This window comes from Capnocytophaga genosp. AHN8471 (assembly GCF_016806945.1).
Lineage (GTDB): Bacteria > Bacteroidota > Bacteroidia > Flavobacteriales > Flavobacteriaceae > Capnocytophaga > Capnocytophaga periodontitidis.
This window is the reverse complement of the sequence record NZ_JAESPJ010000041.1, coordinates 1-51,135: the sequence shown is the minus strand read 5'-3', so window position 1 is coordinate 51,135 and position 51,135 is coordinate 1. Positions and strand designations below refer to the sequence as shown.

General features: G+C 37.3%; 42 protein-coding genes and 1 tRNA gene. 13 read left to right on the top strand and 30 right to left on the bottom strand.

Annotation, left to right across the window (positions count from 1 at the left end):
• Window positions 1-59 precede the first annotated feature (59 nt).
• Window positions 60-1,133, bottom strand: coding sequence for a peptide chain release factor 1 (prfA, locus tag JMN12_RS14865; protein WP_009413103.1), 1,074 nt, complete (start codon window positions 1,131-1,133; stop codon window positions 60-62).
• Between the two features lie 172 nt (window positions 1,134-1,305).
• Here prfA and fumC point away from each other — a divergent pair, with 172 nt between their 5' ends.
• Together fumC and JMN12_RS14855 are read left to right on the top strand one after the other, a co-directional pair.
• Entirely contained in the window at window positions 1,306-2,703 is a 1,398-nt protein-coding gene (gene fumC, locus JMN12_RS14860) for a class II fumarate hydratase (protein WP_009413104.1), read from the top strand.
• A gap of 96 nt (window positions 2,704-2,799) precedes the next feature.
• Window positions 2,800-5,727 carry a M16 family metallopeptidase gene (locus JMN12_RS14855; protein ID WP_203140038.1) on the top strand — a complete coding sequence of 976 codons (2,928 nt, stop codon included), beginning with the start codon at window positions 2,800-2,802 and terminating at the stop codon, window positions 5,725-5,727.
• A 61-nt stretch (window positions 5,728-5,788) separates the two neighbouring features.
• Here JMN12_RS14855 and murC read toward each other — a convergent pair whose 3' ends face one another.
• The 8 genes from murC to gyrA form a co-directional block, all read right to left on the bottom strand.
• Window positions 5,789-7,135: a UDP-N-acetylmuramate--L-alanine ligase gene (murC, locus tag JMN12_RS14850; RefSeq protein ID WP_203140037.1), complete on the bottom strand. Its 1,347-nt coding sequence runs from the start codon at window positions 7,133-7,135 to the stop codon at window positions 5,789-5,791.
• Window positions 7,132-7,977: a hypothetical protein gene (locus tag JMN12_RS14845; RefSeq protein ID WP_203140035.1), complete on the bottom strand. Its 846-nt coding sequence runs from the start codon at window positions 7,975-7,977 to the stop codon at window positions 7,132-7,134. The genes murC and JMN12_RS14845 overlap by 4 nt, the downstream gene beginning before the upstream one ends.
• Window positions 7,974-9,053 carry an undecaprenyldiphospho-muramoylpentapeptide beta-N-acetylglucosaminyltransferase gene (murG, locus tag JMN12_RS14840; protein ID WP_203140033.1) on the bottom strand — a complete coding sequence of 360 codons (1,080 nt, stop codon included), beginning with the start codon at window positions 9,051-9,053 and terminating at the stop codon, window positions 7,974-7,976. Before murG ends, JMN12_RS14845 begins: the two co-directional genes overlap by 4 nt.
• A gap of 9 nt (window positions 9,054-9,062) precedes the next feature.
• Window positions 9,063-10,274, bottom strand: a complete 1,212-nt coding sequence (locus tag JMN12_RS14835; RefSeq protein WP_203093462.1) for a metallophosphoesterase — start codon at window positions 10,272-10,274, stop codon at window positions 9,063-9,065.
• 44 nt (window positions 10,275-10,318) lie between these two features.
• Window positions 10,319-11,035, bottom strand: a complete 717-nt coding sequence (locus JMN12_RS14830) for a copper homeostasis protein CutC (RefSeq protein ID WP_203140031.1) — start codon at window positions 11,033-11,035, stop codon at window positions 10,319-10,321.
• Between the two features lie 130 nt (window positions 11,036-11,165).
• On the bottom strand, window positions 11,166-12,386 hold the full coding sequence (locus JMN12_RS14825) for an alpha/beta hydrolase (RefSeq protein WP_088594235.1): 1,221 nt from the start codon (window positions 12,384-12,386) through the stop codon (window positions 11,166-11,168).
• A 15-nt stretch (window positions 12,387-12,401) separates the two neighbouring features.
• Entirely contained in the window at window positions 12,402-14,741 is a 2,340-nt protein-coding gene (locus tag JMN12_RS14820) for a TerD family protein (RefSeq protein ID WP_203140029.1), read from the bottom strand.
• A 107-nt stretch (window positions 14,742-14,848) separates the two neighbouring features.
• Window positions 14,849-17,362, bottom strand: coding sequence for a DNA gyrase subunit A (gene gyrA / locus JMN12_RS14815; protein ID WP_203140027.1), 2,514 nt, complete (start codon window positions 17,360-17,362; stop codon window positions 14,849-14,851).
• 394 nt (window positions 17,363-17,756) lie between these two features.
• On the opposite strand from gyrA, the gene JMN12_RS14810 reads away from it, so the two are divergent.
• The 7 genes from JMN12_RS14810 to JMN12_RS14780 all read left to right on the top strand — a co-directional run bounded on the left by JMN12_RS14810 (window position 17,757) and on the right by JMN12_RS14780 (window position 22,215).
• Window positions 17,757-19,241, top strand: coding sequence for a cellulose synthase family protein (locus tag JMN12_RS14810; RefSeq protein WP_002678183.1), 1,485 nt, complete (start codon window positions 17,757-17,759; stop codon window positions 19,239-19,241).
• Between the two features lie 104 nt (window positions 19,242-19,345).
• Window positions 19,346-19,702, top strand: coding sequence for an MmcQ/YjbR family DNA-binding protein (locus tag JMN12_RS14805; RefSeq protein ID WP_203081494.1), 357 nt, complete (start codon window positions 19,346-19,348; stop codon window positions 19,700-19,702).
• Window position 19,703: 1 nt separating this feature from the next.
• Window positions 19,704-20,123: a VOC family protein gene (locus tag JMN12_RS14800; RefSeq protein ID WP_009413116.1), complete on the top strand. Its 420-nt coding sequence runs from the start codon at window positions 19,704-19,706 to the stop codon at window positions 20,121-20,123.
• 3 nt (window positions 20,124-20,126) lie between these two features.
• A complete protein-coding gene (locus tag JMN12_RS14795; RefSeq protein WP_203081493.1) occupies window positions 20,127-21,074 on the top strand; it encodes an NAD(P)H-dependent flavin oxidoreductase in 948 nt (315 codons plus the stop codon).
• 4 nt (window positions 21,075-21,078) lie between these two features.
• Window positions 21,079-21,609, top strand: a complete 531-nt coding sequence (locus JMN12_RS14790; RefSeq protein WP_203081492.1) for an STM3941 family protein — start codon at window positions 21,079-21,081, stop codon at window positions 21,607-21,609.
• A gap of 7 nt (window positions 21,610-21,616) precedes the next feature.
• Window positions 21,617-22,030: a hypothetical protein gene (locus JMN12_RS14785; RefSeq protein WP_203081491.1), complete on the top strand. Its 414-nt coding sequence runs from the start codon at window positions 21,617-21,619 to the stop codon at window positions 22,028-22,030.
• A 112-nt stretch (window positions 22,031-22,142) separates the two neighbouring features.
• Window positions 22,143-22,215 (top strand) — tRNA-Gly (locus tag JMN12_RS14780).
• A gap of 63 nt (window positions 22,216-22,278) precedes the next feature.
• On the opposite strand, the gene JMN12_RS14775 is transcribed toward JMN12_RS14780, so the two are convergent.
• From JMN12_RS14775 to JMN12_RS14710, 14 genes are all read right to left on the bottom strand, one after another.
• The gene (locus JMN12_RS14775; protein WP_203081490.1) at window positions 22,279-22,821 is read right to left on the bottom strand and encodes an RNA methyltransferase; all 543 of its coding nucleotides are present in this window, start codon (window positions 22,819-22,821) and stop codon (window positions 22,279-22,281) included.
• Window position 22,822: 1 nt separating this feature from the next.
• Window positions 22,823-25,021 carry a RelA/SpoT family protein gene (locus JMN12_RS14770; protein WP_203140025.1) on the bottom strand — a complete coding sequence of 733 codons (2,199 nt, stop codon included), beginning with the start codon at window positions 25,019-25,021 and terminating at the stop codon, window positions 22,823-22,825.
• A 72-nt stretch (window positions 25,022-25,093) separates the two neighbouring features.
• Window positions 25,094-25,870, bottom strand: a complete 777-nt coding sequence (locus tag JMN12_RS14765; RefSeq protein WP_002672676.1) for a 3'-5' exonuclease — start codon at window positions 25,868-25,870, stop codon at window positions 25,094-25,096.
• A gap of 47 nt (window positions 25,871-25,917) precedes the next feature.
• Window positions 25,918-26,205, bottom strand: coding sequence for an ATP-dependent Clp protease adaptor ClpS (locus JMN12_RS14760; protein ID WP_088594224.1), 288 nt, complete (start codon window positions 26,203-26,205; stop codon window positions 25,918-25,920).
• 87 nt (window positions 26,206-26,292) lie between these two features.
• A complete protein-coding gene (locus JMN12_RS14755) occupies window positions 26,293-28,161 on the bottom strand; it encodes a hypothetical protein (protein WP_203081486.1) in 1,869 nt (622 codons plus the stop codon).
• A complete protein-coding gene (locus JMN12_RS14750) occupies window positions 28,158-28,592 on the bottom strand; it encodes a nucleoside deaminase (RefSeq protein WP_009413124.1) in 435 nt (144 codons plus the stop codon). Before JMN12_RS14750 ends, JMN12_RS14755 begins: the two co-directional genes overlap by 4 nt.
• 72 nt (window positions 28,593-28,664) lie before the next feature.
• The gene (locus tag JMN12_RS14745) at window positions 28,665-29,060 is read right to left on the bottom strand and encodes a DUF937 domain-containing protein (RefSeq protein ID WP_002678182.1); all 396 of its coding nucleotides are present in this window, start codon (window positions 29,058-29,060) and stop codon (window positions 28,665-28,667) included.
• Between the two features lie 7 nt (window positions 29,061-29,067).
• Window positions 29,068-30,027 carry a D-2-hydroxyacid dehydrogenase gene (locus tag JMN12_RS14740; protein ID WP_203140023.1) on the bottom strand — a complete coding sequence of 320 codons (960 nt, stop codon included), beginning with the start codon at window positions 30,025-30,027 and terminating at the stop codon, window positions 29,068-29,070.
• Window positions 30,028-30,069: 42 nt separating this feature from the next.
• On the bottom strand, window positions 30,070-30,765 hold the full coding sequence (locus JMN12_RS14735) for a cell division ATP-binding protein FtsE (protein ID WP_009413127.1): 696 nt from the start codon (window positions 30,763-30,765) through the stop codon (window positions 30,070-30,072).
• 91 nt (window positions 30,766-30,856) lie between these two features.
• A complete protein-coding gene (locus JMN12_RS14730) occupies window positions 30,857-32,173 on the bottom strand; it encodes a (Fe-S)-binding protein (RefSeq protein ID WP_203140021.1) in 1,317 nt (438 codons plus the stop codon).
• An 8-nt stretch (window positions 32,174-32,181) separates the two neighbouring features.
• Window positions 32,182-33,132, bottom strand: coding sequence for an MlaD family protein (locus JMN12_RS14725; protein ID WP_088594219.1), 951 nt, complete (start codon window positions 33,130-33,132; stop codon window positions 32,182-32,184).
• Window positions 33,133-33,154: 22 nt separating this feature from the next.
• Window positions 33,155-34,279: an N-acetylmuramoyl-L-alanine amidase gene (locus tag JMN12_RS14720; protein ID WP_088594218.1), complete on the bottom strand. Its 1,125-nt coding sequence runs from the start codon at window positions 34,277-34,279 to the stop codon at window positions 33,155-33,157.
• A gap of 74 nt (window positions 34,280-34,353) precedes the next feature.
• A complete protein-coding gene (gene ligA / locus JMN12_RS14715) occupies window positions 34,354-36,345 on the bottom strand; it encodes an NAD-dependent DNA ligase LigA (protein ID WP_203140019.1) in 1,992 nt (663 codons plus the stop codon).
• A 33-nt stretch (window positions 36,346-36,378) separates the two neighbouring features.
• The gene (locus tag JMN12_RS14710; RefSeq protein ID WP_203140040.1) at window positions 36,379-39,054 is read right to left on the bottom strand and encodes a putative LPS assembly protein LptD; all 2,676 of its coding nucleotides are present in this window, start codon (window positions 39,052-39,054) and stop codon (window positions 36,379-36,381) included.
• Between the two features lie 463 nt (window positions 39,055-39,517).
• On the opposite strand from JMN12_RS14710, the gene JMN12_RS14705 reads away from it, so the two are divergent.
• The 4 genes from JMN12_RS14705 to typA all read left to right on the top strand — a co-directional run bounded on the left by JMN12_RS14705 (window position 39,518) and on the right by typA (window position 44,344).
• Window positions 39,518-41,566, top strand: coding sequence for an HD family phosphohydrolase (locus tag JMN12_RS14705; protein ID WP_203140017.1), 2,049 nt, complete (start codon window positions 39,518-39,520; stop codon window positions 41,564-41,566).
• A gap of 75 nt (window positions 41,567-41,641) precedes the next feature.
• The gene (locus JMN12_RS14700) at window positions 41,642-42,313 is read left to right on the top strand and encodes an SIMPL domain-containing protein (RefSeq protein WP_203140016.1); all 672 of its coding nucleotides are present in this window, start codon (window positions 41,642-41,644) and stop codon (window positions 42,311-42,313) included.
• A 7-nt stretch (window positions 42,314-42,320) separates the two neighbouring features.
• On the top strand, window positions 42,321-42,446 hold the full coding sequence (locus JMN12_RS14695) for a FeoB-associated Cys-rich membrane protein (protein ID WP_009413135.1): 126 nt from the start codon (window positions 42,321-42,323) through the stop codon (window positions 42,444-42,446).
• Window positions 42,447-42,538: 92 nt separating this feature from the next.
• Window positions 42,539-44,344, top strand: a complete 1,806-nt coding sequence (typA, locus tag JMN12_RS14690; protein WP_088594214.1) for a translational GTPase TypA — start codon at window positions 42,539-42,541, stop codon at window positions 44,342-44,344.
• A gap of 147 nt (window positions 44,345-44,491) precedes the next feature.
• Here typA and JMN12_RS14685 read toward each other — a convergent pair whose 3' ends face one another.
• The 7 genes from JMN12_RS14685 to JMN12_RS14655 form a co-directional block, all read right to left on the bottom strand.
• Window positions 44,492-45,130 (bottom strand): SCO family protein, encoded by a 639-nt coding sequence (locus JMN12_RS14685; RefSeq protein WP_203140014.1) that lies wholly within the window; start codon window positions 45,128-45,130, stop codon window positions 44,492-44,494.
• Entirely contained in the window at window positions 45,130-45,579 is a 450-nt protein-coding gene (locus tag JMN12_RS14680) for a hypothetical protein (protein ID WP_198466006.1), read from the bottom strand. The genes JMN12_RS14685 and JMN12_RS14680 overlap by 1 nt, the downstream gene beginning before the upstream one ends.
• Before the next feature lie 400 nt (window positions 45,580-45,979).
• Window positions 45,980-46,678, bottom strand: coding sequence for a formylglycine-generating enzyme family protein (locus tag JMN12_RS14675; RefSeq protein ID WP_410494255.1), 699 nt, complete (start codon window positions 46,676-46,678; stop codon window positions 45,980-45,982).
• Window positions 46,679-46,763: 85 nt separating this feature from the next.
• Window positions 46,764-48,194: a copper-containing nitrite reductase gene (nirK, locus tag JMN12_RS14670; RefSeq protein ID WP_410494254.1), complete on the bottom strand. Its 1,431-nt coding sequence runs from the start codon at window positions 48,192-48,194 to the stop codon at window positions 46,764-46,766.
• 158 nt (window positions 48,195-48,352) lie between these two features.
• On the bottom strand, window positions 48,353-48,574 hold the full coding sequence (locus tag JMN12_RS14665) for a hypothetical protein (RefSeq protein WP_009413142.1): 222 nt from the start codon (window positions 48,572-48,574) through the stop codon (window positions 48,353-48,355).
• A gap of 2 nt (window positions 48,575-48,576) precedes the next feature.
• Entirely contained in the window at window positions 48,577-49,905 is a 1,329-nt protein-coding gene (locus JMN12_RS14660; RefSeq protein WP_198466008.1) for an MFS transporter, read from the bottom strand.
• A gap of 3 nt (window positions 49,906-49,908) precedes the next feature.
• Window positions 49,909-50,856, bottom strand: coding sequence for a DUF368 domain-containing protein (locus JMN12_RS14655; protein WP_009413144.1), 948 nt, complete (start codon window positions 50,854-50,856; stop codon window positions 49,909-49,911).
• Window positions 50,857-51,135: the final 279 nt, after the last annotated feature.

Below are 51,135 nucleotides of genomic sequence, written 5' to 3'. Positions count from 1 at the left end.
AAAACTTTTCGGACAGGCTCTTTTCTATTTAGTAACACTATTTTTGTTATCTTACTTCTTTAAAACACATCACCTTCTTTGAGTTTTTCAGCGTTTTCAGCAAGTTGTAATTCATCAATAAGGCGTTGAACATCTCCATTGATAACATTCTGTAAATCATAGAGAGTAAGCCCGATACGATGATCAGTTACGCGACCTTGAGGATAATTATAAGTGCGTATTTTAGCTGAACGGTCACCACTGGATACCATTGACTTACGGCGAGCAGAATCAGCTTCCATTTTTTTAGCAAGTTCTAATTCGTAGAGGCGAGAACGTAATACTTTCAATGCTTTTTCAAGGTTTTTGTGTTGAGATTTTTCATCTTGGCAACGCACCTCTATACCTGTAGGAATATGCTGGAGTTGAATAGCAGAATAAGTAGTATTCACCGACTGTCCGCCAGGGCCTGTAGAGGTTGTACGAATAATATTTACATCTGCCATATTGAGTTCTACATCAAACTCTTCAGCCTCTGGTAATACCATTACAGTAGCAGCTGAAGTATGTACACGCCCTTGTGTTTCAGTTTGAGGAACGCGCTGTACACGGTGTACTCCTGCTTCAAACTTTAAAGTACCATATACATTATCACCTGTAACTTCAAAAATAATCTCTTTGTAGCCCCCTGCAGTTCCTTCATTGAAATCCATTACCGAAGTACTCCAGCCTTTGCTTTGGCAATATTTAGTATACATACGATAAAGGTCGCCAGCAAAGATAGAAGCCTCATCTCCACCTGTGCCAGCACGTATTTCCATTACAGCATTCTTCGCATCTTCAGGGTCTTTAGGAATCAACATATATTTGATTTCTTCCTCTAATTGAGGTAAGCGTTCTTTGCTTTCTTCTAATTGTAACTTAGCCATCTCCACCATTTCAGCATCACTACCATCGGCAATAATTTCTTCAGCTTCAACAAGATTGCCAGTTACATTGATGTACTCTTCTCGTTTATCCATCAACTCTTTTAGATCTTTATACTCCTTATTAAGCTGAATGTAACGTTTTTGGTCGGCAATCACATCAGGTTGGATAATCAAATCCGATACCTCATCAAAGCGTTGTTTAACAATGTTTAGTTTATCAAGCATTTTATTCTGAATAATCTTTTTGAGGGCGCAAAGGTAGCAATTAATTAGCTAATTAGCAAATTACAGAATTATCATAACAAAAAATCTCTTAAAAAAATTTTAATATTTAGAAAATAAAATGTACCTTTGTAGCGTTTTTTAAAAGAAGATTATTTTAACTAATACAAACAAAATGAGTTATAGAATTGAAAAAGACACTTTGGGTGAAGTGAAGGTGCCAGCCGATAAATATTGGGGAGCACAAACAGAACGTTCACGCAACAACTTCAAAATCGGTGCACCCGCTTCTATGCCGATTGAAATTATCCGCGGCTTTGCCTATCTTAAAAAAGCTGCTGCCTATGCTAACTTCGATTTAGGCGTACTTTCAGCCGAAAAACGCGATGCTATTGCTCAAGTTTGTGACGAGATTCTCGAAGGCAAACTTGATGACCAATTCCCATTGGTAATTTGGCAAACCGGTTCAGGTACTCAATCTAATATGAATGTGAATGAGGTTATAGCCAATCGTGCTCAAGTGTTAGCTGGCAAACAAATAGGAGAAGGAGACCCCGTGTTAAAGGCTAATGATGATGTGAATAAATCACAATCGTCTAACGATACTTTCCCTACAGGTATGCATATTGCTTGCTACAAAATGGTAGTTGAAAAAACTATTCCTGGGGTTCAAAAACTACGCGATACCCTTGCCGCTAAAGCTGAAGCCTTTAAAGATGTAGTAAAGATAGGTCGTACACACCTTATGGATGCTACACCACTTACTTTAGGACAAGAACTTTCAGGCTATGTAGCTCAGCTTGATCACGCTATTCGCGCTATCAAAAATACTTTAGCACACCTCTCAGAACTCGCTTTAGGTGGAACTGCTGTAGGTACAGGGCTCAACACTCCTAAAGGTTATGATGTGAAAGTAGCTGAGTATATTGCTAAATTCACCGGTCTACCTTTTGTAACCGCTCCTAACAAATTTGAAGCTTTAGCTTCTCACGACGCTATTGTAGAAAGCCACGGTGCCCTCAAGCAATTGGCTGTATCATTAAACAAGATTGCAAACGACATTCGTATGATGGCTTCAGGTCCTCGTTCTGGTATTGGTGAAATTCTCATCCCTGCTAACGAACCAGGTAGTTCTATTATGCCCGGTAAAGTAAATCCTACCCAATGTGAAGCGATGACAATGGTAGCAGCACAAGTAATGGGTAACGATGTAGCTATTTCAGTAGGTGGTACTCAAGGTCATTACGAATTGAATGTATTTAAACCATTAATGGCTTCTAACTTCCTTAAATCAGCTGAGTTGTTAGGTGATGTTTGTGTATCGTTTGAAGAACATTGCGCAAGTGGTATCGAACCTAATTACAAACGTATTAAAGAATTAGTAGACAACTCGTTGATGCTCGTCACAGCTCTTAATACTAAAATAGGTTATTACAAAGCTGCCGAAATTGCTCAAACAGCTCACCGCAATGGTACAACCCTCAAAGAAGAGGCTGTACGCCTTGGTTATGTTACTCCTGAGGACTTTGATAAATGGGTGCGCCCTGAAGATATGGTAGGAAGCCTTAAATAATTAATAAGTAATAACTTATGTAACAAATAGAGGGTATCTGGAAACAACTTTTTAGATACCCTTTTCTTTTAATACACATTTTAAAACTATATTTTTATGCTGAAAAGAAATCTATTTTTATGGCTGTTTACTATAGCTATATCGTTCGGGGTTACTGCTCAAAACTACGAGTGGAAAGAAGCTCAAAGTGGCGGGTACACTTATAAATATGTTACCCACGATCCTACCAATGCAAGGTTTTATACCTTGAAAAATGGGCTTACAGTAATCCTAAGTCCTACTAATAAAGAACCCCGCATTCAGTGTTATGTAGCCGTGAAGGCTGGTAGTAAAACTGATCCTGCTACTCATACAGGACTTGCACATTATTTAGAGCATTTGCTCTTTAAGGGAACTGATAAATACGGTTCTCTTGATTGGAACAAAGAAAAGGTACAATTAGACAAAATTGATGCCCTTTATGAAGAGTACAATCACACCAAAGACCCTGCTAAACGTAAGGTTATTTATAAGAAAATTGATTCAGTATCGGGGGTAGCTAGCAAGTATGCAATTGCTAATGAGTACGACAAGATGATGACTGCTATGGGAGCACAAGGTACTAATGCGTTTACTTCTTTTGAGAAAACTGTTTATACTGATGATGTACCAGCAAATGCTATCAATAAGTATATTGCTGTACAATCTGAACGTTTTCGCAATCCTGTGCTTCGTATTTTCCATACCGAATTAGAAGCTGTATATGAAGAAAAAAATCGCTCTTTGGATAGCGATAATAGTGAAGTATTTGAAACTCTTTTCTCTGAGTTGTTCAAAAAACACAATTATGGCTTGCAAACTACTATTGGTACGGTAGAACATTTAAAAAATCCTTCATTAAAAGAAATTCGCAAGTACTTCCAAACCTATTATGTACCTAATAATATGGCAGTAATATTGGCTGGTGATTTCAATCCTGATAAAGCTATTGCCGAAATTGATAAGGCTTTTAGCTATATGCAACCTAAACCTGTACCTCAATATACTTTTGAGAAAGAAGCACCTATCACTGCCCCTATCATCAAAAAAGTAGTAGGTCCTGATGCTGAAAGTGTTTCTATAGCATTCCGTTTGCCAGGTAACCAAGATAAAGATGCTCTATTAGCTGATTTAGTAGGTGAAATCCTTACCAATGGCAATGCTGGGCTCATCGATTTGAATCTTGTAAAGAAACAAAAATTACTAAAAGCTAGTGCCTTTGCTTATACACTTATAGATTATGGAGTACTATATCTATCAGGAGCTCCTTTACAAGGACAGTCATTAGAACAAGTAAAAGATCTTATGTTAGGACAAATAGAAAACCTTAAAAAAGGTAATTTTGATGATGATCTCATCCCTTCTATTATCAACAATTTGAAAAAACAAACGATTCAAGCAACTGAATCTTATAGCAATCGTGCTAATATGTTGATGGCAGCTTTTACTGATAATCTCAACTGGAAAGACCAAGTAGCTTATGTAAATAATCTTTCTAAACTTACTAAAGCCGATATTGTCGCTTTTGCTAATAAATACTTAGGTAATAACTATGTGGCTATTTATAAAGAGAAAGGACAACGCACCAATGTAGAAAAAATTGAAAAACCTGCTATTACTCCTGTTGAAACTAATTCCGATAAACAATCAGCTTTTGTGAAAATGATCAACGAGATGCCAAGTACTCCGGTAGCTCCTGTATTCTTAAATTACAGTAAAGATTTACAAAAAGGTAAATTAGGTAATGCCGAAGTATTGTATGTACAAAATAAAGATAATGAGTTGTATCGTTTGAGTTTCCGCTACAAAATAGGTTCAGCTAATGATTTGAAAATGCCTATAGCAGCCCAATACATCCAATTTTTAGGAACTGATAAGAAATCAGCTGAACAAATTTCAAAAGAATTTTATAAGATAGCATCCAGCTTCCAAATCTCTACAGAAGAAGAATATACTTATGTATCAATAGAAGGTTTACAAGAGAATTTTGAAGCTGCTGTTAAACTTTACGAAGATTTAGTTCTCAATGCTCAACCAGATGAGCAAGTATTACAAGCACTTAAAGCTCGTGTTGCTAAATCACGTGTAGATGTAAAAGCTAATCGTGGAGCTATTATGCAAGCACTTACTAATTATGCTCTTTATGGTTCTAAAAATAAGGTGAACAATGTACTTTCTAATGCCGAAATTAATACGATTAGTGCAAAGGAATTGGTAGATAGAGTTAAAAATTTGAATAATGTAGAGCAAACCGTTATTTATTATGGACCTGCTACACTTTCAGAACTTACAACTAAACTAAAACCTTTACATAAAGTACCTACTAAGTTCGCTAAAGTAGCTCCTAAAAAAGAGTTTAAACAAGTAGAACAGACTAAAAACCAAGTACTTTTTACTGATTATGAAATGGTACAAGCTGAAACACGCTGGGTGCGCAATACTGTTCCTTTCAACCCTGCTGAAAGTACTGTAATTAGTGCATTCAATAACTATTTTGGTGGAGGTATGGGGTCTTTGGTATTCCAAACCATTCGCGAAAGCAAAGCGTTGGCATATAGTACTTATGGTTATTATGCTTCACCAAGAAAGAAAACTGATAAATACTATGTGCTTGCCTATGTAGGTTCGCAAGCTGACAAATTTAAAGAAGCTGTTGAGGCTATGAATGAACTGCTCAATACAATGCCTGAATTACCAGCTAATCTCGAATTAGCCAAGCTACAAATCAAACAAGAAATAGAAACTGAGCGTATTACTCAAGATGGTATCATTTATAGTTATTTAGCAGCAAAAGAATTAGGTCTTAAGGATGATATACGCAAGCAAGTATATCAAAATATAGATGGTATTACAATGAAAGAGATAAAAACTTTCCACGATAAATACCTTTCCAAAAAGCCTTATACTTATGTGATTTTAGCTTCTGAAAAGAAACTTTCAAAAGATGAACTTCAAAAAATAGGAGATTTCAAAAAACTCTCCTTAGAAGAACTCTTCGGATACTAAAAATAAAAACGAGGCTCATCAAAAAAGGTGAGCCTCATTTTTTTGTTATTTTCTTCAGTTTTTACTTTTTCATAGCTTCTTTGATATGAGCTACTTCAGCTCCTATATCACCTGCCCCTACAGCTAATAATAATTGAGGACGTTTCTTGAGTAGAAGAGGAATAAGTTCAGTTTTGCTTACTAAAGTTTTTTTAGAAGTAGTTATTTTCTCTAATAAAACTTGTGAAGTAATCCCCTCTATAGGTAATTCACGTGCAGGATAGATATCTAATAGTATCACCTCATCAAATTGTGATAGACTTTTTGCAAAATCATTCATAAAATCACGTGTACGAGTGAAAAGGTGAGGTTGAAAAACAATAGTTTTAGGAGTATTAGGATACATTTCAGTTACTGCTTGATATAGAGCATTGATTTCGGAAGGGTGATGGGCATAATCATCAATGAAAACAAAGTCTTTTTCTTTAATGATATATGAAAAACGACGTTTTACCCCTCTAAAAGTAGCTAAGTGAGGCAACAATTTTTCAGGAGCAATTCCTGCTTTTACAGCCATGGCAATAGCTGCCAAAGCATTGAGTAAGTTGTGTCGCCCTGGTTTCATAAAGGTAATATCTTTATAAATACCTCCTGCATATTTGAAATCAAAATGATAAATACCATATACAATATGAATGTTTTGGAAACTGTAATCAGAATTATCTTCTAAACCATACGTTTCACCAGCTATGTTTAGTCCGTTGCGTACAATGAGACTGCCTCCAGGTTTAATTTTTCCAGCAAACTCGTGAAATCCTTCTATAAGATGTTGCTCATCACCATAAATATCGAGGTGATCAGCGTCCATAGAGGTAATACAAGCAATGTTAGGTGAAAGTCGCAAAAATGAACGGTCAAACTCATCGGCTTCAACTACTGTATATTCACTACCTTTGAGTACCAAATTACTATTGAAATTTTCGGCTATACCTCCTAAAAAAGCACTTACCGAAGCTCCACTTTCTACCATAATATGGGCTAAAATACTTGATGTTGTAGTTTTACCGTGAGTACCTGCAACAGCTAAACAAAAGGAGTTTTTAGTAATGAAGCCTAACACTTCTGATCGTTTTACTACTTGATAGCCATTATCTTGAAAAAATGTCAGTTCCTTATGATCTTTAGGAATAGCAGGAGTATAAACCACCAGAGTAGTTGTAGTATTTTTGAATGAAGCAGGTATAGCTTCTACCTCATCGGTAAAATGTACTTTTATACCCTCTTTTTCAAGCATTTCAGTAATATCAGTAGAGGTACGGTCATAACCAGCTACTACTTTACCATTGGCATTGAAATAACGTGCAAGGGCAGACATTCCTATGCCTCCAATACCTATAAAATAAACGTTTGTTATTGGTTGTAAATTCATAATTTCTTTGTTTCTAATAATTTACCATTTTTATAAGTGCTCACAGTGGTTTCTTTTATACTGCGATCTTCACATATTTTTTGAGAGATTACCCCTTTTTCATATAACTCTTTGCAGTTACCTTTTTCAGTAACATACCATTTTTCAGTTATTTTCCCTTCAGGGTCATATTTGGTAGTAGTTTTACTATTTATTTGTTCGAGTTTGAGTTTGCCATTTTGATAATACTCTTTGGTAGTGTTTTTAATAGTATTTACTTCTTTACTGGGGTTGCCATTCTTGTGATAATTAGTTACTATTTGGTCAGCGCCTTCTTTTAAATTAGTGTATATTTCTATTTTTTGAGCAATATTTCCAGCGTGGTCATACACCAATCCTTCTATAGCATTACCTTTGAAGATATTTTTTTTGCGTAATCTTCCTTCAGGAGTAAAAATATGAATTTCAGCAAGTTTTCCATTGTTAAAAATATAAGTAGAAGGAATGTTACGCTTTTTATTTACAAATTTACCTTCACCTACTAATTGACCACTATTACCTATTTCAAACTCGAAATGTTGTTCATTGTTATCAATGATGTAAGTACCTTTTTGTAAAGCTATCTTTCTCGTGATAAATGCCTGACGTATCATATCAGCATTGATAGCAGCTGAGTTACCTGATTTGAGATTGCGTTGTAATTGTTGATATATTTCATAGTTTGTATATTCTTTGATTTCTACAGTACCTTTTTTGAAATCATCACTTTTAGTATCTATAAATACAGAGGGTTTTAAGGTAGTTTGTGCTATAGAAAGCACTCCTCCTCCTAAGAGAGCTATAAAGGTTAAAAATTTAGTCATCTGTTATTTATTATTAAATCTACAATTTCTTTGGTTGCATTGGGTTGAGCTAACGCTTTAATATGAGATGAAAGATTTTGCTGTTGAGTTTCATCAGTTATCAAGTTGCTAAAAGTATCTGCAAATTTACTATCTAATTCATTTTCCTTTATTAAAATAGCAGCTTGTTTATCAGCTATAGCACGTGCATTTTTAGTTTGATGATCTTCGGCTACATTAGGTGAGGGAATAAATATTACTGGTTTGCCTACTACACATAATTCACTTACAGAACTTGCACCTGCTCGCGAAATAATTACATCGGCAACGGCATAAGCTTGTTCCATACGATCAATAAAAGCTAAAACGTGTACTTGTGAACTATTATACTTTTTGTATTCTTCATAGTAAAGTTTGCCACATTGCCATAGCACTTGCACCCCTAATTTTTCAAATAAAGGTAATTGAGCTTCCACTAACTGATTGATGCGTCGTGCTCCTAAACTTCCTCCTAATATCAAAAGTGTTTTTTGATGAGAATTAAGTTGGAAATACGATAAACCTTCTTCGCGATGTTGCTCTATATTTAGTAAACCTCCACGAATAGGATTACCCGTTTTTACGATTTTCTCTTTTGGAAAGGAAACTTCCATACCATCATAAGCAACACATATTTTCTTTGCCTTTTGGGCAAGCATCTTGTTGGTAATGCCTGCATAGGAATTTTGTTCTTGAATAAAAGTAGGGATTCCCATTTGTCCTGCTACTTTTACTACAGCTCCACTAGCAAATCCTCCTGTACCTATGACGGCATCAGGTTTAAAACGCTTGATGATTTGTCGAGATTTCCATAGACTATGGATAAACTTTAGTGGAAAAATCAAATTTTGCCAAGTGAGTTTACGTTGAATTCCTGAAATCCACAAACCTTCAATAGGATAACCGGCTTGAGGTACTTTTTGCATTTCCATACGATCTTTAGCCCCTACAAAAAGTATTTCGGCTTCAGGTAAACGTTTTTTTATTTCATCGGCAATAGCGATGGCAGGGAATATATGTCCGCCAGTACCACCTCCTGAGATAATAATTTTTTTCATAGAATTTAGTTATTTAGTTTTTAGTTCAATAACTGTGATTTCAGGCCATACTCCTAAACGACCAGGGAAAGCGTGATAACCAAAACCTCTATTTACATTCAGGTATTTACCATCCTCCTCATACATTCCTCCCCAATATTTGTAAATATATTGTGAAGGGCTCCATTTTAGCCACCCAGGTATTTCAATACCGCATTGCATCCCGTGTGTATGACCACTGAGAGTAAGTTGAATATCTTTATTTTCAGGTAACACAACCTCTTGCCAATGAGTTGGATCGTGACTCATTAATATTTTAAAATCTTCGGTATTTACACCTTCTATAGCCTTATTTAAATCACCATATTTAGAAAATCGACCGTGTCCCCAGTTTTCTACCCCTATTAAAGCTATTTTTTCGCCATTACGTTCTAAATAACAATGTTCGTTAAGCAATAGTTGCCATCCCATTTGTTTTTGTAATTGAAATAAATGCTCTAAATTTTGTTGTTTAGCTTCAGGAGTTTCCCAAGAGGAATAATCACCATAGTCGTGGTTACCCATAATAGAAAATACCCCATCAGGAGCTTGCAGAGTAGCAAAAAGTGATTTCCAATTGTGTACCTCATTTGCTAAATTATTCACCAAATCGCCAGTAAAAAGGATTACATCGCTTTTTTGTGAGTTGATAAGCTCTACTCCATAGCGTATTTTCTCATAGTTATCAAAGCTACCACAATGAATATCGGATATTTGAGTAATGCGATAGCCATCAAATGCTTTAGGGAGATTATCGAAATACAATGTGTATTTCCAAACTTTATAGTTATATTTTCCTTTGAAAATACTATAGAGGATAGAAGCAAAAGGAATAGCTGCCAATCCCCAACCTAAAGTACTTACAAACTTACGACGAGAAGGAATACGTGGTGTATTAGTAGGTTTGCGAAATATAGCTTTTATAAGTCGTGTAATATCTTCTAATAACAAAGGAAGAGTTACAAACAAACAGATAATAAGCCATGTAAGTAGCCCTGCAACAGCATATTGTTGAGGGGCACTCCATACAACTTTTCCTCTACAGAACCAATGGTACAACAAGTGAATTACCACTCCTATTGTGATGAGCCAAAATAGCCATTCTACCCAACGGGGAACTTTGAGTGTTTTTAAACTTCTACTTGCATAAAATGTTAGTAGAAAATAAATGATAAAAATACCAATAAGAATTATATAAACCATATTCATTTGTCAATTTACCAATTTGCTAATTGACAACAAACTGGCTAATTATTCATAATTTTTTTGATGTTTTCAACATTAGAAATAGGGCGTTTTGTTTCGTCTAAAAACGCCTCTGTTTTAAATGAGAAAGGCAAAGATGTACCCAAATCCTCAAAAACTGTACCTGAAAAGTGCACTTGGGTAAAACCAGCAACTTTTATCTGTATAATGCTCTGTCGATTGATACCACCCCCAGGCATAATTGTGGGTTGACCTGCAGCTATGCGGTTGAGTTCTTTAAGCAGTTCTAATCCTTCAATAGCTGATTTTTTACCTCCTGAGGTAAGAATACGTTCAACTCCCAAGCGTTTTAGGGTTTTAATTGCAGCAATGGGATCGGGGGCACAATCAAAAGCACGGTGATAGATAAATTCCATAGTACCTGCAGCTTCTTTGAGGCGTGCAGTACGTTCTTCATCAATTGTGTTATCGCGATGTAACACTCCTGTTACTACTCCTTGGCAACCTAATTCACGACAGAGATTGATGTCGCGTAACATCACATCAAACTCCTCATCGGTATAAGTAAAATTACCACTACGAGGACGTATCAGCACACAGTTACCGATAGAGAGTTCGTCCATTACTTTTTTAATTAATCCATAGCTGGGGGTTACCCCTCCTACACCTAATTCGCTACACAACTCTATACGGATAGCACCTGCTATTTCAGCATTTTTAGCCGACTCAAAAGAGCTGGCACATATTTCATAAATCATAGTCTTTGTTAATTTAGAGCGCAAATGTACAAAACAATTGATAATTAGCAATGAAGAATGAGTAATTAATATAAAAATATCCGAGAAAAGTATTATACTTCCTCGGATATTTATATTTGAAGATGTTTCTTTAGTTGTTAGTTTTGTTAAGATCTTCTAATACTGAATCAAAGAACAACAACATTTCGTGAGCGTGGTATTTGCCGTATTTGTTGAAAGTTGCTTGTGTTTTAGTATCAGGTTTCCAATCGAAAAAAGCGTGATTGGCGTCTCCTACTTGTATGTACTCTACTCTCTGACCAGCTTTGGCAAGAGCGCGTTCATAAGCCTTTACTTCTTCATCTTTGATGAGCATATCTTCTGAACCTCGCAATAACAATTGAGGTACAGCTCTTTTAGCAGCCTCGGGAATATTATTGATAGGAGCTATTTCGTTCAAAAAAGGATAGTTCTTAAACATAAAAGCAAGAGTTTCTGGACGAAAAACTCCATAACTAGGGGCAACAGCTTTGATAGCTTTAGCCAACTCATTACGCACTTGAGTTACTGTTTTTCCTTTAGGCATATAGGTAGGCATAAACTCATACACACCTTGTATTTTACCAAAACCTTTGTCACCTATACGTTCTACAAAGTTAGCTGCTGAGGCAGATAGATGTCCTCCCGCACTATCACCTGTAAGGAATAACTTACTGCTATCGCCTCCGTATTTAGCAGCGTTTTCAGCAATGTGTAACAAAGCTCCATACACATCTTCTATAATTTGGTGCAATTGAGTAGGAGTACTATCTCCGTCTAGTTTGTCTATCCAGCGATAATCAATGTTGAAAACCACATATCTGCCACTGTTTGCTAGTTCGCGTGCCAAACCTCTCATCACCGATTCAGTATTGGAGCTCCATCCACCTCCGTGGATAATTACAACACAAGGTAGGTTTTGCTTACCTTTAGGACTATATACATCGTATTTCAGCGGTTTTACTCCCGGTTTAGCATAAACAATATCTTGCACTACTTTCAGATTAGCTTCCGCTTTTTTAGGTACAAAACAAGCTCCTACATTCATATCTTTGTCTACTTTCACTTTGAACTCAGGTGTAGATTGTTCATAAAACATAGCCCCCCACTGTTCTGGTAAGGAGTAATAACCACTATCAAAAATATAGCCAGTGGCAGGGGTTGCTTTGAGTGTAAGAACCGTGCCTGCTTTTACCATTCCGTCCTTAGGTAAAGTAGGGCTAATAGTATACGAACCATTACGTGCCTCATCAGGCGTTACTTTGAATTTGTTTTGTGCTTGTAGCCCTATAACAAATAAGGTTATAGCACTGAATAGTATGTATTTTTTCATATCTGTTTATTTTAACTATAAAAACAATTCATTTACTTTCCCATATTCTGCCCATTGTATATCATACACTTCATCGGCGAGAGCTTTGTCGCTTACTACTTGCAATCCTTGAGCTTCGGCTTTGAGGGTTACCAGGTTGCCGATAGTAGTTTTAGCATTTAACTTATCGAGTAGAGTTTTTACGGTATTGAGAGATAGGTCATTAGCAAGCTGTCCTTGGAAAGGGAGTTCCATCCAGATAATCTCTTTAGCCTCTACATCTAAGATACCAAAGAGGAGTCCTTTTTGTAATGATTGAGCGATACGCACCTGATGAATCACGGTAGAAGGGTCATAGGCTACCCCTGTACGCTCAGATACTTTCATTTTATGCTTACTATCCATCCAACCTACTACTAAATTAGGAGATAGTGCCCCATTAGAATAAGCATTGCACACAAAACTTACGTATTTAGCTTTCTTTTGGCGCAAGATATTTACATCGATATTGATATACTCGGCAGTACCTACTTTATTAGGAATACTACGAATATCACCACTGTGCTGACACCCCGTAGCGGTAAGTTTACCAAAAAAGCACATCTCATTTTCCATTCTACATTCTTCGTCAAAGATAATATAGCAAGACAAGTCCATATCGAGATGCTGGGCAGGGAGGTCTTTACCCCATTGCATAAAGAGGCGTACTTCGTTGCCTTCTAAAGGAAATTTTGTCCCCATTAGGGTAGCATTGAAGTCTTGTATATTATTGCTTCTATCACCTATAGGCAAAGGGATATAATACAACTGTTTATCTATAAATATCGTTTTATGAGGATTGGGTTGTGTAGCGAACTTTCTGCGTATTGTCCACAAACAAAGGTCTTCTACAGCTGTTTTCATCTGAGCTAATTGCTCTTCGTTATAACCTAAATTTACCCATTGATTTTTAGGAGCATTTATATAATCGCCTGTAATGATTTTTACAGGGCGTGTACCCTGTGGTGTAAAGTAAAGATCAGCATAATTATTAAGGGTAAAGAGCAAACGTATAGGCACTTGGTCTATTACTTCTTTGAAGGCTACAATCGTATCTTCTGCACCCACCCATAACATAGTAGCGAATAGTGAACGCGCAAACTGAGAAGGGCGTTCTTTTAGATATTCTAAAACAGCATCGGTATCTACATTTAGGTAAGCCTGTTGAACCTTGCTTTGCCACACTTCGTATTTCTGATGATAGAAGGTGTCTAATAGTGTAGCAAGCTTTTCAAAGCCTTTTTTCTTGCTATACTCGGCTAAACGCAAGGCACGAATAAAGCGCACCCACATTTCGCGCTTAGGGTGCATTAATTCACAAGCCTTCTCAGCTGAAAGAGACAAATCATTTAGCCAACGTGCTACTCGGGCACATTCCTCACGAGAGTACTTGAGTTTGAGAGCTTGTTTTGCTTCAGCTTTAGTTTGCTCACTCTTATCTAATTGACGCATTATATGCTGGTTGTTTTTAGCATTTTTAGCAACAATTGTTTTAGGAGGGATTATCTGTAAGAAGCCTATTTTTTTATACCACAAATAGCGCAATATATTGGTAGGGGAGCTAAAACAAGCACCCGCTTCCGCCTCCTTGCCCTGAGCAATATAGTTATCTACTACCAAGACAAGTGTCTCCTTCATACCAATATGAGTCTCAGGAGCTACTGAAAAGTAAGGGAGTAGCAACTTAAAGGAATCGGACTGAGTCGCATCCAAGGCAGTTTTGGATCTTAGTAGGTTTTGGAAAAAGGTATCAGCTTCCGCTTCACGCCAAAGATCAAGGATTTTGAGTTTGCTACCTTGTCCTTGATATTCTATTCCTCCAAGTTCAAAAGGGGTACCACAGAAAGGACAACCATTATAACGCCACAAAGGGAAAGTACCATAAGGAATATAGTGTCCACAAGCTAAAAATCGCTCGTGTTTAGGTATGTAAGAATCGTTATATCTTTCATCTTCGTCTTGATAGTAATCGTAATAATAGCTAGAGTACTCATCATCATATTTTATCAGGTCTGGATACTGATTGTAGGAATCTGTGATAATATGATCTATCGCACTCTCGCCTGTAGGTACTTCCCAGTTTTTGATAAGAGGTGCCCAATTGAGATTGACATGAAGTACCTTTTTTATCACCTTGACAACAGACTGACGATACTCATTGGTAGTACCATTGATAGCATGCAAAAGGTCTTCAGTAACCCCAAAACCATGTTGGCGTAGGGCAGCTACTAGTTCCAAGGTACCTGGCAGTATGGCTCTTTGTGAGACCATAGTATCAGGAATATAAAGAGCGTTTTGCCTAAGGGCAACTTTTTGTATGTTGATTGTTTTTCCCATAGTATAAAATAAAAAAAGAAAGGTAATCACGGAAGTAAGTTCTTACCAAAAGAGAAATGAAGTAACTTCCGTTTGACCTTTCTTTATTAAATTATGAACACAGATTTTTATTCTTCGGTAGGAGGTGTTACTTCCTCAGTAGCATCGGTTTCGTCATCGTCTTCTTTCATTACTTTTGTAACGGCAGCAATAGAGTCTTTACCTTTGATGTTGATGAGTTTTACACCTTGAGTAGCACGCCCAGAGATTCGCAGTGTGTCGATGGAGAGGCGTATTGCAATACCTGATTTGTTGATAATCATTAAGTCTTCGCCTTCCAAAACACTCTTGATAGCAACTAACTGACCTGTTTTCTCAGTAATAGAAATAGTTTTTACCCCTTTGCCTCCACGGTTAGTGATACGATATACTGCTTCGTGTGTTTCGGGGTCATCAATGTATGAACGTTTTCCATAACCATTTTCAGAGACAACTAATACAGTCTCTTCGCGTGGTTTTTCGATAGCTATCATACCTACTACTTGATCGTTTTCAATGTTGAGGTCAATACCACGTACTCCCTGAGAATTACGCCCTACAGCACGTACTTTCTCTTCTCCAAAACGTATTGCACGACCTGATTTCACTGCTAACATTAGCTGGCTACTGCCTGAGGTAAGTTTAGCTTCAATAAGCTCATCGCCTTCTTTAATAGTAATGGCATTGATACCATTCTGACGTGGGCGGGAGTATTCTTTGAGCAAGGTTTTCTTTACAGTACCTTGTTTGGTAGCCATAATGAGGTAGTTGTTATTGATATACTCTTCATCTTTGAGATTTTGAACGCTCACAAAGGCTTTAATTTTGTCGTCTTGTTCTATATTGATAAGATTTTGTACAGCACGACCTTTGGCAGTTTTGCTACCTTCAGGGATTTCGTAGACGCGCATCCAAAAACATTTACCTTTCTGGGTAAAGAACAATAGATATTGGTGATTAGAGCTTACAAATAGGTGTTCTAAGAAATCTTGGTCGCGAGTGGTAGAGGCTTTTTGACCTACCCCTCCCCTACTTTGTGTTTTATACTCACTGAGAGAAGTGCGCTTAATATAACCTGCGTGAGAAATAGTAATGACCATTTTATCATCGGGGATCATATCTTCTACACTAAACTCACCTCCTGCATACTCAATAGTAGAGCGACGGGCATCGCCGTATTTTTCTTTTATTTCAAGAAGTTCTTCTTTGATAATTTCAGTTCGGCGTTCTTTACGAGCTAAGATATCTTCTAAATCACGTATTTCGGCTAATTTTTGTTCGTATTCTTCTTTAGTTTGTAAGATTAACGCTTTGTTGATACGACGTAGAGCTAAGGCTAAGATAGCTTCGGCTTGAATATCTGTAAGATCAAACTCAGCTATCAAATCTTCTTTAGGTTTATCGTGAAAACGGATGATTTCAATAGCTTTACCCATTGTATCTTCGGTAGCCATCACTTTCATAAAACCTTCCAAGATATGAATACGTTCTTTAGCTTTACGCAACTCGTAATCAGTGCGACGATATACCACATCGTGACGATGTTCTACAAAGTGATAAATAAGCTCTTTAAGGTTTAATAGCTGAGGGCGACCATTTACCAAAGCAATGTTATTCACACTAAAAGAAGTTTGTAATTCAGTACGTTTAAACAAGTTGTTTAGTACTACATTAGGTACAGCATCGCGCTTTAGGATATAAACAATACGAATCTTACCACGAGCTGATTCATCGCGTACATCAGTAATACCCTCTAACTTACCTTCTTTTACTAAATCGGAGGTTTTTTTCAGTAAGATAGATGTATCTACTTGATAAGGTACTTCGGTAACGACTATACATTCTTTGCCCTTTACCTCTTGAAACTCAGCTTTAGCACGTATAATCACACGACCGCGTCCCGTTTTAAAAGCCTCTTTTACTCCTTCATAACCATAGATAATACCACCTGTAGGGAAATCAGGAGCTTTGATATATTTGATAAGTTCATCTATTTCAATATCATTATTATCGATATAAGCGATGGTACCATCAATTACTTCACTAAGGTTATGAGGAGCCATATTAGTAGCCATACCCACAGCGATACCCGCAGAACCATTCACTAATAAATTAGGAATACGGGTAGGGAGTACGATAGGTTCTTCACGAGAATCATCATAAGTAAGTTGGTGGTCAACAGTCTCTTTATCGATATCAATAAGCATATCTTCTGAGAATTTGCGCATACGGGCTTCGGTATAACGCATTGCGGCAGGTGGGTCACCTCCCATAGAACCAAAGTTACCTTGCCCATCAACGAGCATATAGCGCAAACTCCAGTACTGAGCCATACGCACCATAGTATCATACACAGCGGTATCGCCGTGAGGGTGGTATTTACCAAGTACTTCCCCAACAATGGCAGCTGATTTTTTATAGGGACGATTGCTGAGTACGCCCATATCGAACATACCATAGAGCACGCGACGGTGAACAGGTTTCAACCCATCACGCACATCGGGTAATGCGCGTGAAACGATTACTGACATCGAATAATCGATGTAAGCAGATTTCATCTCTTCGCTGATATCAACAGGAATCAATTTTTCTCCTTCTGTCATAATTATTTACTATATAAAAGTAAGGTTTTTATTACAATTAGCGGGCTAAGATACAAAGTTTTTTTGAGATAGCAATAAAAAAAGTTGATGTTTTTTTTCTATTTTTTTTAAGTTTTTGATATTCAATATGTAATTGATAATTGTCTATTAGCAATTAGCTAAAATATTTTGGCAAATTGGATGGAAGTTAAATGGCTATTTCTGCAGAATATACAAAGAAAAATGAGGTTCTGTTTTGAAATAGATAATAGCCTGATTTACAAGAGTGGTTATTTTTTTACACTTTAAAAATCAGTTAATTAAAAACGTTTTCTAAAAAATAATTCTTTTTTTTCTTGGCGTATTCAAAAAAACGCGTACTTTTGCAAAATAAAAGAACATAAAACAATAATTTATGGCAACATTTATTAATTACACAATTATTATTATCTATTGTACAGCTTTGATAGGCATTTTTTTATATAGTCTTTCAATGCTTAGTTTGCTGCTGAACTATTTAAAACACCGCAAACAAAATGATGAGTCTCCTAAGTTTAACCTCCTTGACCCTAAAGAGATACCTTATGTAACCATCCAATTACCACTTTACAATGAAAAGTATGTAGTACCTCGTTTACTTGAAAATATTGCAAAACTAGAGTATCCACGTACTAAACTTGAAATACAAGTACTTGATGATTCTACTGACGAATCAGTAGCTGAAACAGCTGAAATTATCAAAAATTTGCAAGCTACAGGCTTAGATATTCAGCATATACGACGTGAAAATCGTCAAGGTTTCAAAGCAGGAGCTCTAAAAGAAGGTTTAGCTATTGCTAAAGGTGATTTTATAGCTATCTTCGATGCTGATTTTTTACCACAACCTGACTGGCTTAAACGTACTGTTATTTACTTCAAAGACCCTGAAATAGGGGTAGTACAAACCCGTTGGGGACACATCAATCGTAATTACTCTATCCTTACTAAAATACAAGCCTTAGCTCTTGATGTTCATTTTACTCTTGAACAAGTAGGGCGTAACTCTAAAGGTTATTTTATCAATTTCAATGGTACTGCAGGTATTTGGCGCAAAACGTGTATATATGATGCAGGTAACTGGGAAGGTGATACTCTAACTGAAGACCTAGACCTTAGTTATCGCGCTCAGTTAAAAAATTGGAAGTTTAAATATTTGGAAGATGTAGAAACTCCTGCAGAGCTTCCTGTAGTTATCTCGGCAGCACGCTCACAACAATTCCGTTGGAACAAAGGAGGAGCTGAAAACTTCCGCAAAAGTGTAGGTCGTTTACTCGCTGCTAAAAATATTGGATGGAAAACTAAATTCCACGGAGTAATGCACCTCTTGAACAGCTCAATGTTTTTATGGGTGTTTATCACTGCCATTTTCAGTATCCCAATGTTATACCTCAAAAATCAATACGGTCATTTAGGATGGATATTCCACTTCACTAGTTTCTTTATAACAAGTACTATTATTTTGTTTATCTGCTATTGGTTTACTTATAAGAACTTGCAAGGGAAGACTTTTGATGACTTTTTGAACTATGTAAAGCTATTCTTTACATTCTTCTCAGTGGCTTTAGGATTTTCTTTCCACAATACTATTGCTGTACTTGAAGGACATAGTGGCAAACGCAGCGAGTTTGTACGTACCCCTAAGTTCAACATCAGTTCGCTAAGTGATAGCTGGAAAAACAATAAATATATCAACACTAAACTATCACCTAATATGATAGTAGAGTTTTTACTAATGTTGTACTTTGCTTTTGGATTATATAGTGCTGTTCGTCTCAATGATTTTGGGATGTTTCCATTCCACTGTATGCTTACTTTAGGTTTTGGATTTGTATTTTTCAAATCGCTTACCTCAAAAGCTTAATTAGTATTAGTATATTTGTAAATTAGCAAATGAATGGAATGTATAAAATAAAGGGTTGTCTTGAATCATAGGCAACCCTTTTATCTTATCTCTTACCTAAAACAATGAACTTAGAAACTTTCAGAGACTTTTGCTTGTCCTTACCACATACTACTGAAGATATGCCTTTCGGCGAGGACATATTGGTTTTTCGCATTTGTGGGAGGATATTCGTGCTTACGAATTTAGAAAGCGTCCCTTTGAGGGCAAGTCTCAAATGCAACCCTGATCGCGCTTTGGAGCTTCGTGAGCAATACTCTGAAAAGATTGTAGCAGGCTATCACTTAAACAAAAAACTTTGGAATACAGTTTTGGTAGAGAGCCTCCCTCCTACTCTTATTGAAAAAATGGTACAACATTCTTACGAAGAAGTACTCGCCAAAGTACCTAAAAAAGAGAAAGAACTTTTAACAAATCAATAGTATGAGACAAAAATTTACTTTGATTACTTTGGGCGTTCGCGATTTTCAAAAAGCCCTTAGTTTCTACGAAGGCTTAGGTTGGCAAAAATCAGATAAAAGTATGGACGACTATGCTCTTTTTCCTTTGGGAGGCATCGTATTGGGGCTTTACCCCTTAGAAGAACTTTCAGAAGATACTACTTTGCCTTATGAGCCAAGTTCGTTTGCAGGAATGACTATCAGCTACAATGCTACCTCGGAAGCGGAAGTAGACGCTGTATTAGCCAAAGTTAAAGAATTAGGAGCAACTATAATAAAACCTGCTCAAAAAGTATTTTGGGGTGGCTATAGCGGTTACTTTAAAGATTTAGACGGTTATGTGTTTGAAGTCGCTTATAATCCTTTTTGGGAGTTCGATGAGAATAACAATCTTAAATTGTAGACAATGAAAACACGTATTACAGAACTTTTTAATATTCAATATCCTATCATTCAGGGAGGAATGATATGGGCAAGTGGTTGGCGATTAGCTTCAGCAGTGAGCAATGCAGGCGGTTTAGGACTATTGGGCGCAGGCTCTATGCACCCCGAAACCCTTGCAGAACACATACGTAAGTGTAAAGCGGCTACCGATAAACCTTTTGGAGTGAATATTCCTATTATGTACCCCGAAATGGATAAAGCTATTGAAGTGATTTTGCGTGAAGGGGTAAAGATTGTATTTACTTCGGCAGGAAATCCTGCTACCTATACGTCTTTATTGCAAAAAGAAGGCATAAAAGTAGCTCACGTAGTGAGCAGTAGTAAGTTTGCCCTTAAAGCCCAAGTTGCCGGTGTAGATGCTGTGGTAGCTGAGGGCTTTGAAGCGGGCGGTCATAACGGACGTGAAGAAACTAGCACAATGGTGCTCATTCCTGCTGTGCGCAAAGTATTAGATATTCCTCTCATTGCTGCAGGGGGAATTGCTACAGGTAGCGGAATGCTTGCTGCTCTTGCCTTAGGTGCCGAAGGGGTACAGATAGGCAGTAGATTTGTTGCTACTACTGAAGCGTCTGTACACCCCGCTTTCAAAGAGAAGGTTGTGGCAGCTGGTGAAGGAGATACTGAGCTTACATTGAAAGAATTAGCCCCAGTAAGGTTATTAAAAAATGGCTTTTATCAACAAGTTAAAGAGCTATACAATACCCAACAAGCTACTGTTGAGAACCTAAAAGCCTTAGTGGGAAATCGTCGTACCAAACAAGGAATGTTTGAAGGAGATATGGAACAAGGTGAGCTTGAAATAGGACAAGCAGCTTCACTCATTACTAAAGTACAAAGTGTACAAGAAGTTATTGATGAGATTATAACAGAGTATCACAAAGGTATAGAAAGACTTACAGCTTTAAAATAAAACAATGGAACGAATAGAAATTTACACTAGCAAAAAGAAAAACATTTTTCTACTATTCTTAACCATTATTTTCTTCGCAATAGGCTTATTTTGTTTTCTAAATGCCAATGGATTATCTAAAGACAGCAAAAGAAGCATTGTTTTTATAGAAGCTATAGGTATTATCGTTGTAGTTTTTGCTTTAACAGCTCTATTTTTTATCATAAAAAACTTGCTAAACAATCAATGGGTACTTGCCATAGATGAAAAAGCCCTACACATAAGAATACAAAAGTATTATCTTATTCCTTGGGAAGAAATAATAGGCTTTCAAGAATTAGAAATCAAAGGAAATAAGAGTATTTTGATACAAGTGAGAAATCCTGAAACTCTTATTGCTAATGAAAAGAACTTTTTTGTAAAAAAGATGATGCAATGGAGTCAGAAAATGTATGGAGCTCCTATCAGTATTGCGAGTTCTACAATGAAAATTACTCATAAAGAACTTGTTTCACTACTTTTAGCAAGTTTAGCTACTTATAAAGATAAAGATTAGTAAAAATATGCACTTTAAAACATTACGAAAGATAGTTATACTATTGTCTTTTATTATACTAGCAACCTACATAGCTTTATTAGTTTATATACTTGGAGAAAAGGCTTATATCAATTGGTTAAAAGCTGATATAAACAAAGCTTGGGGGTGGGGTTTTATAGTGAGACTTATATTATTTTATGCTTTACCTTTATGTTTGCTCATCAGTAGCTTTTTATTCTTAAAAAAACCAATCCTATTTTGGATTCCTTATATTATATTGTTTATTTATGCTATTGATGAAAGTTTTATAGGTAGTTGGACTCACCCTTTACGTGGAACTTTGTTATTATTATCCATAAATGCTGGGTATTTATCTTCATACATTTGTCTTTACTTCTATCAAAAGAAAAATAGTAAGAAAAAAGAGATTGATTTATAAGTATTTACTTTTATTTGCAGAAAGCTCAACAAAAAAAGTATTAAAAAATTTGGAAGATTATAGTAAATGACTGTATATTTGCACTCGAAAAATTATCTATATCACTATAATTGCGGGAGTAGCTCAGTTGGTAGAGCGTCAGCCTTCCAAGCTGAATGTCGCGAGTTCGAACCTCGTCTCCCGCTCTACAAAAAAGCCTGATAACATATTGTTATCAGGCTTTTTATTTATCATTTATAATTTTATTTTTATAACATTGTATACTTCCTGAGCTTCATTGCTAACTCCCAAATAGCAATTCCTGCACTTACAGAAATATTCAGAGAATGTTTAGTACCATATTGTGGGATTTCTATCACTTCATTAGAAGCTGAAACCACTTCTTGTTCGACTCCTTTTACCTCGTTGCCAAAGATAATAGCATATTTTTGATTTCTGTTAGGCTCAAAATCATTCAGCATTGTAGAATTTTCAGCTTGCTCAATACTAATAATATAAACTCCTTGCTCTTTTAGCTTTTCTACTGCCGAAAGTGTATTTTCTACATATTCCCATGCCACACTATCAGTCGCACCTAAAGCTGTTTTATGAATCTCTTTGTTTGGAGGAGTGGCGGTAATCCCACAGAGGTATATCTTTTCAATTAAAAAAGCATCACAAGTGCGAAAAACAGAACCTATATTGTTCAAACTTCTCACATTATCCAAAATTACTATTAAAGGTGTCTTCTCTGCCTTCTTAAATTGCTCAATATCCAACCTATTGAGCTCACTATTTGCTAATTTTCGCATATTAGAGTCTGTTTACTTTATCTACTCCTTTAATGTTCTTAATATCTTGCATCAGTTTTTTTAAAGTAGCATTGTTGTTGATTGAAATAGAGACTTTTCCGCTGAATACATTACCTTCAGTATCAATATTAATGTTGGTGAGCTTTACAAATTTGCTATCCAAAATCACTTTTGAGATATCGCTAATGAGTCCATCGCGGTCAATACCACTAATTCTAAGACTCACTTTGAAATCTCTTTCATCAGATTTTACCCATTTGGCTTGAATGATGCGATAAGCGTAATTCGATTGCATCGAAATGGCATTCGGACAAGTTTTTTTATGTACCTTTACCCCTTCATTGATAGTAACAAACCCAAAAATAGGATCACCAGGGATAGGATTGCAACATTTTGAAAAAGTATAGTCTAAAGATTCTTCTTCTTTACCAAACACAATGCTATCATAGTGAACGTTGGGCGAATAAACAGGTTCTTCAGTAGGTTTTTTAACTACTTTATTTTTGAATAAACCAAAGAAAGACGTGCGATGAGACACAAACTCTTTCAGCATTTGGTTACTGATTTCTCCCGTTCCTGCTTGATAGTAAATATCTAAACTCGTCTTTGTTTTGAAGTAACTCACTAGCTCATTCATTACTTCTTCATTAAGAGTAACCTTCAATTGCTTTAATTTTCGAACTAAAATCTCTTTTCCTTCAGCAGCAACAGCTTTTGTTTCTTCTTTTAAAGCATTTTTTATCTTACTACGTGCTTTAGCAGTTGTAGCATAGTTTAGCCAGTTCTTAGTGGGTTTTGCATTTTCGGCAGTGATAATTTCTACTGTTTCACCGCTCTTTAATACATAGTTTAAGGGCACTAATTTATTGTTTACTTTGGCTCCACGTGTTTTTAAACCCACTCCTGTATGTATTGAAAAAGCAAAATCAAGTGGTGTAGCACCTTTCGGGAGAGATTTTATCTCACCATTAGGGGTAAAGACGAAAATCTCTTTAGAATACAAGTTGAGTTTGAAATCTTCTACAAAGTCTACAGCATTTGCCTCGCTGTTTTCAAAGACTTCTTGCAACCTATTAAGCCACATTTCGATGCCTTCTTCTTTTTGATCGCCGTGTTTATATTTAAAATGGGCTGCATAACCTTTTTCGGCGATTTCGTGCATACGTTCGCTGCGTATTTGCACCTCTACCCATTTGCCTTTTGGCCCCATTACGGTAATGTGTAAGGCTTCATAACCTGTAGATTTAGGTGAGGAAATCCAATCACGCAATCGGGTGGGATTAGGACGGAAGTGGTCGGTAACGATAGAGTATATTTTCCAAGCCAAAAACTTTTCTTCGGCTGGTTCACTTTTATAGATGATGCGAATCGCAAATTTATCGTAAACTTCTTCAAAACTCACGCCTTGCGATTCCATTTTTCTGTAAATAGAATAGATTGATTTGGGTCGCCCTTTGATGGAATAATCAATTTTTTGTTGCGTCAAAGAAGTTTCTACGATTTTGGTAAACGCCTCAATGTATTCCTGTTGTTCTTCTTTGGATTCCTCCATTTTGTTTAGGATACTATTGTAGCGCTCGGGGTCAGTATATTTAAGGGCGAGGTCTTCTAATTCTGTTTTGATGTTATACAAGCCAATGCGGTGAGCAATAGGGGCATAAATATAGAGTGTTTCCGAAGCTATTTTGGCTTGTTTATAGTCTGCCATCGAATCCATTGTTTGCATATTGTGGAGTCTGTCAGCAATTTTTATGAGAATTACGCGTACATCGTCATTCATCGTGAGGAGGAGCTTTCGGAAGTTCTCAGCTTGTAAAGAGATGTCATTTTCACGGCTCATACTCGAAATTTTGGTAAGTCCTTCTACAATATGAGCTACAGTCTTACCAAAAAGCCGTTCCATATCTTCAATTGTATAGTCGGTATCTTCTACTACATCGTGTAACAAAGCCGATGCTATGGCTATGGCATCTAATCCTATTTGTGAAGCAACAATTTTAGCTACGGCAATAGGGTGAAAAATATAAGGCTCCCCACTTTTTCGGCGTTGGTTTTTGTGCGCATCAACAGCGGTGTCAAACGCCAAGCGAATGAGTTTTTTATCTTCATCACTCAAGGTTTGATAACTAATACGCAAGAGTTCTTTATACTCGCGGGCAATGGCTTTGTTTTCTTCTTCTAAGTCGGTGTTTGTTTCCATAAATAAAAATGAATGTAGAAAAATCTAACTTTAGCAAAATTTAGAACTTTACTGAAGTTTTAGAACTATTTTTTATTTAATAGTAGCCGATAATTTGCGGAGCTTGATAGCCGTAAGAATCTTTTTAGTATACAAAGGGAAGTCGGCACCGAGAAGCCAACCAAAATATCCTGGCTCTTCATCAAAAATATCTTCTACACGTTTGCCTTTGTGTTTCCCAAAGGTAAAGATTTCCTCACCTTTGTCATTATAGCCAATAAACCCAGCAAAGTCAGCTATTTGTTTGCGATAAGTAAACTCGCTGAGTTTTTTGATATTGTTCTCTAAGCTGTCATAACGGTCGAGCTGGGCTTTGAGGATTTCATAAGTGGCATTAGTATCTGCCGAAGCTGTATGCGCATCAATAAGGTCTTTACCACAATAGAACTTATAGGCTGCCGAGAGGGTACGCTGTTCCATTTTGTGAAAAATAGTTTGTACATCTACCGATACGCGGTTCCCCAAATCAAAATCTACTTCAGCACGCAACATTTCTTCGGCAAGCAAAGGAATATCAAATCGGTCGGAATTGTAGCCAGCAAGGTCAGAATCTTTTATCATATTATGGATTTGCTTGGCAAGCTCTTTAAAAGTGGGTTCCCCCGCAACGCGCTCATCGGTAATGCCGTGTACATCTGAGGCAGCTTTTGGGATAGGAATAGTAGGGTTTACGAGCCACGTTTTACTTTCCTTATTGCCATTGGGGTAGACTTTTAAGATAGATATTTCAACGATACGGTCTTTGGTAATATCGATGCCCGTAGTTTCAAGGTCAAAAAAACAAATAGGTTTTGATAGTTTTAGTTCCACGATTTTAGTGAATAGTTAAAGATGAATAATTTTAAAAATAGTAATTATTAATTTTCTATTTGAGCAGAGAGTCCAGCATCAAGAAGTGCGGTACAAAGAGGTTCTAGATATTCATAACTTCCTGTTTTTACATCGCATTTTCCCTTGAAATGCACAATAATAGTACATTGCTCGGCTTGCTCAAAAGTGTGATGACAAACCTCTACTAAGGTATCGATAACGTGATCAAAAGTATTGACATCATCATTGTATAAAATGAGATGACATTCATCATCTATAAGCTCTATCACGTCTTCCTCTGCAAAGGTTTCTTCTTGGTAATTATTTTGTAACATAATTTGCTTTTATAATGATACAAAAGTATGGTAAATAAATGAATTGTGCAAATGTTTATTTTAATATTTCTTATTGTAAAGCATTTGTTATCTAAACGACACAACATTTGGTAATCGTTGAGAAAAACTATGCAATCTAAAATCGTCGTTGGTAATCCCTGTAAATTTAAAGATATTCCTACCCGTTCCAGGTATATTAGGGTAATACCCAAATGAAAACTCTATAGCGCCAAAGGGTAAGTAGTCATTAGATATATAGAACCCCAAAGATACTTTAGAATAGACTTCAGTTTTTAAAAAAGCTGTATTATTTCTACCTATAAAACCTGCATCGGCTGATAGGAATGGACTGAACCTAAAACCTAATAACTGAAAAGGTGCATAAACTTGTGTTTGAGAAGTAAAAATTAGTTTGCGTGTGCCGTATACTTCACGACTACTGAAGCCTAAGATACCATTAGATTCATTTAAGTTGATCCTGTCTCGCTGGTATACATTTCGGTTAAAACCTACTACAAATGAGGAACGCAAGAACTGACGAAAATGCCAATCGCCTATGTTGAACAATTTACTGAAATAGGTGCCTTCACCTTTTAGCACAGTTTCTTTGTTCGTGCCGTCCTTAAAGAATGTGCCTACCTCAAAATTGATAGAATGGTAGTAGCCACGCTTGGTATAGTTTGCCTCAGCAAGGCCTATACCAAGATAGGGCAAAGTAGCGTAGTTCTTCCGCAGTATGCCTGAGGTGAGAAACAAAGAACGCCCTATTCCTACGTCCTCGATATCGCCGTTGCGAAATATATAGCGGTCTTTTACAAAGCCTGTACTATTGAGACTGAATTGAGTGAGATATAGGTTCTCGTTGCCGTAATATTGCTCGGGGTCTATCTCGGGAGAAGGTTTCTCGTAATAATTTATATTGCGAAAACGTCCAGCTATGATAAAGTTATTGATGCACTTATTTTCTACTTTTCTGAGGGGCTTTATCCAACTACCAAAAGCATCGAAGGTGCGTGTCATTAGGATAGGAATATAGATAGAGTCGCGATAACTAATACCTTCGTCTTCATATCGGTATTCGTAATAACCTAGGCGCCCCGACCAGCGTGCCAAAGGTGAATACAGCGGTCGCTCTACCTGTATGCTCTTTGAAAAATAGTTCTTGTAATCGGAATAATAACCGGTTCGCACATTGATGTAAGTGTTTTTGATGTTTCTCACCACATAATTAAAGCCTTTACCATTGTTCCCGATTCCTGAAAAGTATTGTTGATAGGTGAGCGAGAGTTCGTGTCCTATCCCAAAGAGATTTTGCTCGGTAAGTCGTGTCCAGCCTCTACTGCCTGCCAAGTCCCCGTCGACGTATATAGACCAGCTATCGAGCACATTCACTTGCACATCTACTGAATCGGAGGTTTGACTCACAGGGATAGCACACACTTGTGCCCTACGGATATACCGCTGATTGCGCAATACACGTTCAGTTTCACTCAGCAAAAGGGTATCTAAAGGCTTATCCTTTTTAAACAGGAGAAACTTGCGAACCGTACTTTCGCGGGTTTTCACGTGAAGTGCATTGCCAAAACGCTCCAAACGAGTGTTAGGTACTTTGCTTAAATCTTTCTCATCAAACCCAAAAGGGTCTAAGGTAGTAATAACGATATTTCTAATGATTTTCCCTTGATAAGAAGGGGCTTTTTTAGGAGTAACGGTAGAGGTGCTTGTACCTTCGGATGTCTTTTCCTCAATTATAATAAAGTTATTGAGATTTTTAGTGAGCTTATATTTGCTAAAGAAGTTTCTGATTCTCTCATAAAATACTCTGTTTTTAGCTTCTCTTTCAGGTGAAATGCCTTCTAATAGCGAGTCTTTTACCTTTAAAGTATCTATTTCTTGAGAAAGAAGATAATTCATTCCCAAGAGAAAGAGTGCTATAAGAGTAAAGGTTTTTCTCATTTCCTTTTTTGCTGAAAAAATTGCTTTAATAAAGTAGTAGCTTCTTCAGATAAAATACCCGTAACAACCTCTGTTTTAGGATGTAATTTACCTCCTATTGCTTTGAAACCTCTATGAGGGTCATCAGCAGCATAAACTAATCGCGATAACTGGCTCCAATACAGAGCTCCTGCACACATTGCACAAGGCTCTAAAGTGATATACATAGTACAATCTGTGAGATATTTACCCCCCAGATAGTGAGCAGCCATAGTTATGGCTTGCATTTCGGCATGTGCAGTTACATCTTTTAGGCGTTCAGTAAGATTATGTGCCTTAGCTATAATTCTATTGTCAATTGTTATAATAGCTCCTACAGGGATTTCGTCCTCTTCAAAAGCGATTTGAGCTTCCTCCAAAGCTTTTTGCATAAAGTACTCGTCAGTATTCATCTGAAATAAAAATTACTTTGGCAAAGTACAAAAACTCTGCCAAAGTAATAAGATTTTAGTGTATGAGAATTATTATTTGTTTCCTCCAAAGAGGTTACCTATACCTCCCATTATATCATCCATTACATTGCCATCTTTGTTCTTGTCGAAGAAAGAAGTAATCATTTCACCAATATTACCACCTTTACCTGAGAAAAAGTTAGAAATCATTGGGGTTAAATTCTCAAAAATTTTACTCACACCATCTAATGAAACGCCTGTTTTCTCACTGATAGCGTTCAAAGTAGACGATTTACCATCGCCAGTGAGTTTGTTTAAGATATCATTGCCTTCAGCATTGCCAAACATAGATTTGAATGAATCTACTACAGAGCTTACTTTATCAGCACCAATACCTGTTTTCTCGCTCAATCCTTTCACGAGTTGTTGGAGGTTATCACCTCCTAAAAAATCTAAAATTCCTGCCATAGTATAATTATTTTAATAAGGTTGCAATTTGTGAAGCTAATTCAAAACCTATACGATTTTGAGCTTCGTTAGTAGATGCCCCTATGTGTGGGGTGAGTGATATTTGAGGATGCATTAGTACTTGTATAGCGGGGTTAGGTTCGTTCTCAAACACATCTAAACCTGCAAAAGCTACCTTGCCGTGCTCCAAGGCTTCTATAAGAGCTACCTCATTTAAGGCACCTCCTCTTGCCAAGTTTATTACACCTACCCCTTCTTTCATCAAGTTAAATTCAGGAGTGTCAAGCACATAACCTCCTTGAGCTGGACTATTATTGAGGGTGATAAAGTCAGATTCCATCAATAAACGTTCTTTTTCTACCGTTTTGATGGTGAATGGTATGGTTTGTCCATTGAAAAAATCAAGTGTTACTACAGCTTCTTTTACTTTAGGGTCGTAAGCTAATACATTCATTCCTAAACCTATAGCAATACGAGCTACTGCTTGTCCACTACGTCCAAAACCTATAATACCTATAGTTTTACCACGTAGTTCAACACCATTGGTATAGTTTTTTTTCAGTTCGTTGAATTGAGTATCACCTTCTAAAGGCATATTGCGGTTAGCATCGTGCAAAAAGCGCACTCCTGTAAAAAGATGGGCAAATACGAGTTCTGCTACCGAGTTAGCTGAAGAAGCAGGAGTATTGATTACGTGTAGATTTTTGCTTTGAGCATAATCTACATCTATGTTGTCCATACCTACTCCTCCCCTACCGATGAGCTTCAGTGAAGGGCAACCATCGATAATATCCTTGCGCACTTGAGTAGCTGAACGCACTAAAAGTACATCAATGGCGTGTTTGTTTATATAATCTATCAATTGGTTTTGAGCTACTTTTGTAGTGCTTACCTCAAACCCTTCTTTCTCTAATGCTTCTTTTCCTGAATCGGAAATACCATCATTTGCTAATATTTTTATTGCCATTATTATCTGTCTATTTAAATATACTATATTTTTATTTATTTTTTATTCTTCGCTTTTTACTCTTCTTTGTACTACTTCAAAGATACGTTCACCATCACATTTTAATGTTTTAGATGGAAATTTAAGAATAAGAGCATAGTCGTGAGTTGCCATTAGTATAGTGCGCCCAGAGGCATTAATTTCCTTGAGTACTTGCATTACTTCAACGCTGGTTTCAGGGTCTAAATTACCTGTAGGCTCATCGGCTAAAATTAGTTCTGGGTTGTTCAATAAGGCACGTGCAATAGCTACCCTTTGTTGTTCACCTCCTGAGAGTTCGTGAGGAAATTTAAATCCAGCATTCTGCATTTTTACCTTGGCGAGTACTTCCTCAATACGTTTATCTATTTTGGTTTTGTCTGTCCACCCTGTAGCTTTTAGAACAAAAGCGAGATTATCATATACACTTCTATCCGTAAGCAGTTTAAAATCTTGGAATACTACTCCTAACTTACGACGAAGCAGAGGAATTTCATCTTCTGTAAGATTTTTAAGATTAAAACCTACTACTTTTCCTTGTCCTTTAGTAAGGGGTAAATCACCATAAAGTAACTTGATTAAGCTACTTTTTCCTGAGCCTGTCTTACCGATGAGATATACTAATTCTCCTTTTCCAACAGTGAGATTCACATTGGATAAAATAAGATTATTTTTCTGATATACAGATACTTCTTTTAAATGTAATACTGGATTTTCCATTGATATAAATACTCAAAGTTGTGTGTTTTACTTTAAAAAATTCTTGCAAAGGTAGTAAAATTATTTAGATAACAGAAATATAAGCACACTTTTATTCATCAAAAACTATAGCACGATCTGCTTGACTATATGCCCAAGGCGCTCCATTATTTTCTATATTAGTCATCATTACATTGAGTTCGGCAGGAGCTGCTGATTGTTCCATTACTAAATATTGTCTCATAGTCATAATAATAGATAGTGGGTTAATTCCTACAGGACAGACTTCTACGCAAGCATTACAAGTAGTGCAAGCCCATAATTCTTCAGGAGTAATATAATCACCTAACAATTGTTTGCCGTCAGGTTGAAAAGTGCCTTGTTTGTCGATATTGCGACCTATTTCTTCTAATCGGTCACGAGTTTTCATCATAATAGCACGAGGAGAAAGTTTTTTACCTGTGAGATTCGCTGGACACTCATCAGTACAACGCCCACACTCGGTGCAAGTATAAGCATTCATCAGTTGTATCCACGTAAGATCGGTTACATCCGAAGCTCCAAACTTATCTGGAGGGTTAGTATCTTGAGCCGTTGCAAAAGAATCGGCATTAGGGTCTAACATTAATTTTACCTCTCGTGTTACTATAGGGTTTACCTTAGAAGTGCCTAACGGACGTATAGAAGCAAAATAAGTATTAGGAAAAGCTAATAATATGTGTAGATGTTTAGAATAGTAGAGATAGTTTAGAAAACATAATATTCCAATGATATGTAACCACCAACAACTGCGTTCTATGATAATAAGAGTTCCTACAGAAACATTTTGTAATAAAGGGCGTAGCCATTGACTTATAGGGAAAGTTCCTGCTTGTATATAGTGAGGTACTTGCAGTGCTTGTAATTGGGCATCGGCAGCATTCATCAGCAAGAAAAGGCTCATCATCACCATTTCGGCATAGAGGATATTACTTGCATCTTTTTTAGCCCAACCTTTGAGTTCTGCTTTGTGAAATCGAGGTATTTTTAGGATATGCCGTCTTATCCAAAATACAGTTACTGAAACAATTACTAAAAGAGCTAATATCTCAAAAGAAGCTATCAAAGAATTATAAAATTTTCCTAAAGGAGCAAATACTCTATGAGTACCCAAAATACCATCTATGAGAATTTCTAACAACTCAATATTGATAATCAAAAAACCTGCATATACAACAATATGTAGTATTCCTACTATGGGACGTACTAACATTTTTTGTTGTCCTAAGACAAGCCATAACATATTTTTGAGTCGCTCTTTGTGATTACCAGAGGTATCTTCAGCTTTTCCTAAACGGATATTCCTAATAAGTTTGCGTATATTATAAATAAAAAAGCCTCCTCCTATACAGAGAAGTATTAAAAATACTATGTTAGGAAGGAAGCTCATCAATATGTTTATTCAGCTTTTTCTTCGTCGTTAGGTTCGTATACTTTAGCTTTTTTACCAAAAACAGAGAAGTGAAGGTAACGTTTAGGATTCAAACGCAAATCTTGTAATAGTAATTCAAGCTGTTTAGCCGATTTATCCAAATCTTTATAGAGAGCCTCATCTTTTAGTAGTTTACCAATAGTGCCTTTACCTCCTTCTACATCAGCTAAAAGAGTGTTGAGATTAGTAAGTGTAGTTTGAGCATTGGTAATTACTTTGTTGAGTTCAGCTTCTGAAAGCTGTCCTGATACTTTTGATAAATCGGTAGTGATTTTATTAGCATTGGTTAAAGTAGTATTCAAATTAGTTTGATTAGCAACTAACATTTTGTTGAGGGTAGCTGAGGCTTGATTGAGATTGCGCATAGTTGCACCGAGTTCAGCTATTGCATTTTTTAAATCGTTAGTAGTTTTAGCATCTAAAATACTATTAACTCCTGTAAGGGTAGTATCAGCTTGCCCTAAAAGGTGATTGAGTTTATCTTGTGTAGGTTTGATTGACGATGAGAGAGAAGCTAACATATCTTCTTGTACACGTGCTTCTAATACATCACCTGATACAGCTGTGGGTGCGTTATCAAAAGCAGGAATAATTTGTAATCCTGCTCCTCCAAGTAAACTATTGTAGAGTTCAGCTACACTATTTTTAGAGAATTTGAAATCATCTGAACACTCCATAGTAATTTTTATCTTAGCACTTTTCTCTTCTAAGTCTACTGCTTCCACGCTTCCCACTTTCACTCCATTCACAGTGATTTGTGTACCAGTTTTCAATCCACCTGAATGAGGAAAATAAGCGTAATAAGTATTCGTTTTATGAAATAACGACTTAGACTTCAAGAAGTTGAAGCCAACATAGAAAGCGACAATTCCCGCTACTACTATAATTGCTGTTTTTATTTCTCTGGATAATTTCATTTGTTTCTATTTTGAATAAGGTTTATTTTTCTAATTGTTTAGCTTTTTCTACTGTAATACGTTTTTTTTGATAAAATGCTACGATATAGGCATCTTTATAGCCTTTTTTTTTTGCTTTATTCAGTAGTTCAAGGGCTTCTCGGTGTTTAGAAGTATTCCCATAATAATATACATACACATTGTTGTCTTTTTCAGCTGATATAGGCGAGAGTCCTTTAAAATTAAAAGACTTAGTTTCTAAACGTTTTGGGCTTGATGATATTTGTATTTTATAACTCAATTCGTTATTGTTTGTTTTATTATTAGAAACATCAGTTTGTTTAGAGTTACGCCCTCTTCCCCTCGCTTGAGAAATACTATCATCAGGAGCTACATACGAACTTTTTCCTTGTACCCATTTTTTATAAGCGAGAATCGCTTCCGCTATATTTTCAGCGAACTCTTCTTGTCCTTTAGCCGAAGTGAGAAACTTGCGTTCTTCATTATTAGTCAAAAAAGCAGTTTCTATTAGGATACTAGGCATATAGGTTTGATGTAAGACGATAAAACCTGCTTGGCGAACCCCACGATTAGTGCGTTTCATTACTCCTGTAAGTTGATTTTGTACTATTTTAGCCAGCTGAATACTCTGTTCTAAAAATTCCTCTTGCATAATAGAAACACCTATCACTGATTCTGGAGAGTTGATGTTGTATTTGGCGTATTTCTTTTTGTAATCTTCTTCTAAATAAATTACTGAGTTTTCGGCTTTAGCAACCTCAAAGTTTTGCTCATTGGCGTGTAGCCCTAATACATAGGTTTCAGCTCCATCTACTTGAGTTTCGTGAGCATTACAATGTACAGAAACAAATACATCAGCCTTATTTCTATTAGCAATAGCACCACGCTCATAAAGGTCAATCAACTCATCAGTTTTACGTGTGTAGATAACCTTTATATCAGGATAGGCTTCTAACTTTTTGCCTACTAATAATACTATTTTCAGTACTACATCTTTTTCATAAATGTTTTTGTTTACTACCTTGCCAGGGTCTTTACCTCCGTGTCCAGCATCTAAAACTACTTTAAATACAGGTGTTTTTTGAGATAGTCCCAACATTGGTAATGCACATAGTACGCATAAGAAGATATACTGGACAAATTTCATCAATTCTTACATTTTCATTTAATAGGCGGCAAAGGTAAGATTTTTACCTTAATACACCAAAATTGAACAGATATTTAACTGATTATTAACGATTGAAATTCTTCTTCACTAATCATTTTCACTCCTAATTGTTCAGCTTTCTCTTTTTTGCTAGGTCCCATATTATCGCCTATTATCACGTAATTAGTTTTTGATGAGATAGATGACCCTACTTTACCCCCGTGTTGTTCAATGAGGGCTTTGAGTTCATCGCGAGAATATAAGTGAAAGACTCCAGAAACTACAAAAGTAAGTCCTTTAAGGGTATCTGTTTGTCCTTCGGTGGCTTGTTCATTAATCGAAAACTGCAAGCCATAGCCTTTGAGCCTATCGATGAGTTTACGATTATAGTCGTCTGCAAAGAAATTTACTACACTGGTAGCTATTTGGTTGCCTATTTCATCTACCTCCACCAACTGTTCGACAGTGGCATTTTCTAGGGCTTCAATCGTTTTGTAGTGGCGTGCCAGCTTCTTGGCAACAGTCTCTCCTACATACCTAATCCCCAAAGCAAAAAGCACGCGTTCAAAAGGTATTTCTTTTGATTTCTGAATACCTTTAACAATATTCTCAGCACTCTTTTGTGCCATACGCTCTAAGGGAAGCAATTTCTCTACGGTTACCTCGTAGAGGTCAGCATAAGTATGGATAATACCGGCACGGAAGAGTTGTTCTACTGTTTCTTCACCTAAGCCTTCTATATCCATTGCCTTGCGTGAGATAAAATGCTGAATCTTACCTGTAATCTGGGGCGGACAGCCATAAGCATTAGGACAGTAGTGTTGTGCTTCGCCTTCGTTACGAACCAATTCAGTACCACATTCAGGACAATGGGTGATATATTGCACGGGCTGAGCATCTGCTTCGCGCTTATCTAAGTTCACGCCTACAATTTTAGGGATAATCTCCCCGCCTTTTTCTACATATACCGAGTCGCCTATGCGAATATCGAGCTTTTCAATCTGGTCAGCATTATGCAATGAAGCCCGTTTTACTACGGTTCCCGCTAATAACACGGGTTTGAGATTTGCCACCGGAGTAATAGCTCCTGTACGTCCCACTTGGTAGGAAATACTCTCTAAAACAGTGTCTACTTGTTCTGCTTTGAACTTGTAAGCCATTGCCCAACGCGGCGATTTTGAAGTATATCCTAACTCTTCTTGCTGGGCAATACTATCTACCTTTACCACTACCCCATCAGTTTCATAAGGCAAAGTGTGGCGTTTGGTATCCCATTCATTGATAAAGTCCATAACTTCGGCAGTAGAATGGCACAATTTGGAAATATTAGGTACTTTAAAGCCCCATTCGCGCGCTTTTTCTAAACTCTCAAACTGACTCTTTATACCTGTGTTCCCTACCAAAAAGTACAACAAGCAATCCAAACCTCGTTTAGCAACCTCGGCAGTATCTTGCAATTTGAGACTACCGCTGGCGGTGTTACGAGGATTCATAAAAGGGTCTTCACCAGCTGCTATACGTTCCTTATTGAGGTTTTCAAAGGCTTTTTTAGGCATTACTATCTCCCCGCGAATGTAAAAACGTTCAGAGTAATCGCCTTTTAGTTGCAAGGGTACTGAACGAATCGTACGCACATTGGCGGTAATATCGTCACCTTGAATACCATCGCCACGAGTAGTAGCTTGTTTAAGTTTGCCGTTTTCGTACAACAAATCTATAGAAGCACCGTCGTATTTCAATTCGCAAGTAAAGTTAATTTGGTCATTGCCCAACGTCTTGATAATACGCTGTTCCCATTCCTCTAAGTCTTCCTTAGAATAAGAGTTATCTAACGAGTACATACGGTATTCGTGTACTACGGTTGGAAAACTTTTAGTAACAGAACCTCCCACGCGTACAGTAGGCGAATTCTCATCGTAAAACTCTGGGTATGCTTGCTCTAAGGCTTGTAGTTCTTTAAGCTTTTGGTCGAACTCATAATCCGAAATCGTAGGTTTATCCAGCACATAGTAGTTATAATTGTGCTCATTGAGTTCCTCCCGAAGTTGTTGTATCTTTTCTTTCATAATTTTCCTTGTTACCTTTTACCTCTTACCTTTTTACCTCAAAACCCTATCCGGCTCTTTGTTCTTCTCCCATTTTAGGTCTGAAAGCATTGAGGCTTTGATGCCGATAAAGAAATACCACGAACTGCGATAACCGAACGGAGTAAACTGAAAACTCATACGGAAACTGCTCAAATCGCGCTCAAAACGTAATTGGGTATAGGTGAATCCTTGGTTTACAAAATCATAACCGCTCGAAACTCCTACCTGCCATTTGGGCGTGAGCGATACGTTCCCTGAGAACATTAGTGAGTTGTTGGATATCTTATTTTCGCGTGCTTGGTTGCTATAAGTAAGCGAGTGGGCTAAGGTTATGTCCCAAGGGATAACTGCCTTGTAAAAAGTCTTCTTCTCTTCTTTATCCTCGCCTTCTTTGCGGTTCTTATCCATATCCTGCACTTCGCTTAGTGGTTTCGACGACCCAAAGAGGTCATCAGTACGTCCTCCCGCTACGTTACCCGTCTGTTTGTCTTTATTCTTGTCTTTTTTATCTTTGTTCGAGAATGAATAGTTGGTAGAAATATTGGCATTAGTAAGTCTAAAAAGGCTACCGCCGTTGTCTATATTCCATTTCTCCATTTGTCGTCCGTTGTTGTCTATTGCATAAGGGTTCAGTGTTGCCCCGAAGTTCACCCCGAGCTTCCCGTTGAAGAACGAAGTACCCCCCGTAATGTTCAGCGGACTAAATTGCTTGGTAATCACGTTGTAGTTAGAACTGAAATTGAGACTATTCAAGAGCATTACCTTTTTCGGCTCAGCATCAGTGCTATCTTTTTGTTTCACTTTGGCTTCAAAGGTGTTTGCCAATGAGAACCCTATCGATTGCGACTCACCCAAACTTGGCGTACCGTAGATACCCCCCTCAAAACGGGTGTATTGTGAGCGGTTGCCATAAGCGTCTGAAATGTAATAATCGTAATACTGGTCAAAAGAAGGATTATAACCATAACTCACCGAGGGTCGCATTACGTGGCGAATAGCTTGTATTTTAGCGTTCTTGCCAAAACGGAAAGTACCGTAGATAGTCGTACCGAGACTCGCCCCGAGGTTGTACGTCATAAAACGGTCAAAACCACTGAGGGTGTCAATGCCTACCTTGCCCGTATTGCTATTGAAGTCCTTACGGCGAATTGTCTTAAATTGCCACGTCTCGTTTAATGAAGAGTTCAACCCTAAGGTAACGTATTTAAATAGCTTAGCAGTTGTACTCACCGGTATAGAGTGTCGCACTCCGTTTCTCGCCTCGTCAAACATTTTTTTAGTAAAGAACAAACTGTCATAGGTCGAAAAACGGTTATCAGCTTGCATACTGTACTGGAAATTCAAACTCTTGATAAGTCCTTTCTTCGTTTGTCCTTCACGGGCAAAAGGATAAATGCGCTCCATACTTGCACGCATCGAAGGGAGTGTCATATCAATACTTTTGGTATTCGTATTTTGTGAATGCGATGCCGATAGCGATAAGTTAATCGAAGGATACGCTGGGAACGTCTTGGAGTACGAGATAGACGACATCATCGTGTTGTTCAAAAAGTTCGACGTGTTCGCTTGATTGTAGGATTCTTGGTAATATCTACTGTTGCTCGATAGGTTCACCGAAGCCGAAAAGTTGGAATTAGGGTTGGCTTTACCGTCTTTGGAATGCGACCACTGGATATTGTACATACGGCTACCTGAATAGTCAGGTAAGCCCTTCATACTGTATATGTTATTCTCAAACGAAAGATTAAAACTTCCGGAATACTTGTAGCGCTTCACATAAGCCGATTGTGCCCTAAGCCCATAGCTACCATTGGTATAATAGTCACCTGTAAGCGAAAGGTCAAAATTGTCGCTAATTACAAAGTAATAACCTATGTTCTGCAAAAAATAGCCACGGTTATTCACTTCTCCAAAGGTAGGAAAAATAAGTCCGGAAGAACGTCCTGATACCATAGGATAATAAGCAAACGGAATAGCCAAAGGGGTAGGAATATCCACTATATACATATTGCTAAAACCCGCAATAATTTTTTTCTTAGGTACGAATTTCGCTTTGCGTACTTTGATATAATAATCAGGATCGTCAAGGTCTTCAGCAGTAGTAATAATTGCATTTCTCATAAAGTAAGTAGAGTCATTCTCCTTTTTTATGATCTCACCTTTTATATTATTTTCGTCCTGCTTGGTATAAGCATTGCGGATAATCGCCTTCTGGTTGCGGTAATTAAAACGTATCGAATCAGGCTCTATCACATCACTACCTTGCTTAAATACAGGGTGCTGACTATATTCTCCTAAACTATCTTTCAAACGTCCAGCATACACCTCTCCCTTTTCATAATTAATCACATCTACGCCCGCTGTAATGTCAATATCAGTATATTGTACATTAGTCTCATTGTACAAGATGATTTCATTCTTTACCCTATTGAACACAATACTATCTTTAGCCTTGTATTTCACTATATCTTCCAAAGCATTCTTAGGCTTTTTAATTGTATCATTTTTAAGGGAATCTTTAGCCTTTCCTGAAGTCTTTTTAGGCTTAATACGCCGTCCACGACGATCGTTTTTAGGCTCTATAGTGTCTTTTTTAATAGTATCGCGTACTGCCCAAGGATAGGTATAGTTAAAATCACTCGTTTTAAAGGCAAATGATTCAGCATACCAAAAGCAACAGCTTACTATTAACAAGCTGATAATAAAAGTGAGTTGACGTTTATACTGTAACAAAGTTTTTCCGAATATAGTTTTATTGAGGCGACAAAAATACAACTTTTTTTTGAAATGCCAAGAACTATATCGCAACTTACTATTGGAAATGGATCTACTAGCCTCCAAAACTACCATTTATTACTCTCTTTTACTTAAATTATCATATTCATAACGAAATCGCCTTTTTCTTGAATTTTCCGCAATAACTGTAATAACGAATAATAAACGAAGAAAGAACGAACAATAAGCGAAGAAAATACATACTTTACTTATTGACGAATACTTAACGAATTGAACAAATCATTGAGAATAATGTAAAACTAAAAATATTTGAACACTGCTTGTTTTATTACCTATCACCTAAAAAAATCTCTCTCCCTTCATTCGTAATTCCTAATTATTTTGTACTTTTGCCCTTACTTTAACGAAGTAAATGATGATGACTCTCAAAAATATCAAAGTTTTTATTAAAAAATCCCTTGTTTTCAAGATTTTAGCCTTTGCAATAGCCTTAGTGCTTATCTTGCAAGTATTTCCCGAAAAAGCGAAGTTTAAATACGAATTTCGCAAGGGTGAACTTTGGCAACACGATAATCTATATGCTCCTTTTGATTTCCCCCTAAAAAAAACAGATCAACAAATAAACTCTGAAAAACAACAAATTACCAATCAATCTACTGTTTATTACAAACAAGATACAACTGCCTTTATAAGTGCTAAACAGAAGTTTGAACAGAAAAAAAATAGCTATTTCAATCAATTGTCTAAAGACAAAAAAGAGCTCTTACTCCACAAAGCTGAAACATTTTTAACTGAAAGCTATCACAATGGGATAATGCTCAACCCTCCTGTGTTCAAAACTTCCGAAATCGCAATTATCAAGCAAAACAACCAAATTGTTGAAGTCTCTGCCTCTCGTGTATTATACCTTCAACAGCTAAATAATACCATTAAAAACTATTTCAATACCGCTCCTTACAACGAACATCTCAAAAATTACTACGACCTTTTCTTTGATATCCTCACCCCTAATCTTGTAATCGACCAAAATTTTACCCAAAAAGCCTTAAATCAAAACCTCAAAGAGATTGTCTATACGCGTGGATGGGTGAACAAAGGAAAACTTATCATCGCCAAAGGTGAATTAGTCGAAGGTGAAAAACTAAACACTCTCTTATCTCTCAAAGAAGAATATGAAACCCAAACGTGGAGTCAAAATAACTATAATTGGTCGCTATCAGGCTATTACACATTAGTTGCTATAGTATTGATACTAATGGTGTTATACTTAAAAATATACGAAAAGAAAATATACAAAAGCAATGTCAAATTGAGTGTTATCTTGCTCAATATGCTCACGATGATTCTTTTCGTCGGACTCATCTCTCGCTATTTCCCCGATTATATCTATATTGTCCCCGTAGGAATGATGGTGCTCATTCTCAAGTCGTTTTTCGATCTGCGCACCGTCCTCTTTGTGTATATCAGCACCATACTCATCACAGGCTTCATTGTGCCCAATAGCTTCCAGTTTGTGTTCATACAAATTGTATCTGCTATGGCTATCATCCTCACTCCTAAGGGAATGCACTACCGATTGAGCAGTTTTGTATCGGCGGGACTCATCACCGCTGCCTATTTAATTATTTATATCGCTTTCCATACCATTACCGAAGGAACACTCAAAGGACTAGACATTTCCTTGCTCACTCTTTTCATTCTCAATGGTATAGGAATCCTATTTTCACAACCTTTTACCTATATCTATGAACGTACTTTTGGCTTAGTATCCGATGTCTCTCTCTTGGAACTTTCCGACACGAACACCAAACTTTTGCGCCAACTCTCCGAAAAAGCTCCTGGTACTTTCCAACACTCTATGCAGGTGGCAAATCTTGCCGAAGCTGCTGCCGCCGAAATTGGCGCTAATACGCTATTGGTGCGTGTAGGAGCACTATATCACGACATTGGTAAGATGGAAAACCCTATTTACTTTACCGAAAACCAAAAAACAAGCCTCAACCCTCACGACCAGCTCACTCCTGAACAAAGTGCTAAGGTGATTATCAAACACGTTGCCGATGGTGTTGAACTCGCTCATAAAAATAAACTGCCTAAACGCATCATCGATTTCATCAAAACCCATCACGGACGCAGTCTTACCTATTATTTCTATCGCAAAGCCTTAGACCTAAATCCCGAAGGCACTAAAGAAGAAGATTTCCGCTACCCAGGTCCTATTCCTTTCTCCAAAGAAACAGCTATACTGATGATGGCTGATTCAGTGGAGGCCGCTACTAAAAGTCTTAAAAACCCTACTTTTGAAGCTCTTAACGAGTTTGTCGATCGCATCATCAAAAAACAATTAGATGACAATCAATTTGCTAATTCCGATATATCTTTCAAAGAAATCGAAGCTATCAAACGCATATTTAAAAACAAACTCACCAATATCTACCACGTGCGTATCGAATATCCCGAGTAATTGGCACACTTATTGACATCCGATTCTCCAAGTCTCTCCGAGATTCTCAAAAATCTAAAATAAACATCAAAAAATATGAAACACTACTTTGTATTATTTTCGCTAATATCAACAATGGCAATAGCACAAAACCAAACGCCTACCGTCGAAGTTACAGGTGAAGGCATCGTATATGCAACCCCCGATATGGTAAATATCTCTATCAGTATCGAAAAAGAAGGGCTTGATTTGAAGAATCTCCGACAAAAGAACGGTGAAGCTGTGGCTCAAGTATTACAACTTTTGAGTAAGGAACTCCCTATGGAGAATTTCCAAACCAGCTATGTATCTCTTTATAAAGATGATTATAACAAACTAAACAAATATCGTGTAGTGCAAAATATCAATATCAAATTAGAAGATATAAGCAAGTACGACAACTTGATGAATGCTATTTTCGATGCAGGAGTAAACCGAATTGACGGCATCAGCTTTGGAGTAAAAAACAAAGAAAAACTCTTACAAGAAGCACGTATCGCCGCTATCGACGATGCCCGTAAAAAAGCGTTACTCTATGCCGTAAGTTTAGACCAAAATATTGGTAAAGCTATCCAAATCAAGGAAGTAAACTCTCATTTCAACGATATACAACCCGTTGAAAGAATGAGCAAAATGAGTTTAGGAAGTACTGGAAATGATAATACTTTAGCCGTAGGTAAAATAGCTATCGAAGCTCAAGTAAATGTAGCATTCGAACTTTTAAAATAAATTCACTATGGGAACACAAGAAATTATAGCCTATATTTTAGTAGCAATAGCAGCTTTTTTCTTAGTAAAAAAACTGTTTTTTAACAAAAAGAAAGGCTGTTCTGGCGGCGCTAATTGCAACTGCGGACACTAAATAATTAAAAAAAATGCCAATTCACAAATTTGCTAATTGACAAATTATTCGTACCTTTGCGCCCTCAATTTTAAAAATTACAAATTATATCTATGACCGCTATTAGAAATATAGCTATTATTGCCCACGTTGACCACGGAAAAACTACCCTTGTTGATAAAATCTTGCACCACTGCGCACTCTTTCGCGACAATCAAGATTCTGGCGAACTGATATTAGATAATAACGACCTCGAACGCGAACGCGGTATTACCATCCTCTCTAAAAACGTATCTGTTGTTTATAAAGACATCAAAATCAACATCATCGATACCCCTGGTCACGCCGACTTTGGTGGTGAGGTTGAACGTGTCCTCAATATGGCTGATGGCGTACTTCTATTAGTAGATGCCTTTGAAGGTCCTATGCCTCAAACGCGATTTGTACTCCAAAAAGCTATCGAAATGAAGTTGAAACCTATTGTGGTAATCAACAAAGTCGATAAAGAAAACTGTACACCTGATGAGGTACACGAAGCTGTATTCGACCTGATGTTTGAACTCGGTGCCGAAGATTGGCAACTCGATTTTCCTACTGTCTACGGTTCAGCAAAACAAAACTGGATGTCCGAAGATTGGCATAAAAAAACAGATAGCATCGCTCCTCTACTCGATATGGTGGTAGAGCACATCCCTGCTCCTCAAATTGAGGAAGGTAGCTTGCAAATGCTCATCACTTCTCTTGATTATTCTACCTTTACAGGTCGTATAGCTATCGGTCGCTTGCACCGTGGTACCCTAAAAGCTGGTATGAATATTTCATTAGTGAAACGTGATGGGACTATCGTAAAATCTAAAATTAAAGAACTACACCTATTTGATGGTTTAGGTCGTAAAAAAGTAGAGGAAGTACAAGCAGGCGACATCTGTGCGATTGCTGGCTTAGAAGGCTTTGAAATTGGTGATACCATCGCCGATTATGAAAACCCCGAAGCACTTCCTACTATCGCTATCGATGAACCTACAATGAGTATGCTCTTCACTATCAACGATTCTCCTTTCTTCGGTAAGGATGGTAAGTTCGTAACCTCTCGCCATATCAAAGAACGTTTGGAACGCGAATTAGAGAAAAACCTCGCTTTACGAGTAGAACCTACCGATAGTGCCGATAAATTTATTGTTTATGGTCGTGGGGTATTACACCTCTCAGTGCTTATTGAAACAATGCGCCGTGAAGGTTATGAATTACAAATAGGTCAGCCTCAAGTGATCATCAAAGAAATCGATGGCGTAAAATGTGAACCTGTAGAAGAACTCACTATCGATTTACCTGAGAACGTAAGTGGTAAAGCCGTCGATTTGGTAACCCTTCGTAAAGGTGAAATGCTAAGTATGGAGCCTAAAGGCGAACGTATGATTATCAAGTTCATCATTCCTTCTCGCGGTATCATTGGTTTGCGTAACCAATTGCTTACAGCTACCGCTGGTGAGGCGATTATCCACCACCGCTTCTTGGAATTCCAACCTTTCAAAGGTGAAATCGCAGGGCGTATCAATGGGTCGCTCATCTCTATGGAACAAGGAACTGCTATCCCCTACTCTCTCGATAAATTGCAAGACCGTGGTAAATTCTTTATCTTCCCAGGCGAAGAAATCTATACAGGACAAGTAATTGGCGAAAACTCTCGTAGTGGAGATATCGTCGTGAATGTTACGAAGACTAAAAAACTTACAAACGTACGTGCTGCTGGTTCTGATGAAAAAGTGAAGTTAGCTCCACCTATTAAGTTTTCATTAGAAGAAGCCTTGGAATATATCCAAAAAGATGAATACGTTGAAGTAACACCAAAAAATATGCGCTTGCGTAAAATCTACTTAGATGAAAATGAACGCAAACGCCACGAAAAAGAGTTTAAATAATTAAGCAAATATTTTTTAAAAACAAAAGAGGTTGCCCAATATTGAGTAACCTCTTTTTAATTTTTAATTTTTAATTGTTAATTTTTAATTGTTAATTGTTAATTGTTAATTGTTAATTGTTAATTGTTAATTGTTAATTGTTAATTGTTAATTGTTAATTGTTAATTGTTTTATTGTTTCTTCAGCAGTCTTGTCATAGTCAATCCCTAAACCTTCTTGTTGCGATACCAATTCACCTTTCTTGTTAAACACACTGATGATGTTAGAATGTGAGAAATCCACTGGCGATATTTGCTTGTAGTTCACAGCAAGTACTGCAGCAAACTCTCGTGTTTGTTCTTCATTAGAACGAAGGAATAGCCACTGCTCATCGTCCATTTGTCTTTCTTTGGCAAAGGCTTTTAAATGCTCTGGTGTATCCGTCTCTGGGTCTATACTCACCAAAAGGTATTTCACTTGCTTGCGTTTATCTCCTGCTTGTTCATCTACGCGCTTGCGTATTTCGCGCATATCTTTAATAAGGATAGGACAAGCGGTCTTGCAAGAGGTGTAGATCATCACCACCACCAATACATTCCCTTTGAGGTCTTTAAGCTCAATGTTATCCCCATTTTGGGTAGTCCATACCGCTGGTAGGTGATATACTGATAAGTCCGAAAAACTATCCGTCGTCTTTGCAGTGGTACTATCTGCCACTGCTTTTGTATCTGTTGTAGCTGTGTTGCTATTGTGGTTATTACAATTGAGCAATAACAAACTCAGTAAAATAAAATATAGTGTTTTCATTAATAGTAATTTTTTCTAAGGTTTATCTTCATTTTATCATATTTTGCTTCTAAATCTTCTAAAAATCCCTCCAAAACATCGGCTACATCTTCATAATTCTCATAAAGGTATTTATCGTCAATTCCTTGTTCCATAATCCCTCTTATTTCTTTCAATTTAGCTCTTATATATTTATACGAGCTTGTTGTTCCATCATAGTATAGAAAATCTTGTACATATTCTCTCAATATATCATAATCCGCATTAGCTTCTACAATCATAGCTTTGATATAGATATTCACCAACGCTATAATTGTTAACTCAGCCGATTGTTTATACACCTCTACTATCACATAATTACAGATTTCGTCTATATCGTTATATGCCATATTCTTTAAGTTGTTATTATCGCCTAATAACAACTCACAATCTTCTATAACATCTCTATATTTTGTTACAATATCTTTCATTATTAAAGCTAACCTCCTCTGCATCTCTCAGAGATCCTCAGAGTTCCTCCTATTTTCTTAAAATCTCTCCAAAAATTCTGAAACTCATTTGTCAATTATTATAGTAAGTCAGAATTGGTTTGCAAAATTTTCGTCACTACATTTTGCCAAAGTTTTAGGTTTTATCAAAATTGATTACCTGATAATCAATTACTTTTAAAGTATGTTATGTAGGGGCGTTTTGCAAACGCCCCTAAAAGAAAACTTTTTTATTCACAATCTATTTTTTGTTTGAATATAATTTCGTAAATTCGTAATTCGTCATTTATTCCCATTAAGACAAATAGCAATCGCTTTTGCGGCTTGTCCCCCTTCGGGGGTTCGGGGGCTATCTCGTAATTCGTATTTCGTAACTCGTAATTTATAAAGCACATCTAAACCCCATATTCAGCATCGTATAGTTCGCTTTGAGGCTACCTCTCAGCGCATACCGCATAAAAGCTCCATAGTTAGTAAGGTCGGAAGCATTGAGCGCACTCCCGCCACAAAAAAGAGCATCGTCTCCTTGCTTGTCTTTGCGCGAGTCCCCCGAGAGAAGCACACTGTTGAAGTCCGACACCCATTCCCATACCAAGCCGTGCATATCATATACACCCCAATAGTTCTTGGGCGTACTGCCTACTTTCTGTAGGTAGGTCTTGGGCGTTTGCATGCTCCGCACTATATACTCTTGATAATGTTTCTTCTTGCGGGCATCTATACTTTGGGCATCGGCTTGGGCTACGTACTCCCACTCGTCGGTTGTCGGTAGTCGCTTTCCTTCACACTCACAATATTTCTTGGCAGCAAACCACGAAATGTGGGTTACAGGGGCTTGTGCCTCCAGCGGACTAAATTCTAAGTCGCTCTTCCAGTGCGAAAGATAACTCTTCTGCGCAAAGATTCCCTTCACTCGAGAACGCTGCCACTCGGGGTGTTTCTCCAAAAAAGCTTTGTATTGTGCATTGGTCACTGGGTATATATCTAGCTGAAAGCTCTTTACGTTTACGGGCTTTGTCGCTTTATTCTCCCCTTTCACTCCATACAAAGGCACATAGCTTCCTCCTTTAATCGTTACCATAGGAGTAGAAGTTTGCCCTAAGAGCCATCCACAAAAGCATAAAGTTATTATGTTAATTAGGTATTTTTTCATCATTATCACCCAATTAACGTTTATCTCTTACTTTCTTCACTCTTTCAGGGCTTACTACGGTTTTATTGTTCTCCCAGTTGTGATATACGTAGGTGAGCACATCGGCTATTTGTTCTGGGGTAAGTGGTTGAGGAGGCATCATACTGTTGTACTGCTTGCCATTCACAGTAATCCCCCCCGTATGCCCTTTCAGTACGGTCTCTATTGCTCTGTCTACATCAGCATTCAGGTAGTCGGCTTTTGCCAAAGGCGGAAAAGCTCCTTCCAACCCCTGCCCTTGTGCCTGATGACAAGCCACACAAGTGCGCTGATACACTTTCTTCCCGTCTTCCATCTGTTGTGCCAAAGTCTTATTCCCTGACTCCTGCCCCCTATCTCCTGTCACCTGAGACTTAACCACTGACACCTGATAAGGCACTGCCTCTTGCTTGCCGTAGATAGCTGGATTTTCTCTCCCTTGCGCGATGAGTTGACCCAACGCACCTTTGTTGAAAGCACGGAAAATAGCGTGGTCTACTAGCGTATATGAACCAGGCACTTCTACTTTGAATTCTACTATAGCTGCCCCTCCCGCAGGAATAACTGTCGTTTGCACATTTTCGTTTACGAGTTTGCCTCCTTCTACCTGCACTCGGTCAAAGATTTCTCCTATCACGTGGAAAGAAGAAATGAGGTTAGGTCCTCCATTCCCTACAAAAAGACGCACCGTTTCACCAGCGTTTACAGTAAGGGCTTTATCGCCTGCAATAGCTCCTACTTTCCCGTTGAAAAGCACATAATCAGGCTTTTCCGCAAGGGCTTTCTCTTGGCTGAAGGCTTGCAAACCTTCTGCTCCATAAGCTCCTTCGGTATAGAAATCGCCTTGCATCACATAGTATTCCATATCTACTGGGGGCAGACCGCCTTCGGGTTCTACCAATATAAGCCCATACATCCCATTGGCAATATGCAAAGGCACGGGCGCTTGAGCACAATGATATACAAAAAGTCCCGGGTTCAAACATTTAAAGGTGAAGGTACGTTGCTGTCCTGGGGCTACTAACGACGCATCAGCACCTCCTCCTGTACCCGTTACAGCGTGAAGGTCGATATTGTGTGCCAATTTGTTATCTGGGTGATTTTTAAGTGTAAACGATACTTCATCTCCTACACGAGCTCGAATAAAACTCCCTGGCACCGTACCGCCAAATGTCCAAAAAAGGTATTTAGTACCATCTGTCAATTCGCCTTCTTTTTCTATGATTTCAAGAGTAACACTTAGTTTTGTAGCCTTCCGATTGCCTACTGGCGCTGGTACAAAAGGTGGTGAAGTAAGTTGGGCTACCATTTCTCCCTCTACGGGAATATCAGTGGTAGAAGTATAAGTAGTTTGTTCATTACAAGCACTTAACAATAAAGAAGCACTCAATAGTAATAAATTGTATTTCATAAAATCTTTTCTCATCATTATAGTACCAAATTATATAGAAGCAATTAAAATACGGGGGCAAATATAATACTTTTTTGTCTAATAATCTCTATCCCAATATAGCTTTTTAGTTCCGCCCATTACTCCCACAACTCCCACAGCTCCCATTAAAACTGCCCGTGCGGCTCCCACCACTAAAGGTCAAACACTGAAGTCCGTTTCACAAAAAACACATCCTTAATTCTCAACAAAGAAGCCAATAATAGATATACACCAAAACCAGCCCCTAAAGTAGCAAAAGTGCCATAAATAAAGAAAATACGCACATCTTTAGCGCGTACACCTAATTTCTCAGCCAATCGTGCCGATACTGCAAAGCCGTATTTCTCTAAAAAAAATCTAACCTTTGAAATCATATCTAATTATTTGTTACCCGTTGTTTGCTTGTCTTAAAAAGTAGAATTATGCCAACTCCGAAGAAGATAATCAATGAGATAGTCGCATTACGCATATTATTCGTAAATTGGTCTATGAGTCCATAAACACCCATTCCTATTACTATCCCTATTTTTTCAGTCACATCGTAAAAACTGAAGAAAGAAGTTGTATCTTTAGTATCAGGCAAATAAGCCGAATAAGTAGAGCGAGAAAGCGTTTGTATACCTCCCATTACAAGTCCTACTAAAGTAGCAATGATGTAGAATTGTATCGGTTTATACACGTAATATGAAAGTAAGCAAATTCCTACCCATATAGCATTGAGCCCTATTAACACCCAAATATTTCCCCATTTGCGCACTGCAATAACTGTGAGTCGTGCTCCTACTATAGCTACCAATTGAATTATGAGCACACTCACTATTAGTCCTATAGTACTTTCTTCAGCACTCGCCCATTGTATTTCTTGTTCTCCAAAATAGGTAGCTACCAGCATTACGGTTTGCACTCCCATACTATATACAAAAAAAGCAATGAGATACCATTTCAATCGTGGCGAGGTAGTGAGTTGTTGCCATACTTTCCGTAATTCCTTAAATCCATTAAAAAAAATACTCTTGGTAACTTTAGCTCCATTTTTCTTATATGATGGAAGGTAGTAAAAAGGAATACTACTGAACCCTATCCACCATACTCCTACTGTGATAAACGAAATCCGCATCGTCGTGAGTGTCGTTTCGGTATCAGTAGTAGTAAAACCTATCCATTCGGGTTTCATCACCATTATCAAATTGAAAATCAATAGCAACACACTCCCCGCGTAGCCTAAACTATAACCTTTAGCACTTACTGCATCGTATTGTTCAGGCAGAGCAATATCTGGCAAATAGGAATTGTAAAACACTATACTTCCCCAAAAACCTACTACCCCACAAAAATAACAAAATAAACTAAAATAGATGTGTTCTAACGAAAACCAGTACAATCCTATACACGAAATTGCTCCAATATAGCAAAAAAAGCGCATAAATGTTTTTTTGTTGCCTAAATAGTCGGCTATACCACTCAAAATAGGCGAGAGTACCACCACCACAGCAAAAGCCAAAGCGGTTACAAAAGCGATTACCGATGTACTTTTGATTATCATCCCAAAAAGGGCTATATGGGTAAGCCCTGCAATGCGAAATAATAGTCCGTAAAAAATAGGAAAAACAGTGGAAACGATGGTAAGTGAATATACTGAGTTCGCCCAGTCATAAAACGCCCAAGCGTTGAGTAGTTTTTTATTGCCTCTTTCTAATCTGTTCATAGTTTAGTGTTTTTTACTGCGTTTGTTACTCCATTTTTCGAGTAGATAAATCACTAAAAAACCTGCTATTGCTAATAGTACAGCAATGAATATTTGAGGTTCTGTATGGGTGACTTCTTTAAAAGTACAGGGCGATATGCTCTTTTCCCACACTGCCACAGCATTGCCTTGAGCATCTGTATCCCATTTCAAAACCTCTTTCCAAGGCCATACTTTGTTTAGCGACCCCACGATAAAACCAGTCAACCCTGCAAAAGTAAGAGTCCGATATTTAGCAAACAACCATTTCAGCGCCTTAGAAAAACTTAAAATACCCGTGATTGCTCCTACCCCAAAAACACTTATGAGTTTAAAATTCCACGAACTCAAAGCGTCTAAAACTGTGTGATAAGCTCCTAACAGCACCAATATAAAAGCTCCTGAAATCCCTGGTAATATCATCGCGCAAATAGCCAAAGCTCCACAGAAGAAAATAAATATCAAATTCTGGTTACCACCATTCACTAAGGGTGGAATAACCGTAATAAAATAAGCAACTCCCCCCGATATGAGCATCACGAGTATTGTAGCTAAATTCCAACGCTTGATTTCTTTTATCAAAAAAAGTACGCTGGCTATCATCAATCCAAAGAAAAAAGCCCATATCATTATAGGTTCATTTTCTAAAAGCCATTTCATCCCTTTGGCAAGCGATATGATGCTAACCCCTATCCCTGCCAAGAGTGCTATAAAAAAATTACCATTAATATGTTTCCAAAAAGCTACAATCCCTTTGCTGAATAAAAGCTTAAATGCTTGTAAATTGATCTTGCTAATAGACCCTACAAGCTCTTCATAAATCCCCGATATAAAGGCTATGGTACCCCCAGAAACTCCTGGTACAACATCGGCTGCTCCCATTGCCATTCCTTTGGAAGTAATAAATAAATAATCTAAAAAATTGCGTTTCATAACAATTTATAATGTCTCTTTCTAACTTAAACGGCGCAAAGATAATAATATTTTGCTAATTAATAGTCTATCAGTATTGATTTGCAAATTTTTCGTTCTATACTATCCGTGTAATTCCAGTAGCGTTTGCTGCCATAATATATATTCTTTACGTCTAACTCTCATTAAGTTAACGTCAGTTCGATATAACAGAACATTGATTTACAGCTTTGTAACATAATATATTCACAAAATAATTCACCGTCAGGTGAAAATTCGTGGGAGATTAAAAAATAAAGA

Bases quoted from the DNA above. Each gene is read 5' to 3' on its own strand.
- prfA (WP_009413103.1), bottom strand. From the start codon at position 1,133: ATGCTTGATAAACTAAACATTGTTAAACAACGCTTTGATGAGGTATCG.
- fumC (WP_009413104.1), top strand. From the start codon at position 1,306: ATGAGTTATAGAATTGAAAAAGACACTTTGGGTGAAGTGAAGGTGCCA.
- JMN12_RS14855 (WP_203140038.1), top strand. From the start codon at position 2,800: ATGCTGAAAAGAAATCTATTTTTATGGCTGTTTACTATAGCTATATCG.
- murC (WP_203140037.1), bottom strand. From the start codon at position 7,135: ATGAATTTACAACCAATAACAAACGTTTATTTTATAGGTATTGGAGGC.
- JMN12_RS14845 (WP_203140035.1), bottom strand. From the start codon at position 7,977: ATGACTAAATTTTTAACCTTTATAGCTCTCTTAGGAGGAGGAGTGCTT.
- murG (WP_203140033.1), bottom strand. From the start codon at position 9,053: ATGAAAAAAATTATTATCTCAGGAGGTGGTACTGGCGGACATATATTC.
- JMN12_RS14835 (WP_203093462.1), bottom strand. From the start codon at position 10,274: ATGGTTTATATAATTCTTATTGGTATTTTTATCATTTATTTTCTACTA.
- JMN12_RS14830 (WP_203140031.1), bottom strand. From the start codon at position 11,035: ATGATTTATGAAATATGTGCCAGCTCTTTTGAGTCGGCTAAAAATGCT.
- JMN12_RS14825 (WP_088594235.1), bottom strand. From the start codon at position 12,386: ATGAAAAAATACATACTATTCAGTGCTATAACCTTATTTGTTATAGGG.
- JMN12_RS14820 (WP_203140029.1), bottom strand. From the start codon at position 14,741: ATGGGAAAAACAATCAACATACAAAAAGTTGCCCTTAGGCAAAACGCT.
- gyrA (WP_203140027.1), bottom strand. From the start codon at position 17,362: ATGACAGAAGGAGAAAAATTGATTCCTGTTGATATCAGCGAAGAGATG.
- JMN12_RS14810 (WP_002678183.1), top strand. From the start codon at position 17,757: ATGGCAACATTTATTAATTACACAATTATTATTATCTATTGTACAGCT.
- JMN12_RS14805 (WP_203081494.1), top strand. From the start codon at position 19,346: ATGAACTTAGAAACTTTCAGAGACTTTTGCTTGTCCTTACCACATACT.
- JMN12_RS14800 (WP_009413116.1), top strand. From the start codon at position 19,704: ATGAGACAAAAATTTACTTTGATTACTTTGGGCGTTCGCGATTTTCAA.
- JMN12_RS14795 (WP_203081493.1), top strand. From the start codon at position 20,127: ATGAAAACACGTATTACAGAACTTTTTAATATTCAATATCCTATCATT.
- JMN12_RS14790 (WP_203081492.1), top strand. From the start codon at position 21,079: ATGGAACGAATAGAAATTTACACTAGCAAAAAGAAAAACATTTTTCTA.
- JMN12_RS14785 (WP_203081491.1), top strand. From the start codon at position 21,617: ATGCACTTTAAAACATTACGAAAGATAGTTATACTATTGTCTTTTATT.
- JMN12_RS14775 (WP_203081490.1), bottom strand. From the start codon at position 22,821: ATGCGAAAATTAGCAAATAGTGAGCTCAATAGGTTGGATATTGAGCAA.
- JMN12_RS14770 (WP_203140025.1), bottom strand. From the start codon at position 25,021: ATGGAAACAAACACCGACTTAGAAGAAGAAAACAAAGCCATTGCCCGC.
- JMN12_RS14760 (WP_088594224.1), bottom strand. From the start codon at position 26,205: ATGTTACAAAATAATTACCAAGAAGAAACCTTTGCAGAGGAAGACGTG.
- JMN12_RS14755 (WP_203081486.1), bottom strand. From the start codon at position 28,161: ATGAGAAAAACCTTTACTCTTATAGCACTCTTTCTCTTGGGAATGAAT.
- JMN12_RS14750 (WP_009413124.1), bottom strand. From the start codon at position 28,592: ATGAATACTGACGAGTACTTTATGCAAAAAGCTTTGGAGGAAGCTCAA.
- JMN12_RS14745 (WP_002678182.1), bottom strand. From the start codon at position 29,060: ATGGCAGGAATTTTAGATTTTTTAGGAGGTGATAACCTCCAACAACTC.
- JMN12_RS14740 (WP_203140023.1), bottom strand. From the start codon at position 30,027: ATGGCAATAAAAATATTAGCAAATGATGGTATTTCCGATTCAGGAAAA.
- JMN12_RS14735 (WP_009413127.1), bottom strand. From the start codon at position 30,765: ATGGAAAATCCAGTATTACATTTAAAAGAAGTATCTGTATATCAGAAA.
- JMN12_RS14730 (WP_203140021.1), bottom strand. From the start codon at position 32,173: ATGAGCTTCCTTCCTAACATAGTATTTTTAATACTTCTCTGTATAGGA.
- JMN12_RS14725 (WP_088594219.1), bottom strand. From the start codon at position 33,132: ATGAAATTATCCAGAGAAATAAAAACAGCAATTATAGTAGTAGCGGGA.
- JMN12_RS14720 (WP_088594218.1), bottom strand. From the start codon at position 34,279: ATGAAATTTGTCCAGTATATCTTCTTATGCGTACTATGTGCATTACCA.
- ligA (WP_203140019.1), bottom strand. From the start codon at position 36,345: ATGAAAGAAAAGATACAACAACTTCGGGAGGAACTCAATGAGCACAAT.
- JMN12_RS14705 (WP_203140017.1), top strand. From the start codon at position 39,518: ATGATGACTCTCAAAAATATCAAAGTTTTTATTAAAAAATCCCTTGTT.
- JMN12_RS14700 (WP_203140016.1), top strand. From the start codon at position 41,642: ATGAAACACTACTTTGTATTATTTTCGCTAATATCAACAATGGCAATA.
- JMN12_RS14695 (WP_009413135.1), top strand. From the start codon at position 42,321: ATGGGAACACAAGAAATTATAGCCTATATTTTAGTAGCAATAGCAGCT.
- typA (WP_088594214.1), top strand. From the start codon at position 42,539: ATGACCGCTATTAGAAATATAGCTATTATTGCCCACGTTGACCACGGA.
- JMN12_RS14685 (WP_203140014.1), bottom strand. From the start codon at position 45,130: ATGAAAACACTATATTTTATTTTACTGAGTTTGTTATTGCTCAATTGT.
- JMN12_RS14680 (WP_198466006.1), bottom strand. From the start codon at position 45,579: ATGAAAGATATTGTAACAAAATATAGAGATGTTATAGAAGATTGTGAG.
- JMN12_RS14675 (WP_410494255.1), bottom strand. From the start codon at position 46,678: ATGGTAACGATTAAAGGAGGAAGCTATGTGCCTTTGTATGGAGTGAAA.
- nirK (WP_410494254.1), bottom strand. From the start codon at position 48,194: ATGAGAAAAGATTTTATGAAATACAATTTATTACTATTGAGTGCTTCT.
- JMN12_RS14665 (WP_009413142.1), bottom strand. From the start codon at position 48,574: ATGATTTCAAAGGTTAGATTTTTTTTAGAGAAATACGGCTTTGCAGTA.
- JMN12_RS14660 (WP_198466008.1), bottom strand. From the start codon at position 49,905: ATGAACAGATTAGAAAGAGGCAATAAAAAACTACTCAACGCTTGGGCG.
- JMN12_RS14655 (WP_009413144.1), bottom strand. From the start codon at position 50,856: ATGAAACGCAATTTTTTAGATTATTTATTTATTACTTCCAAAGGAATG.